Origin of the sequence: Stenotrophomonas sp. UBA7606, from assembly GCF_002477705.1 — a bacterium.
In the GTDB taxonomy this organism is placed as follows: domain Bacteria; phylum Pseudomonadota; class Gammaproteobacteria; order Xanthomonadales; family Xanthomonadaceae; genus Stenotrophomonas.
Window position 1 is genome coordinate 1 of record NZ_DLJW01000113.1, and the last position, 55,876, is coordinate 55,876.

The window sequence follows — 55,876 nt, forward strand, 5'->3', positions numbered from 1 at the left end:
CCATCACCACCCGCGGTTACCAGGAAGAAGACTGCGTGGCGCTGGCAGGCTGGATTGCCGACGTGCTGGATGCACCGGCCGATGAAGCTGTCATCGCCCGCGTGCGTGATGCGGTCAGCGCGCAGTGCCGCAAGTACCCGGTCTATGGCTGATCGACAGCCGGTGCCAGCGGTCCGTGGCGCCCGTCGTGCCCTGAACTGAGCGCATTACCCCGGGTCGGGCGCTTGCCCCGGCCCGGGGTTTGTTGTATCTGCGTTACAGGTTTTCCACGTCGCCTGCGCGGCGCCTGATGTCCAAGGCTTGAAACATGCATTGCCCGTTCTGCCAGCACACCGATACCCGCGTGATCGACTCGCGCGTCTCCGAGGATGGCGCCACCATCCGCCGCCGCCGTGGCTGCGAAGCCTGTGGCGAGCGCTTCAGCACGCTGGAAACCATCGAGCTCAAGCTGCCGGTCATCGTCAAGAGTGACGGCGGCCGCGAAGCCTTTGATGCGCGCAAGCTGCGGGTTGGCTTTGACCGCGCGCTGCAGAAGCGGCCAGTGTCCGAAGAACGCATCGAGGCGGCAGTGCGCGCAGTGGTGCACCAACTGCGCATGTGCGGCGAGCGCGAAGTGCCGTCGATCAAGGTCGGCGGCTTCGTGATGGATGAGCTGCGCAAGCTCGACCACGTCGGCTATGTGCGCTTTGCATCGGTGTACCGCAGCTTCGAGGACGTGGCCGATTTCCGCGACGAGATCGAGAAGCTGGAACGTGATCATTCCAGTGATGAGGGCCAGCTGCCGCTGTTGGAACGGGCGCCGCCCGACGATGCGCGGTCAGGCAGAAGCGGCAAGCGCTGACAGGCGCGGTGGCAGGCAGGTAAGGACAGGGACGGCGATGCGAGCGAAGGAAAAGTGGTTGTCCCGCAGCGGTCTTGCCGTTGCGGCGTTGTGCCTGGCCTTGGCCGTGCAGGCGCAGGAACCCACCAACCATGAAGATGCCGCAGGCCAGGCCCGACGGGCGGCCGAACAGGCGGCGGCTGCGGTTGCCTTGCTGGAATCGGGTGAGGCGCCCGCCTTGCCCTGTGCGGACGATGCCTGTGCGCCACAGGCGCTGGCCGCGGCTTACCGGGTACAGGACGGCACCTATGCCGGCTCGATGCTGCGACTGGGCGAGGAGGGCCGCTATTCGATGCAGCTGACCCAGCCGCCAATGCAGCGCAGCTCAAAAGGAACCTGGTCGTTGCAGGACGGCATGGTAGTGCTGGTGCCGCAGGATGATCCGGCCGATGCCGTGCAACTGGTGCCATACGAAGCCCGCTCGGCAGAGCGCGCGCAATTGCAGCAGCTGCTGGCCGACCTGCAACAGGCCCACCCGGAGCCTGACGGTCGCAGCGACCAGGATGCGCGTGACACGTTGCAGGCGCAGCTGGCAGCCACGCACGAAGCTGGCAGGCCGCTGTATGTGAGTTTGCTTGACCCCCTCACCGGTGTGGCCAGTGAAGGTGTGCAGGTGGTGCTGGAGTTGGCAGGTGGCGAGCTGGCCGCTGAAAGCAGGTTGTCGGGTGGAAATACCTATCGCTTCCCGTCACCACCACCGGGGCAGGCGGTGACGGGGGTGCGTCTGCAGTTCCCAGGTGTGGACGCGCCGCTGCGGCTGCCGTTGCAGGCCCCGCTGCGGCCCAGTTACCAGGTGCTGTTCGACGCCTGCGCGCTGCGCATGTGCGAGTCGGCCACGATGGGCATGGTGCTGCAGCAGGGGGCGGATGGTCCGCTTCTGTACGCCGTGGGCGTGGGCGTGTTCCAGCGTGAAAGCCGCTAGTGCCCTGACGCCGCGGGCCATCAATCATGGCTGCCTTGGCTGGACCGGATGAAGATCATCAATCTGCAGGACCGGCGTGACTTGCTGCCGGCAATCGCACGGGCCCATGTACAGGCGTTCGGCACGCTGTTGCCCGATTGGACCGTGGCCCAGGCCGAGGCCGAGCTCGCCGTGCAGCAGCGCGATGGCATCCCCTGCAGCTGGCTGGCGATGGAAGGGGATGACTGGTTGGGTTCGGTCAGCCTGTTGCACGACGACCATGAGCAGATCCGCGGGTGGTCGCCATGGCTGGCTTCGCTCTATGTCAGCCCAGCGGCGCGCGGCAAGGGCGTGGGAGCAGCGTTGGTGGCGCATTGCATCGCCCAGGCCGCGGTGCTTGGGGTGGCGCAGCTGTACCTGTATTGCGAGGCACCGATGGTGGACTGGTACCGCAGCCTGGGCTGGCGCGTGCATGCCCAGCTGCAGCTGGGCCCGTTGGCAATCACCGTAATGGCGGTGGATACCGGCGGCGGCTAGCGGCCTTTCGCTGTCGGTGCCCTGGTCTGGCACCTACACTGTTGCTCTGCCCGCAACTGGCTGCGGGTTGCTTACGTAACGAGGTTTGCAGATGAGCCAATTCACCGCCACCGACCACCTGCTGATGGCGCGCGCGCTGCGCCTGGCCGAGCGTGCCGCCTGGACCACCCGTCCCAATCCCATGGTGGGTTGTGTCATCGCCCATGGCGAAGAGGTGGTGGGGGAGGGCTGGCATCAACAGGCCGGTGGCCCGCATGCCGAGGTGTTCGCGTTGCGCCAGGCGGGAGAGCGTGCGCGCGGCGCCACCGCCTACGTCACCCTGGAGCCCTGCGCCCATTACGGGCGTACCCCGCCGTGTGCACTGGCCTTGATCGAGGCCGGGGTGGCGCGGGTGGTGGCGGCGATGGCCGATCCTTTCCCGGACGTGGATGGCGGTGGTTTCGCGCTGCTGCGGCAGGCCGGCATCACGGTGGACGTGGGGTTGATGGCGGCGCAGGCGCGCCAGCTCAACCAGGGCTTTCTGTCGCGCATCGAGCGCGGGCGTCCGTTCGTGCGGGTGAAGCTGGCGGGCAGCCTGGACGGGCGTACCGCCATGGCCAATGGCGAATCGAAATGGATCACCGGTGAGGCCGCGCGTGCGGACGTGCAACGTTGGCGTGCCCGGGCCGGCGCGATACTGACCGGGGCGGCTACGGTTCTGGCCGACGATCCGCAATTGACCGCACGCCCGGACACCGGTGCATTCCTGCCACCGCTGCGGGTGGTGCTGGATGCGCGCTTGCGCACCTTGGGCTGTGAACGGGTGCGCTCAGAGGGCGCACCCACCCTGTATGTGCATGGGCCGGCGGCCATCCCGCCGACGCTGGCGGGTGCCGAATTCCAGTCCTGTCGGGTGCTTGCCGATGGACGCCTGGATCTGCCTGCGGTGCTTGCGGAGCTGGCGGCACGCGGCATCAATGAGGTGCATGTCGAAGCCGGGCCGACCCTGTGTGGCGCGCTGGTGAAGGCCGGGCTGGTCGACGAACTGCTGCTGTACGTCGCCCCGTTGCTGATGGGCGACGCTGCACGTCCGCTATTGGCGGGGCTGGGTATCGACAACATGGCGCAGGCGGTGCCGCTGGAGATGGGCGATGCCCGCATGGTTGGCGCTGATCTGCGCCTGCAGCTGCGGCCGGTGCAACCCCGTTGATTCTGGGCCAAATCCGGCAGCGGGAACGCCCCATGTAGTGCCGAGCCATGCTCGGCAGAGGCTTTCCGGCAGATCCAGTGGTAGTGCCGAGCCATGCTCGGCAGAGGCTCTCCGGCAGATCCAGTGGTAGTGCCGAGCCATGCTCGGCAGAGGCTTTCACGGCAGATCCAGCGGTAGTGCCGAGCCATGCTCGGCAAGCGCTCTCCCGGCAATGCCTCTGCCGAGCATGGCTCGGCACTACCGGGCGCCTGTTCCATCGATGGGAAGCACTTGTTCAGCCCGGTCCAGGCCTTCACCGGGGTGGCGCTGTTACAATCAGCGCGCCGGTTCGCCGGCACTCACAAACGTCTTCAGGGCGGGGTGCAACTCCCCACCGGCGGTAGGTGCAGGCCCGCGTAGCGGAGCTGCATGAGCCCGCGAGCGTTCCAGCCAGGGCCGTACATGCGTACGGATGCCTGGCCGGAGGTCAGCAGATCCGGTCAGATGCCGGAGCCGACGGTCATAGTCCGGATGAAAGAAGACGGTGTTTCGGGCCCCTCGTGGGGTCCGTGCGCCTGTTTGCCTTGCGGCGTTTTTCGCTCACATATCGCGGAGAACGTTAGTGTTTACTGGAATCATCGAAGGCGTCGGCCGTCTGGCCGCACGCGAACCCATCGGCGGCGATGTCCGCTTCACCTTCAACGTCGGCAACCTGCCGTTCGAACAGGTGCAGATGGGCGAGAGCATTGCCGTCAACGGTGTCTGCCTGACCGTCATCGACTTCGACGGCAGTAGCTTCAAGGCCGATGCCTCAACCGAAACCCTGGACCTGACCACGCTCGGCGGCCTCGCCGAAGGTGCGGTGATCAACATGGAACGTGCCATGCGCCCGACCGACCGCCTCGGCGGCCACCTGGTCAGCGGCCACGTCGATGGGCTGGGCAAGGTGCTGTCCATCCACGAGGACGCGCGCGCCCTGCGCTGGCGCTTCGCCGCGCCCAAGGCGCTGCTCAAATACATCGCCAAGAAGGGCTCGATCTGCGTGGATGGCGTCAGCCTCACCGTCAACGAAGCCGATGACGAAGGCTTTGAAGTGGCGCTGATCCCGCACACCGTTGCCAATACCGCGTTCTCCGCCACCGGCGTGGGCAGTGCGGTGAATCTGGAAATCGATCTGGTCGCCCGCTACGTGGAGCGCCTGCTGGGCCAAGGAGCCGCACAATGAATTTCGCCCCCGTTCCCGAACTGTTGGCAGAGATCCGCGCCGGTCGCATGGTGGTCATCGTCGATGACGAGGACCGCGAGAACGAAGGCGACCTGATCATGGCCGCCGAGCTGGTCAAGCCGTCGGACATCAATTTCATGGTCACCCACGGCCGTGGACTGGTGTGCCTGCCGCTGACCCGCACCCGTGCCGCCGATCTGGGCCTGGCGCCGATGGTGCAGGCCAATACCGCGCAGTTCCAGACCAACTTCACGGTCAGCATCGAGGCCGCCGAAGGCGTGACCACCGGCATCTCCGCGCATGACCGGGCCCACACCATCCGCACCGCGGTGAAGGCCAATGCCAAGCCGTCGGACCTGCACCAGCCGGGTCATATCTTCCCGCTGATCGCCCAGCCGGGCGGCGTGTTGACCCGCGCCGGGCACACCGAAGCTGGCGTCGACCTGGCCATGCTGGCCGGGCTGGAGCCGGCTGGCGTGCTGGTGGAAATCCTCAACCCGGATGGCAGCATGGCGCGCCGCCCCGAGCTGGAAGTGTTCGCCCGCGAGCACGGCTTGAAGATGGGCTCCATCGCCGACCTGATCGCCTACCGACTGGCCACCGAGCACACCGTTGAGCGTGTGGACGAGCGCGAGATCGACACCGAGTTCGGCGCTTTCAAGCTGGTTACCTACCGTGACCGCATCGCCAATGACCTGCATTTCGCGCTGGTCCGCGGCACCCCGGACAAGGACACGCCGACCCTGGTGCGGGTGCAGGTGGAGAATCCCTTGGCCGACCTGCTGCATTGGCGGCGTGATGACTTTGGCGTGGCCAGTACCGATGCGCTGCGCGCCATTGATGCCGCAGGTGCTGGCGTGATGGTGGTGCTGTCGGCACCGCGCGATACCAACGCGCTGCTGGCCCGCCTGCGCCAGCAGCCGGCGCCGGTCATCCCGGGCAAGGACAAGGACGTGGGCCAGTGGCGCCGCAACGGTGCCGGCGCCCAGATCCTGTCGGACCTGGGCCTGGGCAAGCTGCGTGTGCTCGGGACCCCACGCCGGCAGGTCGGCCTGGCCGGTTACGGCCTGGAAATCGTCGAAACGGTCGCTTTGCAGGGATGATCGGGGGCTTTTGAGGCAGGAGTGAGTGAAGAGGAGTGAGAAAGAACGGGTTGCGGGCTTTGCCAAGCGGGGCTCGGCACCTCGCGGTACCAGGGGCGATTAGGCCGCCCTTCTCACTCCTCACTCATCTTCACTCGCTCCCCGCCACTCGACAGCACCCACACAGCGCGTACACGTTAAACTTACCCACCTTTTGGATCCCCACACCCCCATGAGCCACTACGAAGGCGACCTCCGCCCGGCCGGTTCGGCCCGCTTTGCCATCATTGCCAGCCGCTGGAATGCCCGCATCACCGATGTGCTGGTGGCCGGCGCACGGCAGAGCCTGGCCGGTAACGGCATCGGCGAGGACGCCATCGACGTGGTGCGCGTGCCCGGTGCCTGGGAAATCCCTCTGGTCGCCGCCCGCCTGGCCGCCGCCGGCCACCATGCCGCGATCATCACCCTGGGCTGCGTGATCCGTGGCGATACCCGCCACTACGAGCACGTCGCCGACCGCTGTGCCGAAGGCCTGATGCGGGCGCAGCTGGATTTCGGCGTGCCGGTGCTCAATGGCGTGCTGGCAGTGGAGCGGGTGGAAGACGCCGAGGCCCGCGCCGGCGGCAGCCACGGCAACAAGGGTGAGGAAGCCGCCTTGGCGGCATTGGAAATGGTCAATCTTCTGGAGCAGCTGCCATGAACAACAAGAACAACGGCAAGCCTGCCGGAAAGCCGGTCCGTCGCGACGGCATTGATCCGGTGCTGCGTTCGCGCGCACGCCGCCGCGCCCTGCAGGCCATCTATGCCTGGCAGATCTCCGGCGGCAACGCCGAGTCGCTGCTGGCCCAATTTGCCCACGAACAGGCGCACGAAATCGCCGACCTGGCCTACTTCGAAAGCCTGCTGCGCGGCGTGCTGGACAACCGCCGTGACCTGGACGAGGCGCTGGCCCCGTTCGTCGACCGTGCGGTGGAAGAAGTGGATGCCATCGAGCGCGCGGTGCTGCGCGTGGCCGCCTACGAGCTGCGTTACCGCCTGGACGTGCCCTACCGTGTGGTGATCAACGAGGCCATCGAAACCGCCAAGCGTTTTGGCTCCGAGCATGGCCATACCTACGTCAACGGCGTGCTGGATCGTGCCGCCGTGGAGTGGCGCAAGACCGAGTCCAACCAGTAAGCCCAGGGCGGCCCAGGCCGCTGGATGCTTGCATGCAACGCCGGGGCCGGCATCATCGGCACCGGCGTTGTCGTTTATGGGAGTTGAAGTGAGCCTTGACGAGTTCGGTCTGATCGAACGTATCCGCCGCCGCACCGGTGCCCGTGCCGACATTGCCCTGGGCATTGGTGACGACGCCGCCCTGCTGCAGCCGCAACCCGGCCAGCAACTGGTGGTCACCGCCGATACGCTCAATGCCGGCGTGCATTTTCCGCAGCAGACCCCCGCCGCGGACATCGGTTGGAAAACCCTGGCGGTGAACCTGTCCGACCTGGCTGCGATGGGCGCCCAGCCAAGCTGGTGCACCTTGTCATTGTCGCTGCCCGATGCCTCGCCGGGCTGGGTGGATGCCTTTGCCGAAGGCTTCTTCGCTTTGGCCGATGCACATGGCATCGCCCTGATCGGTGGCGACACCACGCGTGGCCCGTTGTCCTTGTCGGTCACCGCGATGGGGCAGGTGCCGGCAGGCACAGCGTTGCGCCGCGATGGTGCACGCGCCGGTGACGATATCTGGGTGACCGGCGTGCCCGGCGAAGCCGGGTTGGCACTGGCGCTCTGGCAACAGGGGCTGCTGGATGTATCGCGGCCTGCGCACGATGCGTCCCTGGAGCAGCTGCGCCTGCGTCTGGCCCGGCCTACGCCACGGGTGCAGGCCGGCCTGGCATTGCGTGGCATTGCCAGTGCGGCAGTGGATGTGTCCGATGGCCTGCTGGCCGACCTGGGGCATATCTGCGAACGCAGCCAGGTGGCTGCCGAGTTGCTTGAGCGCGCGCTGCCGGTATCGACGGCGGCGGCCGTCGGCGGGCATGAGGTGGCCTTCCGCGCGCTGCGCGCGACTGCCGGTGATGACTACGAACTGTGTTTCACCGCGCCTGCGGCGCTGCGCGAACAGGTACGCGAAAGCATGTCCTGCGTTGCAGTTCGGGCTGCACGTATTGGCTATATTCGAGACGGAAGTGGGGTCCACCTGCGTAATGAGGAGGGCGTGTCGCAGTCCGCTGGCAAGGGAGGTTTCAACCATTTCCCGGGTTGAAACATCGTAGGTCAACTCAGGCAGCGGCGTGGGGAGCCGCCGTTCACACCGTGTCCACGAATTCATATTTATGATCTCGACCGTGATCCATGTCTCGTTTTAATGCAGGCATCGCTTGCAGTACGCGGCAGCAAACAGGGGGCTTGGCTAGTGGAAATGGCAACACTGGAAAAAGTGAGGGCAAAGATGGGGGATGTGGGCCAGCCCTCCGTCAGCGTGGACAATGTCGCGCTGGACAAGGAACTGGACACTGCCATCAACGCCAACAGCGGCATTTCAATGCTGCTGGTGTCCACTGGTGACGGCCGGGCGATAGCCCATCGCTCGCAGAACAGACTTGATCCACGACGCCTGTCGGCAATGAGCAACTCGTTCCTGACGCTTGGGGAAACCTTGTCGCGCGAACTGGGCCTGACCACGGCCGACTACGTGACCATGTCCACCTCCCAGGGCAGCATGGTGCTGGTGCGTGTTGCTGCGGACCGCACCTATACGCTTGCTGCGCTGGGCCATGCCGATACCTCGCTGGCGATCCTGCTGTATGTGGCCCGTGATGCTGCGGCCCGCATCAAGCCCCTGCTGTAAATCCTTGTTGTAACCCTTGCGTGCTCACATGGCCCGGCTTGTCCGGGCAGCGGGCGAGCGCAGGGCAAGTCTGCACCTGGCATCACGTGACCTGTCTGTGGACAGGCGCGTTTCTGGAATCAACCACTGGATACATGGAGTGAAACATGGCTGGTAACGTCAAGCTGGACAAACTGAATGAAATCGCGGGCTTCGTTGGCGCAGCGCTGGTCGACAGCGACAGCGGCATGGCCCTGGGCATGCTGGGCGGCGGCCCGATCAACCTGGAAGTTGCCGCTGCCGGCAACACTGAAGTGGTGCGCGCCAAGCGTCGCGTTGCCGCCTCGCTGGGCATCACCGAGGCGATCGAGGACATCCTGATCACCCTGACCAAGCAGTACCACCTGATCCGCCCGCTGGAAAGCAACCAGGACCTGTTCCTGTACGTGGTGCTGGACCGCACGCGCGCCAACCTTGCGCTCGCCCGCCACGAGCTGAAGTCGTTCGAACAGACCCTCGATTTCAAATAATCGAGGAGCGCGTTGCTGCCCTGCATGGGCAGCAACGCGGCCGCTGAGCCAAGGACCCTGTTCCGGTTGACATGATGAGCGCACCTGCCCGCAAGATCTCCACTGCCGTGATTGGATGCCAGGGGCTGGATGTGCTGCACATGATGCGGCTGAAAGTCGCCAGCTCGTTGCTGATGGCCGAGTACATCCAGGCCGACGTGCAGGAGTGGAAACACCAGAAGGTGGATCTGCTGGTGGCCAGCATCGACGATGGCAAAGGCCAGCAGGTGCTGCGCGAGGCCGGTGCCAAGGGCCTGCCGGTACTGGCGGTGACCCGCAAGGTGTTGGCCGGCCTGCCCATACCGGGCGTGGCCTACGGCGCCAGCGTGCGCGAGATTTTCCAGCAGCTGCGCGAGCTGCTGCAGCAGGTCGAAGGAGGGGGCGAGCGTTTTCTGCCGCGCACCCTGTTCCGCAGCCTGTCCGACGCCAAGGGCAAACCCAGCCTGCTGCACCTGGGCCTGGTGCGGGTGATGGTGGATGCGCCGCAGCGCCGCATTACCCTGCTGCGCGATATTCCCTACGAGAACTTCCTGAAAGCCGCTACCGAGCCGGGCTGGACTTTGTCCCTGCTCAGTGAGGGCGGTGGCGTGGAGGAGTGCCTGGCCGACGCGGTCAGCCAGCATGCCTTCGAGGATTTCTGCTGGCGGGCGGCCAGCCTGAGCGTCGAGCCATTGCTTGTGCAGGACATGCAGGGCCTGGCCCAGTTGCGCGGTTGGCCAGAGGTGGAAACCGGCAAGCTGCCCACCCATTGGCTGTTGCCGATGGCGGCGCTGATGATCCGCCCGTGGCGGCCGGATCAGCTGGCACTTGCCACCGGCACCTCGCTGGACGACATTGCCCGTATCATGGCGGCGGCGGCCTGTACCGGGCTGCTGGACACCAGTGGTAGCGGCAGTGGCGCTCCGCGCGCCAGCGGCGGCAAGGTCTCCGGTTTCTTCTCACGTATCGCCAAGCGATTCGGGCTCAACTTTTCCAAGGGGCTTCAGGTCTGACGGCTATGGCAACCAAGTTGGTTTTTGTCGGTGAAATGGGTGCGGGTAAAACGACTGCGATCCGGTCGATCTCGGACATGGAGCCGATCAGTACTGAAATGCCGATCAGCGACGAAGCGGCGCTGGAGGCATTCGAGGACAAGTCGCACACCACGGTGGCGCTGGATTACAGCTCCATTGAATTGGGCGACGGCGAACTGCTGCATGTCTATGGCGTGCCGGGCCAGGCCTACCTGGACTTCATGTGGCCGATCGTGGCCGAGGGTGCAATCGGCGTAATCGTACTTGTGAGCGCACTCAACCCGCGCGCGCTGCCAAGTACGGTGACGTTGTTGGCGCGCTTCCGCGCGCTCGCGCCGGAGGCGTGCTTCGCCGTGGGCGTGACCTGCCAGGACCGCCAGCCGGATTTCAGCTTCACCGATTTTCGCAATGCACTGGCCAGCGAAGGCCATCGCCTGCCGGTGATGTGGGTGGATGCGCGCGAGGCCAACCAGGTCGATTTCCTGGTCAAGGCCCTGCTGTCCTGCCGTTACGCCGAAGCCGTGGCCTGAGCCGCGACGCCGGCACCCCCGCAACCGGCGAACGGCCCGGCATCACGGGGTGCCAACGGCGCGGCAGCCCAGGCCGCTCAAACGGGGGGCAGTACCTTGCCCGGATTGAGGATGCCGTCCGGGTCCAGCGCCTGCTTGATGGCCCACATCGTCGACAGCGTGTCGGCCGAGAACGCCTGCGTCATGAAATCGCGCTTGGCCACACCGATGCCGTGCTCGCCAGACAGCGTGCCGCCCAGCGCCAGGGTCAGCGCGAATACCTTGGGCAGGGCAGCATGGGCACGCGCGTTCTCGCTGGCGTCATCCGGGTGGTAGAGGATGTTGACGTGCAGGTTGCCGTTTCCGGCATGGCCAAAGGTGACGATCGGCAGGCCGGACTCGGCCGACAGCCGCTGCACGCCTTCCACCAATGCCGGGATCCGCGACACCGGTACCACTACGTCCTCGTTGATCTTGCCGGGCGCGATTGTTCTGAGCGCGGGGGACAGGGCACGGCGGGCCGCCCACAGCTTGTCGCGTGCACTGCCGTCGCTGGCCACGTCCAGTGCCAGCATGCCGTCGCCTTCGGCGGCCTCGGCCAGGGCGTTGAGCAGATAGGGCAGGGTGTCGTCGTCGCCTTCGGCATCGATCAGCAGCATGGCGCCTGCTTCGGGCACCTGCGCGCCGTTGTGGCGCAACAGCTGCAGGCTGCGGACGTCCATGAATTCCAGGGTGGTGGGGGTGACCGGCTGTGCCATCACCCGCGACACCGCCGCCGCCGCCGCTTCCGCATCGCGGTAGAGCACGCGCAGGCCGGCCTGGCTGCGTGGGCGCGGCGAGAGCTTGAGGGTGGCTTCCACGATCAGGGCCAGGGTGCCTTCGCTGCCGACGATCAAGTGGGTCAGGTCGTAGCCGGTGGCGTCCTTGGTATAGGCGCCGCCGCAGCGGATCAGCTCGCCGGTACCGGTCACCGCCACCAGCCCGAGCACGTTGTCGCGGCTGGTGCCGTACTTCACCGCGCGTGGGCCACCGGCGTTGCAGGCCAGGTTGCCGCCGATGCTGCAGATGTCGGCACTGGACGGGTCGGGCGGCCAGAACAGCCCGTGGGGCTGCAGCGCCTGCTGGAGGTCGCCATTGAGCACGCCCGGCTGCACCACCGCGCAGCGGTCGCCAGCGCGGATGTCGAGGATGCGGTTCATGCGTGCGAACGAGAGCACGATGCCGCCAGCGCTGGGTACGGCCGCACCGGTGGTGCCGGTGCCGGCACCACGCCCGACCAGTGGGACCGCATGGTTGCGGCAGAGGCGGACAATGGCCTGTACCTGCTCGGCGGAGCTGGGCAGGGCCACGCCCAGTGGCAGCGCGTGGCGCCAGGAGTTGTCCTGCGCATGCGCCTGCAGGGCTGCGGTGTCGGTGCGCCAGCCATCGCCCAGCAGCTGCGCCAGGGCCTGATCGAATGCGTCGGGGAGAGGGGTCATCACCGGCCTATTGTAGGCCGTGTCACTTGCCGCGTTGGTTGGCCGACATCTGCGAGGGTCGCATGCGCACGTCTTCGGGCAGCAGGGCGACCACCTGTTCCAGGATCCCGGGCAGCGCCTCCTGCGAGTAGCCGCTGTGAACGGCCTGGATACGCCCTTCACCGTCCAGCACGAACATGCGTGGGATGGCCTTCACTCCATAGCGTTCGGCACTCTTGCCCTTGGGGTCGATCACGTATTCAAGGTCCAGCTTGCGGTTGCGGCGGGCAAACTCGACCACCTGCGCGCGTGGTTCGTCCCAGTTGACGGCGATCACCTCCAGCGCGTCCTTGCCTGCCACCTGCTGTATCCGTGCCAGCACCGGCAGTTCGCGCAGACAAGGGCCGCACCAGCTGGCCCAGAAGGTCATGATCACCACCTTGCCGCGCCGTTGTGCCAGATCCACCGGTTCGCCATGCAAGGTGTTGCCCAGTGTTCCGGACGGTGGAAACTCTCCCTGACGGGGCTTTCCTTCATCGGCGTGGGCGGTGGTGAACGGCAACGCCAGGCACAGCAGCAGGACTGCAGGTTTGAGCAAACGCAGGTGCATCGGTTCCCCCGGTGTTGTCACGTGTCGGCGCCAGTGCGCCTACCCCGAGGGGATTGAATCACCTTCCAGCCCATGCAGGCCAGCGCCAGCGGCAGCCACACCCAGCGCAGTTCGGACAGCACGGTCTGCAGGCCGCGCGCGCTGAAGAAGTTGTTGGCAAACGGCGACACCCGGATGGGGCGCCAAGGCGCGAACAGGCGCTGCTCGCTCCAGGGCCACCACAGCGCCACCCCCAACCCGCCGGAGGTCAGTGCATCCAGCAGCGGGTGCGAGAGCGCGCAGATGAAGACGAAGGCCAGTGCCTGCAGGCGGCCAGCCTGCAGTTGGCGCGCAAGGGCCAGCGCCAGTGCCGCAAGCACCCCGGCAAACAGCAGGGAATGGCTGGCGCCGCGATGGCCGAAGGCATCGGCATAGGGGATGTGCAGGGCAAAGGCCAGCACATCGGCATCGGGCAGCATGGCCGCGGCAACCCCGGCGGCGAGCAGTCGGCCGGAGACGCGCCCGCGTTCGCTGGCGTACCACAGTGCCAGCGGCACCGCTGCATGGGTGAAAACACTGGGCATCAGCAATCGTCAGCGCGGAAGGCGTCGCGGATCCAGTTCAGGCGCGGCGGTTCACCGCTGGCCTCGACCACATCAAAACGGCAGGGGTGATTGGCCAGGGCAGGATGGCGGGCCAGATAGAGCTGGGCAGCGGTGATCAGCTTGCGCCGTTTGCCGGCATCCACCGATACGGCACCGCCGCCAAAGCGGCTGTCGCGGCGATAGCGGACTTCGACAAATACCAGGCAGTCGCTGCCCGGGTCATGCATCACCAGGTCCAGCTCGCCACCGCGGAAACGCACATTGGCGGCGCGCCACTGCAGGCCCGCCTGTTCCAGCAGGGCACGGGCGGCAGTTTCCACCGCCGCACCGCGTTGCGCCTGCTCAGCGACCATCACCAATCGCGACCGGGTGACCGCCACTGAAGGTGGACCAGGCCGGGGTGCGCAGCACATTGCCGAAGCCGTCCAGGTGCAGGGTGCCGGTGGCGCCGCTCAGGCCGGCCCCGGTGCTGTTGGCCAGCTTTTCCAGATAGGCGGTGATCTTCCAGGCGTCATAGCCGAAAGCGAACAGGCGTGCCGCGCCACCGCGGGCGGTGGGCAGGCTGCTGGCCAGGCTGCTGGCTGCCGGCAGCCCGGCAACACCACGCGAGGTCCAGGTTTCGCTGGGGAAGGCGATACCGTCCAGGGCCATGTCTTCATCGGCCTTGCCGGTGTTGGCGACCAGCTGCGAGGTACCAACCCGGGTTACCGCGCTCAGCCCGGCCAGCGCCAGCTGCGGCGCCAGCACACGTGCCTGGTTGCCCTTTACCGCCAGCAATACCGCATCCACACCGGCCGCCTGGCGCAGCTGGGCGCCGATATCGGCCGGGGTGTCGCTGACGGTGATGGTGGCGGCAACCTTGCCGCCGCGCTCGCCGAAGCGCTCCTTGAATGCCGTGCTCGCGCGGCGACCGGTTTCGTCATTGCTGGCGATCACCAGCACATTGCCGCGCTCGCGGCCCAACAGGTACTCGGCGGCCATGATGCCGTCATCCTCCGGGGCCAGCGAGAACCCGGCGCTGCCGGCCGGCGGGGTGTCCTTGCCGCGGTTCAGGGCCAGCAATGGCACCTGCAACTGCTGGCGGTGGAACAAGGCATCGACTTCGTCGCGGCCAAGCGGCCCGACCACGAAATCGGCGCCCGCCGCCACGGCCTTGTCATAGGCGGCAATGGCACCGGCGGCATTGCCCTTGGTGTCGATGAAGTCGATCTGCGGGCGACGCCGGGTCTCGCCGTAGTAGCCGGCCAACAGGCCGTCGCGCACCGGCGCGGCGGCGGTGGCCAGGTTGCCGCTGAGCGGCAGCAGCACGGCCATCTTCACCGGCGGGCGGTAGCCATCGGCATCGGCGGCCGGGCGCTTGCCGGTGTCCAGTTGCCAGGCAGCATCGCGGTCGAACGGACGGGGCAGCGGCAGACCACGTGCGATAAGGGCGCGGCCGGCATGGTTGTACAGGGGGTCGCCTGCCGGCAGGGCCGCAGTGCGGGTGCCGAGGGTGGCGTCATCCAGCCCGGCCAGCAGGCGGGTGATGGCGCGTTGGTTGTCGGTGCGCTCGGCACCGCTGAGCAGCACGCCGGCGCGGGCACGGTCAGCGGCGGCATTGAAGGCATCGCCATTGGCTTCCAGGGCCTGGGCGCGGGCCAGGTACCAGCGCGCATGCAGGGCAGTGGGCAGCTGCGTGGGATTTTCGGTCAGCGCCTGCAACGCAGCGACCGGCTGTTTGTCAGTCACGGCCAGCTCGGCCTGCAACAGTTGGAAGCGCTGGCGGCTGGCGCCGCTGAGCTGGCGCTGCTGCACCTGGGTCATCAGCATGCGCGCGCGGGCATCGTCCTTGGCTTCGTGCCAGGCAAAGGCGGCGTCGGCCAGCAACTGCGACTTGCCCGCCCCACGCACCAGCGCAGCTTCGGCTTCAAGTTGCTGGGCCGCTTCGCGCGGCTTGCCCTGTTCAAGCAGGGCGATGGCCGCCTGCTGGGCGGGGGTACTGGTCGGGGCAACGCTGGTGGTGGCGCAGCCGACGAACAGCAGCATCGACAATGACAGGGCGGAAATCCGTGCGACTGGCTTGTTCATTTGAGGTCCGTTCGACAGGGCGCGGCAGTGCCGGGCGGGGGAAACGGTAGGATTCTACCCTTGGCCCACGGAAATACCGATGATGAGTACTGCTGCTGCCACCTTGTATGTCGTTGCCACGCCGATCGGCAACCTGGCCGATCTGAGTCCGCGTGCGCAGGAGGTGCTGCGTTCGGTGGCCGCCATCTGCGCCGAAGACACCCGCCATACCGGCCAGTTGCTGTCGCACTTTGGCATCAGCAAGCCCCTGGTAGCCCTGCATGACCACAATGAAGAGGCGATGGCCGAGCGGGTGGTGTCGCGCCTGCTGGGCGGTGAATCGCTGGCGGTGGTCAGCGATGCCGGCACCCCGTTGGTCAGTGACCCGGGCTTCCGCCTGGTCCGTGCGGCGCGTGCGGCGGGGGTCAGAGTCAGCCCAATCCCAGGTGCCTGCGCGGCAATTGCTGCCTTGAGCGTGGCCGGATTGCCCAGTGATCGCTTCGTATTTGAAGGCTTCCTGCCGGCGAAGGGCGCGGCCCGCCGCGAGCGGCTCAACAAACTGGCGGCCGAGACCGGCACCCTGGTGTTCTACGAGTCTTCGCACCGAATCGCCGAATCGCTGGCCGACATGGTGGCTGCGTTCGGTGCCGAGCGGCCGGCGGTGGTGGCGCGTGAGCTGACCAAGCTGTTCGAGACCGTGCTCGATGGCAGCTTGGAGCAGCTGTTGGCCAAGGTGCTGGGCGACGACAACCAGCGCAAGGGCGAGTTCGTGGTGATGGTGCAGGGCGCTGGCGATGATGAGCAGGCCAGGATCGCCGAGGGCCGTCGCCTGTACGCAAAATTGAACGAGCACTTGCCGCCGTCCACCGCTGCCAAGCTGGCGGCCGAACTGAGCGGCGCGCCGCGCAAGGCCTTGTATGGACAGGGCAGCAACGACTGAGGCGATGTGGGCGGCGGCAGATGCCGCCAGCCTGCGTCGGCAACTGGACCTGCGCGAGCAGCCGTTGGCCGGTGGTACCGGTGGCCAGGTCAAGATCCAGCGCGAGCGCTGGATGATGGTGCGCTGGTTGAATGCCTGGGCGTCGGAGCTGGTCTATCCGCTGCGGGTGCGCAAGCGAGAAAGCCCGGATTTCATGCTGGATGTCGGCCCTGACCGGATTGGCGTGGAATGCATGGAAGTGGTGCCTAAGGCCTTCAAGCAGGTGCAGGCCAAGTTGAATGGCATCAACTCCGGCTGGGTGCGGCCGGTGCCGCAGCACCGCGCTGAGGAGGCACGTGCCGAATGGGATAGCCCATTGCTGCGCCAGTTGTTGGCTGACACCTATGAAGGCAGTCCATGGGCGGGCGATGAGCCCGAGCGGCTGTGGGTGGAAGTGATGCGCTGGGCGGTGGAGAAGAAGCGCCAAGTCCTGCATAAGCCGGGCTATGCCCGGCAATCGCGCAATGTGTTGTTGCTGTACGACAACTGGCCGTTGCCGGCAGTGGCCTTTGTCGAAGATGCAGATCCTGCGGTGCTGCGCAGCTGGGCGTGGGCTGCGCTGGATGAATTGTCAGGGCAGTTGCTGGACAGTGGTGCGCACGCGGACTTCCAGCAGATCGACATCCTGCATGAAGGCTGGCTGCTGTCATTCACTTCTGGAGGAGTGCGACCGTTGCGTTACCGGATGCTTCCAGCTGAATGAATTGAACGGCCGGACCGCTGCTGGACGTGCGACAATATGCGCGGCGGAGTCGGCCAGACAGTCGCGTCATTCCTTCGGGAGTGCCGAGGAAAGTCCGGGCTCCACAGGGCAAGGTGCCAGGTAACGCCTGGGCGGCGCGAGCCGACGGAAAGTGCAACAGAAAGATACCGCCTACGTCTCTTTCGGGAGGCCGGTAAGGGTGAAATGGTGCGGTAAGAGCGCACCGCGAGTCTGGCAACAGACCGGCACGGCAAACCCCACCTGGAGCAAGACCAAATAGGGACCTAATGGCGTGGCCCGCGTCGGGTCCGGGTAGGTTGCTTGAGCGTTGCGGTGACGCAGCGCCTAGAGGAATGACTGTCCACGACAAAACCCGGCTTATCGGCCGGCTCCGCCGCTTTTTCTGCCCGCCGGGCAGAAAAAGCCCCCAAGTTTTGCAAGGCAAAACTTTGGGCCCCAGGCCTTTAGCCTTCCAATTCCCCGCGCCTGTCGGCGCGCCCCCTTTACTAAAGGGGGCTGTTACTCCTGAGAGATGGCTTGGTTCGCGTGGCTGTGGCTATGGCTATGGCTATGGCTATGGCTATGGCTGTGGCTGTGGCTCCTGCCTTGCTGTTCTCTTTCCCTTCTCCCGCTTGCGGGGGAAGGTGCCCGGAGGGCGGATGGGGGGAGCTTTTGATCTTGCTGTGGCCGTGGGGTAACGCCAAAGCCAAAGCCAAAGCAAGATCAAAGGCACCCCTCCCTAACCCTCCCCTTCGCCTGCGGCGAAAAGGAGGGGGCAAGCTTCGGCCAGCGGAGGGGATCAAGCTTCGGCGAAGGGCGGGAACCAGGAGCCACAGCCTTCTTTCTCAATCTCCATGCGCGTCTCCCCCAGATACACACCCTCCGGCCCGAACCGTCGCTCATGGATGAAACCGCCGCCATCCTGGCCGATCGCCACGATGGTGCTGGCGCGGGTGCCGTAGTCGGTCCCACGGATGAAGGCGCTGGAGAGATGTCGTTCCCACTCCAGTGAGATCCCGGTAGCGGGCAGCTCTGCATCCGTAGCCTGTTGCTCATCAGCCAGCGCCGCCCAAAGCGGCTCCAGGCCGTCACTGCCTGCAGCCAGCCAACCCTCAAGCACGCCCATCAGGCGCCGGGTCTTGGGCCAGGGGGCATCCAGTGCGCCGTTGGACATGCCATGCACGCCTGGCGCCAGATCCTGCCGGGCCTGCGGGTGGTTGCCCAGATAGCTGCAGCTTTCAGCGTCGGCGACCAATAGATTGAACGGTGCGAACGCTGGCGCCCGGCTGGCCAGGGTGTCGGCATAGTCCGTGGCCGGCTGTCCACCAGCCAGGTAGCTGGCGATCAGTTCGCCGCGCGAAGGCCCGCCTGCAGTGGCGTTTGGGTCACGCACATTGGTGACCATGCCCGCCTGTCCGTGCAGATTCACGCCCATCCAACTGCCGCCCGAACGCAGGTCGCGACCGGCAATCACGTTGTCGTGAGGGGCAGGCCAGCGCTGCAAGGGGGCGGTGGGGCGGGCGTGGAATTCGTCACGGTTGCCGGCCATGAGCAGGCGCCAGTGCGGGTGGGTCTTCCAAGCGAGGGCGACAAGACACATGCACGAAGTGTGCCGTTTTGCGCGCTTGTCGGCCATCTGCGGCTGAATGGCGGCTGGGTTGCGACCCGGTTTTCACGCCACCTCTACACCCCTGAATTTCCTACGAATCTCAAAATTTGAGACGAAACAGCAACTTGTGGATAAACCTTGAACAACTCTCTAAACATTGGCGCAAACCATTGATGCGAATGGCGATTTTGTGTGCGGAAAGTTGTTGACAAGCCATGGCCCGCTGCTAAGGTGGGCATCAGAGGGAAAACCGGGTTTTTTGTGGTTTTTCGTGGTTCAATAACTTCCCAAGTGGAAACTGACAAACGGGTGCCATAGGCGTGTTCCAGGGCGAGACTGCCATCACGGTTGACGACAAGGGACGCATGGCGGTGCCAACCGCCTATCGCGACCTGGTCGCGCGTGCCAGCGGCAATCGCCTCGTACTCACCTACAACCCGTTTGAAGCAGGCTGCTTGTGGTTGTACTCAGAGCAGGAGTGGGAGCGGGTGCGGGACGACGTAATGGCAAAGCCCAATACCCAGCGTGTAGTACGCACCCTGCAGCAGAAGCTTGTCGGCTCGGCCGCCCATCTGGAACTGGATGGCAATGGCCGTATCAGCCTGCCGTCCAGTCACCGCAGCGCGGTGGGCATCGAGAAGAAAGCAGTGCTGATGGGCATGGGGGACAAGTTCGAATTGTGGAGCGAGCAAGCGCATCGCGCACTGATCCAGCAGACGTTGTCTGACGAGGATCTGGGCGATGGGCTTCTCGATCTGAAGTTGTGAGCCGGGGTGCCCGGGTGCGCGGTGAAGCGCAGGCCGGTCACCCTCCGGTGTCGCAGCCGCCGGCGGCTCACCTGCCGGTGCTGTACACCCAGGTCCTTGACGGCCTGAGGGTGATCGAAAACGGTACTTATCTGGATGGCACGTTCGGTCGTGGCGGTCACGCTGGCGGCGTGCTGCGCCAGCTCGGCCCGGAAGGGCGCCTGCTGGTGATGGACAAGGACCCCGAGGCCATTGCCGTGGCCGAGCGCGATTTCGCGCCGGATGGCCGTGTCTCTATCTATCGCGGCAGTTTTGCCGATCTGCTGGATTGGAGCGAGACCGCTGCCGGTCTGGACGGCGTGCTGTTCGACCTGGGCGTGTCCTCGCCGCAGCTGGACGTGGCCGAGCGTGGTTTCAGCTTCGGCAAGGACGGCCCACTGGACATGCGCATGGACCCGGATTCGGGCGAAAGCGCGGCGCAGTGGTTGAACCGTGCCGAAGATCGCGAAATCGCCGATGTGCTGTTCACCTATGGCGATGAGCGGCAGAGCCGCCGCATCGCCCGCGCCATTGTTGCCCGCCGCGAGAAGCAGCCGTTCACGCGTACTGCCGAGCTGGCCGAACTGATCGCCTCGGTGATGCCGCGTGGCAAGGACAAGATCCATCCGGCCACGCGCAGCTTCCAGGCCATCCGCATTCACATCAACCGCGAACTGGCCGACCTCGAGGCCGGCCTGGACGCGGCGATGGCGCGGCTCAAGCCCGGTGGCCGGTTGGCGGTGATCAGCTTCCACTCGCTGGAAGACCGCATCGTCAAGCAGTTCATGAACCGCCATGCCAAGGCACCGCCGACCAATCGCCGGCTGCCGGAAGTGCAGGCCTTCGTACCGACCCTGGACCTGATCGGCGGCGCCATCAAGGCTGAAGACGACGAACTGGCCATGAACCCGCGCGCGCGCAGCGCGGTGCTGCGTGTCGCGCAGAAGCGTGAGGTGGCCGCATGAGCCGCCTGCTGCTGATCGTGCTGCTGGCCTGCACCATCGCCTCGGCGATCGGTGTGGTGTTCATGCGCCATCGGCACCGTCAGCTGTTCGTCGAGCTGTCCAAGCTCGAGCATGCGCGCGATGAGCTCAATATCGAGTTCGGTCGCCTGCAGCTGGAGCAGGCCACCCTGGCCCAGGCCACGCGCGTGGACCAGGAAGCACGTGGCCGCCTGGGCATGAAGTTTCCGGAAGCTGCTGACATCGTGGTGATCCGCCCATGAGCAAGCACGGCCGCAACCGCACCCGCACCCGCACCCGCACCCAGTTCAACCTGCGCAGCCGCATGACCATGGTTGCGGTGGGCCTGGGCCTGTGCGCGGTGACGCTGGTTGGGCGTGCGGCCTATGTGCAGCTGATCAACAACGATTTCTACCAGCGCGAAGGCGAGGCACGTTACCTGCGTGAAGTGCCCATCGCGACCTCGCGCGGCATGATCACCGACCGCAACGGCGAGCCGGTGGCGGTGTCCACGCCGGTGGCCTCGATCTGGGTCAACCCGCAGGAACTGCTGCGCGCGCCCGAACACATCCCGCAGCTGGCCCAGGCGCTGTCGCTGCCGGTGGACGAGCTCACCGCCAAGCTGACCCAGAAGGCCGACAAGGAATTCATGTACCTGCGCCGCCGGATGAATCCGGACGTGGCCGAGCAGGTGGTGGCACTGAAGATCCCGGGCGTATTCTCGCAGCGCGAGTTCCGTCGCTATTACCCGCAGGGTGAGGCGATGGCGCACGTGCTGGGTTTCACCAACATCGATGACCGCGGCCAGGAAGGCCTGGAGCTGGCCTTCGACGAATGGCTGCGCGGCAAGCCTGGCGCCAAGCGCGTGATCCGCGACCGCAAGGGCGCGATCGTGGAGAGCATCGATCTGGTGCGTCCGGCCGAGCCGGGCAAGGACCTGACACTGAGCATCGATCGCCGCATCCAGTTCCTGGCGATGCGTGAGCTGCGCAACGCAGTCACCGCCAACAAGGCGGCGGGCGGCTCGATCGTGATCATGGACGTGGCCACCGGAGAAGTGATGGCCATGGCCAACCTGCCGACCTACAACCCCAATTCGGTCAGTGGCGCCACCCCGGATACGCGCCGCAACCGCGCCGTCACCGATCTGGTCGAGCCCGGTTCGACGATGAAGCCGCTGACCATTGCCACCGCGTTGCAGAACCATGTGGTGACGCCGGACACGGTCATCGACACCAACCCGGGCTACATGTCGCTGGGCCGTTACACCATCCGCGACGTGCCGCGTAACAACGGCGTGCTCAACGTTACTGGCGTGATCACCCGCAGTTCCAATATCGGTGCGGCCAAGATCGTGGCGCGCATCCCGGACCAGACCTTCTACGATTCAGTACGTGGCTTCGGCTACGGCGTTGCCCCGAACAGCGGCTTCCCCGGTGAATCGTCCGGCGTGGTCGCACGCCCGGGCAGCCCGAGCTGGTACGGCACCACCAAGACCACCATGTCCTACGGCTACGGCCTGTCGGTAACGCCGTTGCAGATCGCCCAGGCGTACTCGGCGCTGGCCAATGGTGGGCAGGTGATCCAGCCGACCTTCGTCAAGGGGCAGCGCAACGAGGCGCGCCAGGTCATCGACCCGGAAGTGGCGCATGAAGTGGTGCGCATGATGGAAACCGTGGTTACCCAGGGCGGCGCCAAGCAGGCGGCCATCCTGGGCTATCACGTGGCCGGCAAGACCGGTACCGCGCGCAAGAACGGCCCCAATGGTTATGAGCGTGGCCACTACAACCTGCTGTTTGCCGGCGTGGTGCCGGCCACGGCGCCGCGCTATGCCGCGGTGGTCGTGGTCAACGACCCGCAGGGCTCGCTGCAGTACGGTGGCCTGGTCTCGGCGCCGGTGTTCCATCACGTGATGGAAGGCACGCTGCGCCTGATGGACGTGCCGCCGGATGACATCCAGTCCTGGTTGGCGGCACAGGCCGCAGGCAAGGTGGGCGGCCGCCCGATCAGCAACCCTGCGGTGCTGCCGGTTCCCCAGGATACGGTGGAGCCCAATGCCGCCGCCGAATTTGATGCTGCACTGCCGACGGTGGCCGCACCCGCGCCCGCCGCAACGGGGGTGCGCCAGTGAGTCGTACGATGAAGTTGTCGCAGTTGCTGCCGGATCTGGCCCTGGCCAACGACCCGCAGATCAAGGGACTGGTACTGGACTCGCGCCATGTGCGCGCCGGTGATGCGTTTGTGGCCATCGCTGGCTTTGGCGCGCATGGTCTTGGGTTTGTTGAGCAGGCCAAGGCTGCCGGCGCGGCCGCAATCCTGTTTGATCCGCCGGCTCCGGCGGAGCTGCCGGCACCGGTCGATGCCATCGCCGTGCCCGGCCTGCGTTCGCGCATGGGCGCGATGGCCGACCAGTTCCACGGCCAGCCCTCGCGGGCGATGACCATGGTTGGCGTCACCGGCACCAACGGCAAGACCTCGACCGTGCAGTTGCTTGGTCAGGCCTGGCATCTGCTGGGCACGCCCAGTGGCTCGATCGGCACGCTGGGTGTTGGCCTGTACGGCAATGTGGTGCCGACCGGCTTCACCACGCCGCTGGTGCTGCAGATGCATGAAGTGCTGGCCCAGCTGCGTGATGGCGGTGCCAAGGCAGTGGCGATGGAAGTCAGCTCGCACGCCCTGGACCAGGGCCGCGTCGACGCCGTGCATTATGACGTGGCGGTGTTCACCAACCTCACCCGCGACCATCTCGACTACCACGGCGACATGCAGGCCTATGGCGCAGCCAAGGCCAAGCTGTTCCACCGTCCGAGCCTGAAGGCTGCGGCAATCAATCTGGACGACGCCTTCGGCCGTGAACTGATCACCACGCTGGCTGCCGATGTGCAGGCTATCGGGCTGAGCTCGACCGGTCAGGCCGGTGCCGCCATCCGCGCCGAGAATCTGGTGCTGGACGGGCAGGGGATCGGCTTTGACCTGGTCATTGGCGAAGAGCGTCACCCGCTGCGCTCGCCGCTGCTGGGCCGTTTCAACGTTGATAACCTCCTGGCCGTGGCCGGTGCGCTGCATGGTCTGGGCGAAACCAGCGCCAACATCGCCGAGGTGCTGGGCCAGCTGCAGCCGATCCGCGGCCGCATGAACCGCCTCGGCGGGCACGGTGAACCGACCGTGGTCATCGATTACGCCCACACACCCGACGCGCTGGAACAGGCGCTGCGCAGCCTGCACGGTCACCTGGATGGCCGCCTGCTGTGCGTGTTCGGTTGCGGTGGCGAGCGCGATACCGGCAAGCGTCCGCAGATGGCGGCAGTGGCAGAGGAATTGGCTGACGTGGTGTTCGTCACCGACGACAATCCGCGTGGCGAGGATGGCGATGTGATCGTCGCCGACATCATGGCCGGCTTCGTGTCGCCTGCGCAGGTGAACGTGGTGCGTGATCGCGCCCGCGCCATCGACGCTGCGGTGGCACGGGCGGGTGCCGGCGACATCGTATTGATCGCCGGCAAGGGCCACGAGCCCTACCAGGAGATTGCAGGTATCAAACATCCTTTCGATGACACCGATGTGGCCTCGCGCGCGCTGCAAGCGCGTGCGGCAAAGCTGGAGGTGGCTCAATGAAGCGCACTCCGCTTTCGCTGATCGCGCATTGGGCCGGTGGTGAGATCCACGGCGACGACGCCAGCATCGATGCGGTCAGCAATGACACGCGCACGCTGGCCGCGGGCAGCCTGTACATCGCCCTGCGCGGTGAACGCTTCGATGGCCACGACTTTGCAGCCAACGCGGTTGAGCAGGGTGCCAGCGCCTTGCTGGTGGATCGCCTGTTGCCCCTGGACGTGCCGCAGGTTGTGGTCCCCAATACCGAACTGGCGCTGGCGAAGATTGCAGCAGCAATGCAGCAGCAGCGCGCTACCCGCGTGTTCGCCATTACCGGCAGCAACGGCAAGACCAGCGTCAAGAACCTGCTGTTGGCGGTGATGCAGCACGCGGCCGCGGTACTGGGCCAGCATGTCCACGCCACGCCGGGCAATCGCAACAACGAGATCGGCCTGCCGCTGGCGGTGATCGATGCGCCGGAAGACGCCGACTACGCCATCTACGAGATGGGTACCGGCAAGCCGGGCGATATCGCCTACCTGACCGCCATCGCCGCGCCGGACGTGTCCATCGTCAACAACGTCGCCCCGGCACATCTGGAACGCATGGGTAGCCTGCTGGAGATCGCCAACACCAAGGCAGCCGTCTACGACGACCTGCGCGATGGCGGTGTTGCGGTGGTCAATGCCGACGATGCGTTCTCGCCGTATTTCGCGGTGCGCGCTGGCGCGCATCAGGTGATCCGCTTCGGCCTGGAAGTCAGCGCCGACGTTACCGCCACCAATATCGTGCTGGACGAGGCAGCAGCGCGCTTCCAGCTGCGCACGCCGCACGGCAATGCCGACGTGATGCTGCAGTTGCCGGGCCGCCATAACGTACTCAACGCATTGGCTGCTGCCTCGATGGCGCTGGCGGCAGGTATTGCACTGCCGTTGGTGGCCGAAGGCCTGGCGCGGGCGCGTCCGGTTGCTGGTCGGCAGGTGGCACACGTGCTGGACAGCGGCGCGGTGCTGGTCGATGACAGTTACAACGCCAACCCGGGTTCACTGGCAGCGGCGATCACCGCGCTGGCCGCTGGCAAGGGCGAGGGTTGGCTGGTGCTGGGTGACATGCGTGAGCTGGGCCCGGAGGCGCAGGCACTGCACGCGCAGGCCGGCCAGCGCGCCCGCGAAGCCGGCCTCAAGCGCCTGTACACGCTGGGCCCGCTGAGTGCAGCGGCTTCGGCAGCGTTCGGCGAAGGCGGCCGTCATTTCGACTCCCATGCCGCGCTGGCCGCCGTGCTGCAAACCGAACTTCATGCTGGCGTGCGTTGCCTGGTCAAGGGCTCGCGCGGCAGCGCCATGGACAAGATCGTAAACGCGCTGTTGCAGCGCGGAGAGGAAAGTACACATGTTGCTTGAGTTGGCCCGTTGGCTGCAGCAGTTGGACGGCCTGTTCCGGTTGTTCAACTACATCACCTTCCGCGGCATCCTCGCTGCGCTGACGGCGCTGTCGTTGTCGTTGTGGTTGGGGCCGATGGCGATCCGCCGCCTGGCCCAGCTCAAGGGTGGCCAGCCGATCCGCAAGGATGGCCCGCAGTCGCATTTCTCCAAGGCCGGTACGCCAACCATGGGCGGTGGCTTGATCCTGACCACGGTGCTGGTTTCGGTGCTGCTGTGGGGTGACCTGCGCAACCGCTACGTCTGGCTGGTGCTGGTGGTGATGCTGTGCTTCGGCGCCATTGGTTGGTACGACGACTGGATCAAGATTGCCAAGCGTGACCCCAACGGCCTGAAGTCGCGCTGGAAGTACCTGCTGCAGTCGATCTTCGGCCTGGCTGCCGGCCTGTTCCTGTACAAGACCGCGACGGTGCCGGCCGAGTTGACCTTCTACATCCCGATGTTCAAGTCGATCGCGCTGCCGCTGGCCGGCATCAGCTTCGTCGCCATCGCCTATTTCTGGATCGTCGGTTTCTCCAACGCGGTCAACCTGACCGATGGCCTGGATGGGCTGGCGATCATGCCTACCGTGCTGGTGGCCTGCGCGCTGGGTGTGTTCGCCTATGCCTCGGGCAACGCGGTGTTCTCCAGCTACCTGCAGATCCCGCAGATCCCGGGCGCAGGTGAGCTGGTCATCATCTGCGCGGCCATCGCTGGCGCGGGGTTGGGCTTCCTGTGGTTCAACACCTACCCGGCCATGGTGTTCATGGGCGATGTCGGCGCGCTGGCGCTGGGTGCGGTGCTGGGCACCATCGCGGTGATCGTGCGCCAGGAACTGGTGCTGGTGATCATGGGTGGCGTGTTCGTGATTGAAACCCTGTCGGTGATGATCCAGGTGGCTTCGTTCAAGCTCACCGGCAAGCGCGTGTTCCGCATGGCACCGATCCATCACCACTTCGAGCTGAAGGGCTGGCCGGAGCCGCGCGTGATCGTGCGCTTCTGGATCATCTCGGTGGTGCTGGTGTTGATCGGTCTGGCTACCCTCAAGGTGCGCTGATGGACGATTACTCGCGTCAGGCAACCCGGCTTGAAGCCATTGGCGGCAGCTACGACAAGTGGCTGCTGGGCGCCGCCGTGGCGCTGGCTTCGCTTGGGATCGTGATGGTGGCTTCCAGCTCCATCGCGCTGACGCAGAGTCCGTTCTATTACCTCACCCGCCACCTGATCTTCATCGCCATCGGCGTGGTGCTGGCGGGCGTGGCCATGCGCGTGGAGCTGAAGGAGATCGAGAAGTACAACCAGCTGCTGCTGCTGGGCTGCTTCGCACTGCTGATCGTGGTGTTCATCCCCGGCCTGGGCAGCAGCGTCAACGGTGCGCAGCGCTGGATCAACCTGGGCTTCTCCAAGTTCCAGACCGTGGAAGCGGTCAAGGTGCTGTACATCGTGTGGCTGTCCAGCTACCTGGTGCGTTTCCGTGACGAGGTCAACGCCACCTGGCAGGCCATGCTCAAGCCGGTTGGCGTGGTTGGCGTGCTGGTTGTGCTGCTGCTGATGCAGCCTGATTTCGGCTCGTCGATGCTGCTGCTGGGCATCACCACCTGCATGCTGGTGCTCGGTGGTGCGCAGATCAAGCGCATCATCCTGCCGGTGCTGTTGCTGCTGCCGGGGCTGGTCGCGCTGGTGATCTTCGAGCCCTACCGCATGCGTCGCGTCACCTCCTTCATGGACCCGTGGCAGGACCAGCTCGGTTCCGGCTACCAGTTGTCCAACGCGCTGATGGCCATCGGCCGCGGCGAATGGAGCGGGGTGGGCCTGGGTGCTTCGATCCAGAAGCTCAACTACCTGCCCGAGTCACATACCGACTTCATCTTCTCGGTGATCGCCGAGGAACTGGGCTTCGTGGGCGTCTGCGGCATCATCGGCCTGTACGCGCTGCTGGTCGGCCGTGCCTTCTGGCTGGGCATGCGCTGCATCGAGATGCGCCGCCATTTTGCCGGTTACATCGCCTTCGGCATCGCGCTTTGGATCAGCCTGCAGACCTTCGTCTCCATCGGCGTCAACCTGGGCATGCTGCCGACCAAGGGCCTGACCCTGCCGTTGATCTCCTCGGGCGGTTCCAGCGTGATGATGACGTGCGTGGCGATGGGCCTGCTGCTGCGCGTGTCCTACGAATACAACCGCGCCGTGCGCCGCCAGGAAGTGCGCGAGGACATCGATGTGGCCGATGCGCCGCTGGCTGACAGCGATAGCGCCGAGCCGGTGGAAGCAACCACCGCCACGGCGATCGCCGCGGCGATGCAGAACAGCGCCGCACGTGGCACCAGCCGCATGCAGCAGCGGGTCGAGCCGACCTTCGGGAGGATTGCCTGATGGCCGGCCCGAACGCCCAGCAGGACCTGCGCCCGGTGATGATCATGGCCGGTGGCACCGGTGGTCACATCTTCCCGGGCCTGGCCGTGGCCAAGGTGCTGCGCGCGCGCGGCATCCCGGTCACCTGGCTCGGTTCCGACGGTGGGATGGAAACCCGCCTGGTGCCGCAACACGACATCCACGTTGACACGCTGGCCATCTCCGGCCTGCGCGGCAAAGGCAAGCTGGCCCTGCTGGGCGCACCGGTACGTGTGCTGCGCGCCATCCGCAGCGCCGGTTATGTACTGCGTGATCGCCAGCCGCGTGCAGTGGTGGCCTTCGGTGGCTTTGCCTCCGGCCCGGGCGGCATGGCCGCGCGCCTGCACGGCCTGCCGCTGCTGGTGCATGAGCAGAACCGCGCCCCGGGCATGACCAACCGCATCCTGTCGCGCTTCGCACGCCGTCTGCTGACCGGCTTCCCGGGCAGCTTTGCCGGTGGCAGGGAAGAAGTGGTGGGCAACCCGGTGCGTGCAGAGATCGCCGCATTGCCGCCGCCGGAACAGCGTCTGGCTGGCCGCAGTGGTCCGATGCGGGTACTGGTGCTGGGCGGCAGCCAAGGCGCGCGCGCACTGAACAACGCCATGCCCAAGGCGCTGGCTGCGCTGGCCGGCAACGTTGCCATCGAGGTCTGGCACCAGTGCGGCGAGAAGCTGCACGCAGAAGCCCTGCAGGCCTACCGCGATGCAGGCGTGGAAGGGCGCGTGGACATGTTCATCAAGGACATGGCCGCGGCTTATGCCTGGGCCGATCTGGTGGTATGCCGGTCCGGTGCCTCCACCCTGGCTGAACTGTGTGCGGTGGGTATCGGCAGCGTGCTGGTGCCGTTTGCCGCCGCGGTCGATGACCACCAGACCCGCAATGCCGAATACCTGGTCGAACGCGGTGCCGCCGAACTGCTCAAGCAGGACGACGCGCTGGCGACCAACCTGGAAGGCGTGCTGCGCACGCTGGCAAACACTCCCGGCCACCGCATGCAGATGGCGCAAGCCGCGCGTGGGTTGGCCAAGGTCGATGCGGCCGAACGCATCGCAGACATCATTCTGGAAGAAGCCGGGATTCGGGATTCGGGATTCGGGGGCGATGACACGCCCCGGGGTAACGGTTCGGGTCCTGGAGAAAAGAAAAAGCAGGAACAGATGCAGAACGACCACGGCTCACAGAAAGCGGAACGCGAGCAGCTATCGGCTGTTGCCAATCCCGAATCCCGATTTACCAATCCCAGCATCACAGGACCCGAACAATGATCCGCCGCCTCCATGACACCACGGATCTGGTCCGCGCCTTCCCGCGCGTGCACTTCGTCGGCATCGGCGGCACCGGCATGAGCGGCATTGCCGAAGTCATGCTGACCCTGGGCTATGAAGTTTCCGGCTCGGACAATGCCGACAATGCTGCCACCCGCCGCTTGAGCCGTCTGGGTGCACGGGTGATGCGTGGCCACTCCGCGGCGAACGTGCTGGGCACCGACTGCATCGTGGTCTCCAGCGCCATCCGTGAGGACAACCCCGAGCTGATGGAAGCCCGCAGCCAGCGCATTCCGATCATGCCGCGCGCGGCGATGCTGGCCGAACTGATGCGTTTCCGTCGCGGTATCGCCGTCGCAGGTACCCACGGCAAGACCACCACCACCTCGCTGACCGCAGCCATCCTGAGCGAAGGCAAGCTGGACCCGACCTTCGTGATCGGTGGGCAGTTGCTGGCGGCCGGTGCCAACGCCAAGCTGGGCGGTGGCCAGTGGCTGGTGGCCGAGGCCGACGAAAGCGATGGCAGCTTCCTGCGCCTGAACCCGCTGGTCGCGGTGATCACCAATATCGATGCCGACCATCTGGAGAACTACGGCAACGACTTCGCCCGCGTGCAGGCCGCCTTTGCCGAGTTCCTGCAGCGCCTGCCGTTCTATGGCCTGGCGGTGCTGTGCATCGATGATCCGGAGGTGGCTGCGCTGGCCGCCAAGACCCCGCGCCACGTGATGAGTTACGGCCTGAGCAGCAATGCCGACGTGCGCGCCGAGGACGTGGTGCAGGACGGCCCGCGCATGCGCTTCACCCTGCGCCTGCCCGAAGGCAGCAGCGTGCCGGTGACGCTGGCCCTGCCGGGCAAGCACAACGTGCTCAATGCGCTGGCCGCTGCCGCTGTGGCCTGGCAGCTGGGCGTGGCGCCGGAAACCATTGCCGCCGCGCTGGAAAAGTTCGAGGGCGTCGGCCGTCGCTTCAACGACCTGGGCGAAGTGACCACCCACAAGGGTGCCAAGGTGCGCGTGATCGACGACTACGGCCATCACCCGCGCGAGCTGGACGCGGTGTTTGCCGCTGCCCGTGGCGGCTGGCCGGACAAGCGCCTGGTGGTGGCCTTCCAGCCGCACCGTTACAGCCGTACCCGCGATCAGTTCGATGCCTTTGCCGCCGTGTTGTCGGAAGTGGACGCACTGGTGCTGAGCGAGGTTTACCCGGCTGGCGAAGCGCCGATCCCCGGTGCCGATTCCAAGTCGCTGGCACGTGCCATCCGTGCGCGCGGCCGCAGCGAGCCGGTGGTGGTTGGCCATGCCAGCGACCTGAGCTCGGTGCTGCCGGACGTACTGCAGGACGGCGACCTGCTGTTGATGATGGGTGCCGGTGACATCGGTGCCGTTGCCCAGCACGTGGCAACCGAAGGCTTCAAGGAGGCCAAGGGCGAATGATGCAGACCGCGCTGCCGATGCGCCGTGACCACGCTGCCGCGATGCGGTTGGCCTTGGTCCCGCGTGCCTGCACCGCGGGGGAGGGCGCGCGATGAACGCGATCCTGCGCATGCTCGCCTGGTTGCTGGCCATCGCCCTGGTGGCGTTGCCGGTGGTGGCGGTGCTCAACGGCTGGGTGCTCACCGAGCGCTGGCCGCTGGCCAAGCTGCGCGTGCACGGCGAGTTCAAGCGTGTGCCGGCCGAGCAGCTGCAGAAGACCCTGCTGCCATATGCACGCTCGGGCTATTTCGCGGTCGAGCTGCAGGATGCGCAATCGGCAGTGGAAAAACTGCCGTGGGTGGAGAGCGCACAGGTGCGCAAGCAGTGGCCGGACGTGCTGGAAGTGACCATTGTCGAGCACAAGCCGTTCGCGCGGTGGGGCAAGGATCGCCTGCTGTCCGAGCAGGGCCGCCTGTTCGCGGTACCGCAGGGCCTGGAGCATGCGCCGCTGCCCGAGCTGGACGGCCCGGATGCGATGACCCAGGAAGTGGTCGAGCTCTACAACGATTCGCGTGCACTGTTCGCGCCGGCCGGCGTGGACGTGCACAAGGTGGTGATGGATGCACGCGGCAGCTGGTCGCTGGCGCTGGACAACGGTACCGAGGTCATCGTCGGCCGCAGTGACGCCCGTTCGCGCCTTGGCCGCTTCGTGCGCGTGCTGCCGCAGCTGACCCGCACCCAGGTGCCGATCGTGCGCGCCGACCTTCGCTATACCAATGGTTTCACGCTGAGCTGGGGAACCCCGCCGCCGGCAACAAAGCAGACGCAGGACAGGACATGAATCGCAAGGGTGATAAATCGCTGATCGTCGGCCTCGATATCGGCACCTCCAAGGTGGTGGCGCTGGTGGGCGAGTATTCGCCGGGCAGCCCGATCGAAGTCATCGGCATCGGTTCGCACGAGTCGCGCGGTCTCAAGCGCGGCGTAGTGGTGGATATCGAATCCACCGTGCAATCGATCCAGCGCGCGATCGAGGAAGCCGAGCTGATGGCCGGCTGCGAGATCCGCTCGGTCTACGCCTCGATCTCCGGCAACCACGTGCAGTGCCGCAATTCGCAGGGCATTACCCCGATCCGCGAAGGCGAAGTGAGCTGGGGCGACCTGGACCGTGTGCTGGAAGCGGCCAAGGCCGTGGCCATCCCCGCCGACCAGAAGATCCTGCATGCGATCCCGCGCGAGTACGTGCTGGACGATTCGCAGGAAGGCATCCGCAACCCGGTCGGCATGACCGGCGTGCGCCTGGAGATCCACGCCCACCTGGTGGTGTGCGCGCAGTCGGCCGCCGCCAACATCAGCAAGTGCGTGCAGCGCTGCGGCCTGCAGGTGGATGACCTGGTGCTGTCCTCGCTGGCTTCCAGCGTGGCGGTGCTGACCGCCGACGAGCGCGAACTGGGCGTGGTGATGGTCGACATTGGTGCCGGTACCACCGACATCGCGGTGTTCATCCAGGGCGCGATCTGCCACACCGCATCGCTGCCGATCGCCGGTGATCACGTCACCAACGACATCGCCCACATGCTGCGCACACCGACCCCGGAAGCAGAGCAGATCAAGGTGCGCTATGCCTGCGCGCTGGCGCAGCTGGCAACCGCCGAGGAAAGCATCCAGGTGCCTTCGGTTGGCGACCGTCCGCCGCGCCGCATGCCGCGCCATTCGCTGGCGCAGGCAGTGCAGGGCCGTTACGAGGAAATCTTCGAGATGGTGCAGGCCGAACTGCGCCGCTCCGGCTTCGAGGAAATGGTGCGTGCCGGCGTAGTGCTGACCGGTGGCGCCTCGAAGATGGAAGGCGTGGTCGAACTGGCCGAGGAAATGCTGCAGATGCCGGTGCGTGTGGGCATTCCGCAGCACGTCACCGGCCTGGGCGAGGTGGTTGGCAACCCGGTGCACGCCACCGGCGTGGGCCTGCTGCTGATGGGCAGCCAGATCGAGCACCCACGGCGTCCATCGCTGCCCACCGGGCGCGCCGGCAGCATGTTCAACAAATTGAAGAATTGGTTCCGCGGCGAGTTCTGAGCGGGGCCGGTAGCAGGGCAGTGAGGCAGTCAGAAGGCAAGCAGTAAGGCAAGACGAAGTGCAGTAACGCAGTCATTGAAGCAAGCAACAACCACCGCCCAGGGGTCGCCCTGGCGGCAAACCTAAAACAATTCGCCGGTGCGGGCGGGTGCAGCAGGAGAAGGATTCTTCCCAACGCTCGACCCAATCACGGCAATAGAGAGGACATGGACATGGCGCATTTCGAACTGATTGAAAAGATGGCACCGAACGCGGTGATCAAGGTCGTTGGCGTGGGTGGCGGCGGCGGCAACGCCGTGGCACACATGGTCAACAGCAGCGTGGATGGCGTGGAATTCATCACCGCCAACACCGACTCGCAGGCCATCAAGAATTGTGGCGCCAAGCTGCAGCTGCAGCTGGGCACCAATGTGACCAAGGGCCTGGGCGCAGGCGCCAACCCGGAAGTCGGCCGCCAGGCCGCACTGGAAGACCGTGAGCGCATCATGGACGCCCTGCAGGGTGCGGATATGGTGTTCATCACCGCCGGCATGGGCGGTGGCACCGGTACCGGCGCAGCGCCGGTGGTGGCACAGCTGGCCAAGGAAATGGGCATCCTGACCGTGGCCGTGGTCACCAAGCCGTTCCCGTTCGAAGGCCGTCGCCGCATGCAGGTGGCGCTGAAGGGCATCGAGGAGCTGAGCCAGCACGTCGATTCGCTGATCACCATCCCGAACGAAAAGCTGATCACCGTGCTCGGCCGCAACGCCACCATGGTGCAGGCCTTCCGTGCTGCCAATGACGTGCTGCAGGGCGCCGTGCAGGGTATCGCCGACCTGATCGTGCGCCCGGGCCTGATCAACGTCGACTTCGCCGACGTGCGTACCGTGATGTCGGAGATGGGCCTGGCCATGATGGGCACCGGCACCGCCCGTGGTGATGACCGCGCCCAGGCCGCCGCCGAAGCCGCCATCCAGAATCCGCTGCTGGACGACGTGAACCTGGCCGGTGCCAACGGCATCCTGGTCAACATCACCGCCGGCCCAGACTTCACCATGAGCGAGTTCGACGAGATCGGCCGCACCATCGAAGGCTTCTCCTCCGAGGACGCCACCGTGGTGGTCGGTACCGTGCTGGATCCGGACATGCAGGACGAAGTGCGCGTGACCGTGGTGGCCACCGGCCTGAACCGTGCGGTCGCCAAGAACGCCCAGCGCCCGGGCGAACGCGCACCGATCAAGCTGGTCCGCAACGCCACCACCGGCCAGGCCGAGTTCGGCGAGTACGAAAGCCCGGCCGATGCCGTGGCCAAGGCTGCCGGCAACAGCATGGGCATGGGCCTGCGTCGTCCCAGCGTCGACACCGCAGCCGCCTCGGCCGGCTCGGCGTCGACCTCGACGGCCGCTGCCGCCGAACTGCCCAGCGACTACCTGGACATCCCGGCGTTCCTACGCCGCCAGGCGGACTGACGGCAACGCCCGCAGGGGTCGCTGGCAAGGCCCCGCGTTGACCGGCAACGGCGGCGCGGGCCAGCTGGGTCGTCCCTGCAGGGCAGGCAACACAACGTCAGGGCTGTCCACCCTGACGGGCAGTACCCATGTCCTTTGTCGCCGGGCCAGGATCGGCCCGGCGGCATTTTCCGCCTGAACAAGGGCAGGGGCCTGATCCGCAGGCCCAAGGCGGCGTGTGAACGCGTGTTATTCTTGTTTGTCTCTGGCCGCGCATGCGCGGCTTCTCCGGTTTGAAGCCCATGATCCAGCAACGCACCCTCAAGAACACGATCCGCGCCACCGGTGTCGGCCTGCACAGTGGTGACAAGGTCTACATGACCCTGCGCCCTGCGCCGGTGAACCATGGCATCGTGTTCCGGCGCGTGGACCTGGACCCGGTGGTGGAAGTACCGGCCAAGGCCGACCTGGTCACCGAGGTGACCCTGTGTACCGGGCTGACCTGCGAAGGCGCCAAGATCCAGACCGTCGAGCACCTGATGTCGGCGCTGGCCGGCCTGGGTGTGGACAATGCCATCGTCGAGCTGTCCTCGGCCGAGTTGCCGATCATGGATGGCTCCTCCGGCCCGTTCGTGTTCCTGCTGCAGTCGGCGGGCATCGTCGAGCAGGATGCCGCCAAGCGCTTCCTGCGCGTGCTCAAGACGGTGGAAGTGCGTGACGGCGACAAGATCGCCCGTTTCGATCCGTATGAGGGTTACAAGCTGGGCTTCACCATCCAGTTCGACCACCCGATGATCCCGGCCAAGCAGTCACGGGCCGAGATCGAGTTCTCCACTGCGGCCTACATCAAGGAAATCTCCCGCGCGCGCACCTTCGGCTTCATGCGCGACCTGGAATACATGCGCGAGCGCAACCTTGGCCTGGGCGGTTCGATGGACAACGCCATCGTGCTGGACGAATTCCGCGTGCTGAACGATGACGGCCTGCGTTACGCCGACGAGTTCGTGCGCCACAAGATCCTCGACGCCATCGGCGATCTGTACCTGGCCGGCGGCCAGGTGCTGGGGGCCTATGAAGGTTTCAAGTCCGGCCATGCGCTCAACAACAAGCTGGTGCGTGCCCTGCTGGCCGACCAGACGGCCTGGGAATGGGCCAGTTATGACTCGCCGGTGGCAGCGGACCCGGTGATCTACGGCGTCCCGGCCCACGCCTGAGCCAAACCCCAAGTTGCTCGTAAGAGAACTGCCTGCCAGATGCGGCGGTCTGAGCCTGCGTGATCAAACTGTGAACCCAATGCGGGTTCAAGTCTGAATTTAACCCAAAATTAACAAAAGACTAACTCCCCGGTCGCATTCCGCCGCTAGGATTCCTGCCGGCTTCCTGCTTTGGGTCTCCTTGCTGACTCGGCGGTGCCGGTGCCCACTGGGGGCACCGGTGGCCTCAGGATCGTGAGGGCTTCACATCCTCGAGGGCAGCCAGGGCGTCGCGCAGTCCCTTGTGCGTGACGTCCGATACTGCGGAGCTGCGCTGGTCATTACGCACTGGGGAGTGCGGGGGCGCGGTCGCAGTCTTGACGGTCACCCGGGTGGCCTTCAGCCCGATGGATCGGGCCGCGTCGATCAGCTGGCTTTCGGCAAGCCTTACCTTGGCATGCCACACCGGCGATTCGACGAGAAAAACGAGGTGTTCGCCGTCCACATTGGCCAGCCGGCAACGGTTTGCCAGCGCCGGCGGCAAATGGGGGCGCAATTGCCGGTCCATCGCATCGAGCCACAGGGCACGGCGCAACGGGTTTCCTGCTTTGTCCGCCATCACCGCTTCCAGCGCCTGCCTTGGCGCGGAGCGGGAACGAACGCTGGATTTCGGCTCAGACATAAGAATTCTTCAATGACATTCAAAAAGATCGTAATCAAAACGCGTGAACAGAAGGCCAAGACGCCGCTCGCACGCGTTCAGATGTATTTCGAGGATCGTCCTCGTGCATTGCTGGGTAGCGTACTGGGGCTGGGCTGTCTGATGGGCGTGGCGTTGAGCCTGGCCATCGGCATGGTCGGCGATTCGGCCTTGCAGGCCAAGGTGGATCATCAGGAACAGGAACTGGCCAAGGTGCGCGCCGACGCGCAGACCCAGGTCAACGCGCTGTCCGCCCGCCTCGGCGAACTGCAGGCACAGGCCACCCGGCTCAATGCCCTGGGCGAGCGCCTGACCCAGATGGGCAAGCTGCAGGATGGCGAGTTCGATTTCCAGGAAACCCCGGGTATGGGTGAAGGCGAGCCGGGCCCGACCCAGGACATCCCGGTCAGCGCGGTCAACGCCGACTTACAGGTGCTGGAGCAGCGCTTTGCTGCTTCAGGCCGCCAGCTGTCGGTGCTCGAATCGCTGCTGTTCGATCATCAGCTTGAACAGAACGCCGTGCCCTCGCGCATGCCGATCCGCAACACCTACGTCACCTCCGGTTTCGGCGGCCGCGCTGACCCGTTCGGCCGCGGTGCCGGCAACCACAAGGGCATGGACTTCCATGCCCGCGTCGGTGATCCGGTGCTGGCCGTGGCCGATGGCGTGGTCAGCTTCTCCGGCGTGAAAGGGGGTTACGGCAACGTCGTCGAGATCGACCATGGCAACGGCTACAAGACCCTGTATGCACACAATTCGCGCCTGACGGTGCGTGAAGGCGGCTTGGTCCGTGCCGGCCAGGAAGTGGCCAAGGCCGGCTCCACCGGCCGCTCCACCGGTGCCCACGTGCACTTCGAGGTCTGGCAGAACGGCGTGGTGATGAATCCGCGCAAGTTCCTCGGCGAGGGTGGTAACACCCCGGTCGGCCGGGTGAGCCGCGGCTGAGCGGGAACGCTTGCGGGGCGGGCTTGACCCCGCAGGCAGGTCAGTCCAGGCTGACTTGTTGACGGGCGCTTGAAACCCAAGCGTCCGCCCCAAGCTACAATAGGCGTTGCCATCGACAGGGCGCATTGCGCCCTGTTTCGTTTGCGACCGGTGAACCCAGGGGGTGAGCCAGGCCGCACGGCATTTCATTCAAACCGGTTCCTTCAATGATCAACAGCCTGCTTACCCGCGTTTTTGGCAGCCGCAATGAGCGCCAGCTGCGCCAGCTCAACCGTATCGTCGCCAAGATCAATGCCTTGGAACCGGAGATGCAGCAGCTCTCCGATGACCAGCTGAAGGCCAAGACCCCCGAATTCCGCGAGCGCATCGCCAAGGGCGAGGCCCTGGACAAGGTGCTGCCGGAAGCCTTTGCGGTCTGCCGCGAAGCCTCCAAGCGCGTGCTGGGCATGCGCCATTACGACGTGCAGCTGATCGGCGGCATGGTCCTGCACCTGGGCAAGATCGCCGAAATGCGCACCGGTGAAGGCAAGACCCTGGTGGCTACGCTGCCGGTCTACCTCAACGCGCTGGAAGGCAAGGGCGTGCACGTGGTCACGGTCAATGACTACCTGGCCCGCCGCGACTCGGCGCAGATGGGCAAGCTGTACAACTGGCTGGGCCTGAGCGTTGGCGTGGTCTACCCGGGCATGCCGCACAGCGACAAGCGCGAGGCCTACGGCAGCGACATCACCTACGGCACCAACAACGAATTCGGTTTCGACTACCTGCGCGATAACATGGCGCTGACCAAGGCTGATCGCTACCAGCGCGGCCTGCACTACGCCATCGTCGACGAAGTCGACTCCATCCTGATCGACGAAGCGCGTACCCCGCTGATCATTTCCGGCCCGGCCGATGATTCCCCGGAGCTGTACATCCGCGTCAACCGCGTGGTGCCGGGCCTGATCAAGCAGGAAACCGAGGAAGGCGAGGGCGACTACTGGGTCGACGAAAAGGGCAAGCAGGTGTTCCTGTCCGAAGCGGGCATGGAGCACGCCGAAGAGCTGCTGCGCGAAGCCGGCATCATCGGCGCGGACAACGACAACGGCCTGTACGCCGCGCAGAACCTGACCGTGGTCCACCACCTCAACGCCGCCCTGCGCGCGCATGCCATCTACCAGCGTGACGTGGACTACATCGTGCGCGATGGCGAAGTGGTCATCGTCGACGAATTCACCGGCCGTACCCTGGCCGGCCGCCGCTGGTCCGACGGCCTGCACCAGGCGGTGGAAGCGAAGGAAGGCGTGCCGGTACAGCGTGAGAACCAGACGCTGGCCAGCATCACTTTCCAGAACCTGTTCCGCATGTACAAGAAGCTGTCCGGCATGACCGGTACGGCCGATACCGAAGCGTTCGAATTCCAGAGCATCTACGGCCTGGAAGTGCTGGTCATCCCGACCAACAAGCCGACCGTGCGCAAGGACTACCCGGACCAGGTGTTCCTCAACCGCAAGGGCAAGTTCAACGCGGTGCTGGCGGACATCGAGGAATGCGCCAAGCGCGGCCAGCCGGTGCTGGTGGGTACCACTTCGATCGAAACCTCGGAAATGCTGTCCGAGCACCTGCGCAAGGCGGGCGTGAAGCACGAAGTGCTCAATGCCAAGCAGCATGACCGCGAAGCGACCATTGTTGCCAATGCCGGCCGCCCGGGTTCGGTCACCATCGCCACCAACATGGCCGGCCGTGGTACCGACATCGTGCTCGGCGGCTCGCTGGAAACCGAGCTGCATGAGCTGGGCGAGGACGCTACCGATGCGCAGAAGGCGGCCGTCAAGGCGGCCTGGCAGGAGCGCCACGACGCCGTCAAGGCGGCCGGCGGCCTGCACATCGTCGGCACCGAGCGCCACGAATCGCGTCGTATCGACAACCAGCTGCGTGGCCGTTCCGGCCGTCAGGGTGACCCGGGTTCGTCCCGCTTCTACCTGTCGCTGGAAGACAACCTGATGCGCATCTTCGCCTCTGACTGGGTGCAGAAGGCGATGCGCATGATGGGCATGAAGGAAGACGACGTCATCGAAGACCGCATGGTCAGCCGTCAGATCGAGAAGGCACAGCGCAAGGTGGAAGCGCACAACTTCGACATCCGCAAGAACCTGCTCGATTTCGACGACGTCAACAACGACCAGCGCAAGGTGATTTACGGCCAGCGCGACGAGCTGCTGGACGCCGAGTCGGTGAAGGAAAACATCGACGGTATCCGCGGCGACGTGATCTATGACCTGGTTGCCCGCTTCGTGCCGCCGAACTCGGTGGACGAGCAGTGGGACCTGCAGGGCCTGCAGGCCACGCTGGAAGGCGAGCTGGGCGTGCAGATGGACGTCGTTGGCCTGGTCAAGGCGCACGAGGAACTGGACGCCGAGGCCATCGCCAACAAGGTGGCCGAGCACATGGACGAGCATTTCGCGCAGAAGGAAGCCGCGGTTGGCGCCGAGACCATGCGCGCACTGGAAAAGCACGTGATGCTGACCGTGCTGGACCAGAGCTGGAAGGAGCATCTGGCCCGCATGGACTACCTGCGCCAGGGCATCTACCTGCGTGGTTATGCGCAGAAGCAGCCCAAGCAGGAGTACAAGAAGGAAGCCTTCGAGCTGTTCTCGGACATGCTGGAGAACGTCAAGCGCGAAGTGATCACCATGCTTTCGCGGGTCCGCGTGCGCAGCGAGGAAGAAGTGGCGGCGATGGAGCAGTTGGAGCGCCAGCAGGCCGAAGCCCGTTTGCAGATGTCGCAGTTCCAGCACCAGGACAACGGCGGCTACAGCGCTGACGAAGAGGCAGCGGACGTGCTCGACGAAGCCAACGCCCCCAAGGTCGGCCGCAACGACCCATGCCCCTGCGGCAGTGGCAAGAAGTACAAGCACTGCCACGGCCAGCTGAGCTGATCAGGAAAACCCCGCCCCGGCGGGGTTTTTCTTTGCTACCCGCAATGCCCGGCAGCATCCGGCAGGTGCATCCCAGCCAATCCAGGTAGTGCCGAGCCACGCTCGGCAGGGGCATCACAAGCAACCCAGGTAGCGCCGAGCCATGCTCGGCAGGGGCATCCCAGCCAATCCAGGTAGTGCCGAGCCATGCTCGGCAGGGGCATCACAAGCAATCCCGGTAGTGCCGAGCCAGGCTCGGCAGGCGCATCACAAGCAACCCAGGTAGTGCCGAGCCACGCTCGGCAGTGGCATCACAAGCAATCCCGGTAGTGCCGAGCCCTGCTCGACAGGGGGGCATCACAAGCAATCCCGGCAGTGCCGAGCCATGCTCGGCAGGGGGCACCATCGGCAAAGCCCCAGGCCGAGCATGGCTCGGCACTACCGCCCTTGTTCCGGAATCCGCGGCGCCAGGTTCAGCCGCCCCCAGCCCCCGCAACCGCTGCCCCGCAGGAAAGATTGCGTTGGTAGTGCGATTTTCGGCATTCTCGGGGCATGACATCTCCTTCACGCTCAATCCACGTAGTCGCCGCGGTCATCACCGACGCACGCGGCCGCATCCTGCTCAACCGCCGTACCGGCAACAGCGACATGGCCGGGCTGTGGGAGTTCCCCGGCGGCAAGCGCGAGCCCGGCGAGAGCTCCGAACAGGCGCTGGTGCGCGAGCTCCATGAAGAGCTGGGCATCGAGGCCGAGGTGGGCGAGTGGGTGATGGAAGTGCCGCAGCTGTATCCGGACAAGCGCCTGCGCCTGGAAGTGCGCATGGTGCGGCAATGGAAAGGCACCGCACGCGGCCGCGAAGGCCAGGCCATCACCTGGGTCAATGCCGACAAGCTCGGCCGTTATTCGATGCCGCCGGCGGATCTGCCGGTGGTGGCCGCCCTGCACCAGCCCGAATGCTATCTGGTGACGCCGGACGCCGGTGGCGGTGCCGAGGCCTGGTTGGCGGGGCTGGAGAGTGCCATCGATGGCGGCCTGCGCCGTGTGCAGCTGCGTACACCGGCCGAGGCGGATCGTGCCGAGCTGGCGCGCACAGCGGTGGCCCGTTTCGGCCGCCAGGCCGAGCTGCTGCTCAACCGCGACATCGAGCTTGCCCGCGAGCTGGGGGTGGGCGTCCATCTGGGCGGGGAGCAGCTGCTCCAGCTCGATGCACGCCCCTTGCCAGGGTCGCAGCTGGTGGCCGCGTCCTGCCACGACCTTGCGCAGCTGCAGGCAGCCCAGCGCTTGGGTTGCGATTTCGCGGTGCTGGGGCCGGTACAGGCCACGGCCAGCCATCCGGGTGCATTGGCGCTGGGCTGGGAAGGGTTTGAACAACTGCGCGAGCGGGTGTCGCTGCCGCTGTATGCGATTGGCGGGCTGGCGCCTGCCGACGTGGTCACCGCCCGCCGGCATGGCGCACTGGGCGTAGCGGCCATCCGCAGCCTGTGGCCGGCCCTGCAGCCGGCCTGAGCCCCGCCCCTACAGGCTTATCCAGAAGCAGTTGTACTGCCGGCGCAGGTGGAAAATGGTGCGCGTGGGCGTGTTGCTGCGTGGCAGCGTCTGTTCGAGGCGCAGTGCCACCGGCCGCCGTGGCGCATAGGGGGCTGGCGGGGCGGGCGCAGACTCGCTCGCCTCGCCAGTGCTTGCCGCGCCTGGTTCCACCGGTGTGCCATCGGTATAGGTGAAGGGCAGGGTGGGTTCGGGCTCGTAGGGTGGCGGCTCAGGGAATACCGGTGCAATGTCCAGCAACGGCCGCTGCACGATCTCGTCCAGCCGGTCCATGACGCGGGTGGCGGCGGCATTGGACAGACCCGTCCACAGGTAGATGCTGGACAACCGGTTGGGGTCACGGGCATCACTGGCGCTCTGGATCAGGCCCACCACTTCGCTCAAGCGGCGTGCGCAGCTGTCGCGGTACAGGCCGGCGCTGCCCGTCGCGCGCGGTGCCGGCAGCAGCCGTGCGCGCGCGCCCATGGTTTCACAGGGTTTGTCGCCGTACACCGTCTGCCCCTGGGCATTGGTGCAGCGGTTGATCTTCTGCGCCTGCGCCGCAGGGGCGAGCAGGGCGCTGCAGCACAGCAGTAGAACCAACACGATTCGCATCACACAAGGGTAGCGGTTGTCCGCGCACGCCGGATGTGACGAATGTAGGTGTTCAGCGGCGGCCCAGGCGCTGCAGCACGGCGTTGGTCGGCTTGGCCAGGTTGAGGGTGTAGAAGTGCAGCGAAGGCGCGCCGCCGTCGATCAGCCGTTCGCACAGCGACGCGACCACGTCGGCACCGAAACTGCGCACGGATTCGGCGTCGTCGCCGAAGGCCTGCATGCGTTTGCTGATCCAGCGCGGGATCTCGGCGCCGCACTGCTCGGAGAACCGCCGTAGTTGGCTGAAGTTGGAGATCGGCATCACCCCCGGGATGATCGGCACGTCCACGCCCAGCGCACGCACCGCATCGACGAAGTGGAAATAGGCGTCAGCGTTGTAGAAGTACTGGGTGATCGCAGCGTCGGCACCGGCATCGATCTTGGTCTTGAAGTGGCGCAGGTCGGCCAGCGCGTCATTGGCCTGCGGATGGGTTTCCGGATAGGCGCCGACTTCGATGCGGAAGGCGTCGCCGTGTTCGGCACGGATGAAGCTGATCAGTTCCGAGGCATAACGCAGGTCGCCGGGAAAGCCCATGCCCGAGGGCAGGTCGCCGCGCAGGGCGACGATGCGCTTGACGCCAATGGCGCGGTACAGCTTGAGCAGCTCGCGGATCTCCTCGCGGGTGCCGCCAACGCAGGACAGGTGGGGGGCCGCCTGCAGGCCGTGGTGCTGGTTGAGGTGGCGCACGGTTTCGGAGGTGTAGCTCAGCGTGGAGCCGCCGGCGCCGAAGGTGCAGGACACGTACTCGGGGGCATGGTCCTTGAGCTTTGCGGCAGTACGGTCCAGCTGGGCGCGCTGGTCGTCGGTCTTGGGCGGGTAGAACTCGAAGCTGAGAGCAGTCATGGGGCAGCCGTGCGGGGCGGATTGCCGGCCATTATATCTCTCCATCAAGATGGATATGCAATGGTTGCAGGCGTGACTGCGCGGCGCCGCTAGTGCGCCCGCGGTGCCGGACGCTGCGGCAGCAGGGCCACGCAGGCCACGATGGCCAGCAGCAGCACCAGCGAGGCAGCGTATCGGCTCAGTGCCAATCCACCGTGATCCAGGGGTTTGTCGAGGAAATCACCGACCACCGCGCCCAACGGGCGGGTCAGGATGAAGGCCATCCAGAACAGCAGTGTCCGCGAGAGCTGGCTGCGCCAGTACAGCAGGGCAACCAGCGCCAGCAGCCCGGCCAACACCGCAACGCCGCCGCCGTAGCCCAGCCCCTGGGTATCAGCGGCCCAGTCGCCCAATGCCGTGCCCAGCGTCTGCGAGAAGGTGATGGTCAGCCAATAGAACATCTCATCGCGTGGCGTCGTGATGCGGCTGACGGAGACGCTGCCGGTGCTGCGGTGCCAGCCCCACAGAGTCAGCAACAGCAGGCCGAGCAACAGTGCCGTGCCGCCGGTGTAGCCGATACCCAGCGAGCGGTCGACGTAGTCGGCCAGGGTGGTGCCGACGGTGGTGCTGGCGGTGATGGCCGACCAGTAGGTCCAGGGTTGGAAGCGCTGCGCGCGGATCTGCGCTCGCACTGCCTGGATGAACAGTGTGGCGAACACTGCGGTGCCGAGCAGGTAGCCGAGGTGCATCGACATGGTGACGGCATCGCCGCCGATTTCCCCCAGGGTGGTGGCCAGGATCTTGGTGACCCAGAAGCCGAGGGTGATGGCGGGGACCTTGCTGACAAGTTCGTCGCGGGGCATGGGCGCAGCCCGGTAGGAGTGACGTTGGCACTGTCGCGGGCAGGTTGTCGCAAGGCTGTCGGAGTGGTGTGCAGGCAGGTGCGGCGGTTCAGCGATCAAGCGTTCTTGCAGGTGGGGTTGGCCATCGCGGTTCCCGTCGAAGCTGGCATCGCCGACAATGCCGCCAGCCATTGCTGGAAGTGATGATGTCCATCTACCTGACGCCGTTTGCCCGCCCCCGCCTGTTTCCGCGCACGCCGCGCCCGAACACCATCCAGGACTGCAGTGCCGAGCAGTTCGAGCAGTATTTGAACGCGAACGCAGCCGATGTGGTGCTCGATGGCTATGCGCCGTTCTGCAAGCTCCATGTCTATCGCAACTGGACCACTACCCGCTGCCTGACCGTGCCGGTGACCGATGAAAACCGCCACCTGCTGCGTTCGGCCTACGAGGCGCGCAACCGTGACGAACTGCCGGTGCTGGTGCGTTGGTTTGAAGGTGTGGATGTGCCGGTGGCGAACTACCTGGTGGTAATCCTTTACAGCCGGGAGCAGCTGCAGAAGGAGGGCTCCCCAATCGATGCGGACTGGGGTGTGGTTGGTTGCCTGTACACCGCCACGCCGGAAGAGATCCCCATGGCGCCGATCACCATGATGCGCAATGCCCTGGGTGTGGAGGAGGGCGGGTCCGGTGTACCAATCGATCGCGCCGCGTACCAGCGTGCGGTGGAGTTCTGGCAGGCAAATGCAAACTGGCGTTGAGCATGGCGGGTCAGCCCCGGTGTTTGCATTCAATGGTCGTTACCTGTTGCTTGCAGTGCTGGTCTTCGCGGTTGAGCTGATCATCGCCATGGGCCTGCCGCACGTGGCCTGGGTACGTGCCTACCTGGGCGATGTGCTGGTGGTGGTGCTGTTGTACGCGGCCGCACGCAGCGTGTTATGCATCAACGATCGCGTGCTGCTGTGGGCGGTATTTCTGTTTGCCTGCCTGGTGGAGTTGGCACAGTATTTCGGCATGGCCGAGCGCCTGGGTTTCGTGCGCGGCGACGTGATGTATACGGTCATCGGCAACACGTTTTCGTGGGGCGATATCGCCTGTTATGCGGTGGGCTGTGGGCTGGTCGCAGTAGTGAAAACCGCGCATCGGATAATCCGCTGAAGCGAAGATGGCGACGTGAAACGCGTGTATGCCCGTGTTCAGTCGCGGATTTGTCGTCTCTTTAAGTCTTCTTAACGCCTGTTTCGTTAAGCTTGTTGGGCTTGGTATCCCGTTGCGTCTGACGCAAGGCCTTGGCCTGCGGGTACCTGGACAGCTTGGCATCGCGCCTTTTCCGGGTCCATCCCGGTTCTTTCTGTCCCCGACCGTTCCCGCGGCTGCGCCGTGGGTCATTCATTCGTGCGCATATCGGCCTGCGCCGGGTTTTCCCGCATGTCCGTGCACGTATCCCATCCAACTCGGGAGGATTGGTCCTGCATGTCCGCAGATGATTCCAACAATCGCAACGCGCCGCTCCAGATCGACGACATCACTGTCATCGACAAGGCCAAGGTCAAGAAGGCGGTAACGGCCGCCGCCCTTGGTAATGCCATGGAGTGGTTTGACTTTGGTGTCTATGGCTTTGTTGCCTACGCACTGGGCAAGGTGTTTTTTCCGGACGCCTCGCCCAGCGTGCAGACGATTGCCGCCTTGGCGACGTTCTCGGTGCCCTTCCTGGTGCGGCCGTTGGGGGGCGTGTTCTTTGGTGTGATGGGGGACCGCTTTGGACGACAGAAGGTGTTGTCGGCCACCATCATCCTGATGGCCATCAGCACCTTCTGCATTGGCCTGATTCCGTCCTATGAAAGCATCGGCATCCTCGCGCCCATTCTGCTGCTGCTGTGCAAACTGGCTCAGGGTTTCTCCGTGGGCGGCGAGTACACCGGTGCGGCGGTATTCGTGACCGAGTTCTCGCCTGACCGTCGCCGCGGCTTCCTGAGCAGTTGGCTGGACTTCGGATCCATCATCGGCTTCGTCTCCGGTGCCGGTGTGGTGGTACTGCTCAGCAGTATTGTCGGCGAGGCGCAGTTCCTCGAATGGGGCTGGCGTATCCCGTTTTTCCTGGCTGCGCCGTTGGGCCTGATCGGCCTGTACCTGCGTCATGCCGCCGAGGAAACGCCTGCCTTCACCGAGCAGTTGGAGCGCATGGAAAAGGAGGACCAGGACGCAGTGGGCAGCGCGCCACGTATTTCCTTCAAGGAGATCGTCAGCACGTACTGGCGGTCGCTGCTGGTCTGCGTCGGCATCGTGCTGGTGACCAATGTCACCTACTACATGCTGCTGACCTATATGCCCACCTACCTGGCGCACAACCTGCATTACTCCGAGGACCACGGCGTGCTGATCATCATCGTGGTGATGGTGGGCATGCTGTTCGTGCAGCCCTTCGTGGGGATGGCCAGTGATCGCATTGGTCGCCGTCCCTTCATCGCGGCCGGCAGCCTGGGCTTGCTGGTGGCGGCAATCCCGGCGTTCCACCTGATCACCAGTGGCAACATCGGCTGGATCTTCGTTGGCCTGTTGCTGCTGGCGGTGTTGCTGAACTGCCTGATCGGGGTGATGGCCTCGACCTTGCCGGCCATGTTTCCCACCCGTGTGCGCTACAGCGCGTTGGCTACGGCATTCAACATCTCGGTGATCATCGCGGGTGTCACCCCGACAGCCGCCGCCTGGTTGGTGGAAGCAACCGGCAACCTGATGATGCCGGCGTACTACCTGATGGTGGTCGCGTGCATCGGGCTGGTGACGGCCTGGTTCATGCGTGAAACCGCCAACAAGCCACTGCGCGGCGACACCCCCAACGCGTCCAACCGGCGCGAGGCCCGCGAACTGCTGCAGCAGGCCTACGACCACATCGAAGCCAGCGTGGAAGAGCTGGATGGTGAGATCAGTGACCTGCAGGCGAAGCTGTCCGAACTGGAGCGCCGCAAGCAGGGGTTGGTGGACCGGCACCCGGATCTGGCCTGAGGTCCGGCAGCCGCGTCCGCCTCGTCCTGACGCATCCCGGGCGCGCACAGAGGTAGGATCTGCAGGGCAGGGTATGCCCTGCAGATTCTGTCGGCCCGGCGATGGCGTCGGCGAAGCTGGCTTTGGATCCCGAACAGGACGGTGCATGGAGCGCAATGCGTTGACTTCGAAGACGGGACGCTGCAACCGCAGCGGTCGGCGCGCCGCGGCAACTATTGCCCTGCTGGTGCTGGCGGCGATGGGCAAGGCCGTGGCCGGGCCTGGGCCAATGGGCGTCCCTGCCGGCGGCGCCTGCATTGGGCGCTTTCTTGTCAACGCGTTGCCGGCGCCTGCTGCGCAGCCCCTCTACATCCATGCAGCCAAGCGCGTCACCACACGGCATGGAATAGGTCACGCCGACTTCCAGCAGCTGCTTGCCGCACGCGAGAGCGAGCTGCGGCAGGCGCGGCATCGTGATGGCGGCAGCATGTGGGTAGGCAGCACCCGCCTGGATGACACTTCCGTCGTGCAGACCTCATGGCTCAGTGACAGCAGCCGTGCCGGCCAACTGCAGGAGCTGCACATCCATGATCCGGCGCAGCGGGTGTTGTTCCTTGTCAGTGCGCAGACCGATGCGGCAAGGCTGCCGGCGGCGATCGACAATCTTCGCGCGCTGCGCCCACGCATCCACTACCGGGATGCGGCGACCTTGCCGACGGGGCCTGGGTTCTGCATCGATTCGGGTTTCATCCGGGGGGCACGCCTCAATACCGAGGAACTGACCGTGGCACTTCAGGTGCCTGGCCATGCAGGGGCGGGGGCGAGCCTGATGTCGCGCGTGGTGGGCAGGCCTGACCGCGGACTGTTGCAGCGTGCAGGTGTGCTGCCAGCGGGCACGGTGCGGTTGCGTGCCGGCAAGCGCAGCGTCGATGGGCTGGCAGGCGACGAATTAATGGTTCGTAGCGATACCGATGACGGTCCGGAGTACCGGTTCCTGTGGGAGTTCCAAGGGCAGCCGGAATCCTTGCAGCGGCCCTTCCTGTCGTTGCAGTTGGGCACGCAGACGGCAACTGCGTTCAGCAGTGATGAGGAGGCGTTGCAGGTATGGGATCAGCTGCTCGGCAGCCTGCGAGCAAGGCCTGACGCGGATTAGGCCTGCACCCGGTGCGGTGCGGCTGGATCGGCGCAGCCGCAATGCAGGCGGGTGGCATTGAGCTGAGGGAAGCGGCCGATGATGGCGACGGCATCCTTCCAGTGTTGTTCCAGTGACGTATCAGCGATGGCAAGGAAGCTGGCGGCGGCGTTGCTGAAGCGGAACTCGATGCCACGCTCTGGCTCGAACCTGCGGGTGATGGTGGTAGGTGTGCGGCCGTTGCGCAGGTGCCAGACCAGCTCTTCGATCACGGTGTTCCAGGCTTCCATTTCGAGATCATCAATCCACTGCATGCGGGTGATTCCTGATCAGATGCTGCGTGTGGTTACACGGAACTTCCTTGGATCTGCATTGCGGTGTTGCGTGCTGCGCTAGAGTTCCTGGCCGAACATCAGGCGGTGGCCGTCGATGGTGCGTACACCGAATTCACGCATGCCCCAGGGTTTGTCGGCAAGCGGCTGGGTGAATTCGGCGCCCGCGGCGCGGTATTCCTGGAACAGGGCCGTGGCATCGGAAACCGTCACATAGCCATACCAGGAATGATCACCCAATTCCTGCGGCGGGATCGCATCGGTGCATTCGCCCAGCATCACCCGGAAGCTGCCGCGTGACATGAAGCTCCAGCCCGGCGCGGCGAAATCCATGGCCAAGCCCAGCACGGATGCGTAGTAGTCGGTGGAGCGCGCCAGGTCCAGTACGGCAAGTGTGTAACGGGTATGGGTCGGTTCCGACATGGCGTTCTCCGGGGGCTACAGGTGGCGCAACGGGTGCAGGCACGCCGTTGCCCTGGCTACGCCGGCAGGTTCATCTGCAGGCATTCTGCACGTCCCGGTCCAGGCCTGCACGCATGGACGGGGTGGCCTGCGCCCCGGCCGCTGCCAGCGCCGCGGTGCGCATGGCCTTGGCGCCATCGCACTGCTCGTTGCCCGCTGTGGTGGTGTAACGCACCTGCACGCGGCGCTGGCCAGGTATCACGGTGACGCCCGTGGGATCGGGTGCAGGGCCGTTTGCGCCCATCGACGCAGGCGCATGCTGGCGGCGTGCGGAGGTCTCGCCGGCCTCGCAGGGTGTGGATTGGTAACGGGTAACGCCCTGCGTACTGCTGCACTTGTAAACGGGCTGCGCGCTGGCCGGGAACGTGGCCAGGGCCAGAAGGATCAGACAGGTCTTTGTCATGCAGGGCTCCTTGCCGGGGGATCACAAGCCTGACCCGGGCGGGCCCTGCTGAATTGGCGATGGTAGGGGGAGACGGGGCCGCTCACCAGTACCAGGGCAGCAAGCTGGCCGAACATGCACCGTTGCCTGACCCGGGAGCACCCCCTGCGGTTTCACCGGTCGGGTATCAGCCCGTGTAGCCGCTTGTCGATCACCGGGCGATGCTGCGTCCGGATGTGGCCGGTGCGGGGCGTCTGGCTGTTGCAGCATGCAGGTTCTTCATTGCGGATGGAGTACGCATGGAACTGCTGGCAGGGAAATCCATCATCATCACCGGTGCCAGTTCCGGTATCGGCCGTGCCGCGGCCACGTTGTTTGCCGCCAACGGTGCGGCCGTGGTGCTTGCCGCACGGCGGGGCACTGCACTGGAACAGCTGGCTGCGCAGATTGCCGGTACCGGCGGCAGGGCGGTCTGGCTGGCCGGGGACGTTTGTCAGGAGAGTTTCGCCAAGGCACTGGTGACGTTGGCGATGGACAGCTACGGCGGGCTGGACGCGGCGTTCAACAACGCCGGCACGATGGGGCCACTGGGGCCTACAACGGCGCTGGAGCAGGCTGATTGGCAGCGCACGCTGGATACCAATCTCACTGCGATGTTCCTTGCCGCCAAATACCAGGTGCCGGCGCTGTTGCGCAGCGGTGCTGGCAGCCTGATTTTCACCTCGACCTTTGTCGGCCATACGGCAGGCTTTGCCGGCGCGGCAGCCTATGCGGCCAGCAAGTCCGGCATCATCGGCCTGACCCAGGCGTTGGCCTCGGAGTTCGGACCGCAGGGCCTGCGGGTGAATGCCTTGTTGCCTGGCGGCACCGATACCCCGATGGCGCATGAGATGAATGGCTCGCCGGAAGCGATGGCGCAGGTGGCGCGCATGCATGCGTTGAAGCGGATTGCAGAACCGCGCGAACTGGCGGCGGCGGCGCTGTTCCTGGCGTCGGACCAGTCCTCGTTCATGACTGGCGCGGCGATGCTGGTGGACGGTGGCGTGTCCATTCACCGCGGTTGATACGTTGAGCGCATGCCAGACGGGCGCCTTGCGGCGCCCGTCTGCTCCGGTTGGCCGCCTGCCGCCGAAGTTGGTGGTGATCCTCGACAGAAGGCGGCGTTTGCATTGTTCGCGTTTCCGCTCAATGCACCGGAATGTGCAGCTCCATCTGCGAGGCCGGATCAAACGGATCGTCAAAGCGCGCGTCGTAGCGCTCCAGATCAACGCCGTCCCTGGCCTGCAGTCCATGCTCGGCTAGCAGATGATCGTGGATGGCATGGAAGCTGGCACTGATCTGCGCGGCGGTGCCGGTATGGGTGAACACGGCATAGCGTTGCGCAGGAACCTGGAAGCGAACCATGCCTTCCGGAATCTGTGCGTCTGCAGCCACCTGGAGGCCGGTGATGTAGCGGACGGTGCCATCGGGTTGTGGCGCGCAGACGCCATAGCTGACGACAGGTTCGAGTTTGCCGGTGATCTCGTCCTCGCGCGGGATGAAGCGCTGCCAGAGTTCGGCGTAGCCATCTTCGCCTTCGCGGAAGAGTGCCTCCATCCCGATGACGGTGAAGGCGGGACGTTCGATGAGTGTGGGTTGCATGTAGGTGTTTCTTGTCAGAGGAGGCGTCGACGGGAAAGGGGGCCGCTGATGCGTAGGGCGTTCGATGGCGGCTGTCAGCTTCCGCTCTGCGCACGGTGATAGGCGACCAGGGCGTTGGCGTGGCCATGGCCGATTTTGTGTTGCTCCTTGAGGAAGGCCACCTGTTCCATGTGCTTCTTGTCCTCGAGCGTACCGAGCAGCTGCAGCCAGTGCGCTACTGGCTTGCCGTAGGTCTTCTCGATGGACGGGAAATACGACGCCGGGCCCTGGACTTTTTCGCTGCTGCTCATCGGCGTTTCCTGCAAAGGGAGGAGCTTGGGAATGATGCGGTAAAGCGCGGGCGTTGGCGATTCAGTGCGGGCGTGTCGCCAGGATTTCGGTAATGCGTGCCTTGGCTGCGTGAATGAATGCCGCCAGCTCGGCCGCAGGCCAGTGGGGAGTGCTGTCACCCTGGCCCAGATACAGCTGCCGGGCCTGGCTGACAATGGCGTGATGGTGTGCCGGCAACTGCGTCAGCAGCCAGTCGGCGGCGACATCCTTCGGCGCGATGTTTCCGGTCTGCGCGCTGTACCAGATGCGTGCCAGGGTAAGCACGATGTGGGCTTCCTCACCATCCCAGTCCTCCGCGCTATTCCACAACAACAGCGTGTCGGCCAGCGCCTGCTGGAAATCGCGCTTGGCTACCGGCGGCAGCAGCGCGGTGATGGCAGGGCCCTGCAGGGCGATGCTGTGCAGGCGTGCCTTCGTAAGGAGAATGGCGAGGTCCGGGTCCAGCGTGGGTGGTTCCAGGATGTCGGCCAGGATGTCCTGGCGCAGCCATTCGCCGAACTGCAGTTCACGGCGTGCGGGATGGCGCCAGGGCATCACTTCAGCTTGCGCGATCACCGTCGCTTCCAAGGCGCGCAGTGTTGGATGTTGGCCGGGTGGTGCCGAGATCGCCAGCAGTTCACGTTGCAGATGTCGCAAGGTGACGGTGTCGGGATGCTGGGCCACGATCACCAGCAGATCGATGTCGCTGCGTGGCTTCAAACCACCGTCGAGCGCGGAGCCATACAGGTAAATGGCGAGCAGGTTGGCTGCCAGTTGTTGCTGGATCACCTCGCAGGCGAGGGCGAGCTGTGGGGTGATGGCTTCGGGGACAGGTGCAGTCATGGCGTCGGGCAGACAATCGTGTCGCACCGATTGTGCCGTAAACAGAGCGGGCGCCTTGCGGCGCCCGTTCTTTGCAAAGCTTGCACTCTAACCCTTCCAGCGTGCGCGAGAAGACTGTAGTGCCGAGCCATGCTCGGCAGGGGCTTCACCAGCCAAAGCTGCCCTCACCCCACCCCTCTCCCGTGAACGGGAGAGGGGCTCAAGCTGTAGTGCCGAGCCATGCTCGGCAGGGGCTTCACCAGCCAAAGCTGCCCTCACCCCAACCCCTCTCCCGTGAACGGGAGAGGGGCTCAAACTGTAGTGCCGAGCCATGCTCGGCAGAGGCTTTACCAGCCAAAAGCTGCCCTCACCCCAACCCCTCTCCCGCAGGCGGGAGAGGGGCTTGAGCAAGGCAGGGCTTTGCCGATCAGTAGCGGTAATGGTCCGGCTTGAACGGGCCTTCGACCGGTACGCCGATGTAGTCGGCCTGTTCCTGGGTCAGGGGGGTCAACTTGACGCCGATCTTCTCCAGGTGCAGACGGGCCACTTCTTCGTCCAGCTTCTTCGGCAGCAGGTACACCTTGTTCTCGTAGCTGTCCTTGTTCGCCCACAGGTCAATCTGTGCGAGCGTCTGGTTGGCAAACGAGTTGGACATCACGAAGCTCGGGTGGCCGGTGGCGCAGCCCAGGTTGACCAGGCGGCCTTCGGCCAGCAGGAAGATCGCGTTGCCGTTCGGGAACACGTACTTGTCCACCTGCGGTTTGATGTTGATGTGCTGCACGCCCTTGTAAGCCACCAGCGCATCGACCTGGATCTCATTGTCGAAGTGACCGATGTTGCAGACAATGGCCTGGTCCTTCATCGCGCTCAGGTGCTCGATGCGGATGATGTCCTTGTTGCCGGTGGTGGTGACGTACAGGTCAGCACGGCCCAGGGTGGATTCGATGGTGTTGACCTCGAAGCCTTCCATCGCGGCCTGCAGGGCGCAGATCGGGTCGATTTCGGTGACCACCACGCGCGCGCCGTAGGCACGCAGCGAAGCAGCACAGCCCTTGCCCACGTCGCCGTAGCCGCAGACCACGGCCACCTTGCCGGCCAACATCACGTCCATTGCGCGCTTCAGGCCATCGGCCAGCGACTCCCGGCAGCCGTACAGGTTGTCGAACTTGCTCTTGGTGACCGAGTCGTTGACGTTGATCGCCGGGATCAGCAGGGTGCCGGCCTGGGCCAGCTGGTACAGGCGGTGCACGCCGGTGGTGGTCTCTTCGGAGACGCCCTTCCAATCCTTGACCACGCGGCCCCAGTAACCCGGGCGCTCGGTGGCAACGCGCTTGAGCAGGTTCTTGATGACCTGTTCTTCGTGCGAGGAGGCCGGCTCATTGACCCAGTTGCTGCCGTTCTCGAGCTCGTAGCCCTTGTGGATCAGCAGGGTGACGTCGCCGCCGTCATCGACCACCAGCTCCGGACCGGTCAGGGTGCCGTCGGCCAGGGTGAAGGTCAGCGCGTCCAGGGTGCAGTCCCAGTACTCTTCCAGCGACTCGCCCTTCCAGGCGAACACCGGCGTGCCGGTGGCGGCAATCGCGGCGGCAGCGTGGTCCTGGGTGGAGAAGATGTTGCACGAGGCCCAGCGCACGTTGGCGCCGATGTCCTTCAGCGTTTCGATCAGCACCGCGGTCTGGATGGTCATGTGCAGCGAGCCGGTGACGCGCACGCCCTTCAGCGGCAGCTCGGCCTGGTACTTGCGACGGATCGACATCAGGCCCGGCATTTCGTGCTCGGCGATGTCCAGTTCCTTGCGGCCCCAATCGGCCAGCGAGATGTCGCGGATCTTGTAATCACCTTCCTGCGAGAAGGTCGAGGCAACAGCGTTCATTCAAAGCTCCGGTGTGGTGCGAGCAGGCTCGCGTTCGCCGGGCGCCGTTGTTGCATGAAAGACCGTCCGAGCCTGGCCGTGGGGTGTCCATGCAAGGCATGGCCAGCTTCATCCAGCGGTCGCAGCGCCCCTCGGAACGGGCTGGCCATTATATCCCGGGCGCGCCCGGCTTCCGCAGGCCCAACCAACGGCAGGGGCCAGTGCTGATGGGGATTGTTAAGTTGGCCCATTGTCCCTGTGTTTGAGGATTGCCATGAATCTGTCCCCCTCCCGCCGTCGCCGCCACGCCTCGGCCGCATTGGTGCTGTGTGCCGGCCTGTTGCTGGCCGTGCCACCGGTGCTGGCGCTGAGCCCGGTGGTGCCGCCGCAGGCCAAGCAGCAGGGTGAAGGCTACCGGCTGCCATCGGCCGCGCTGCAGGCGGTGGTGGACGCCCCGCGTGCGCCCAGCCTGTACCTGTCGCCCAAGCGTGACCTGACTGCGCTGCTGCAGACCCCGGCGCTGCCGTCCATCGCCCAGGTGGCGGCCCCGGAGCTGAAGCTGGCCGGCCTGCGCATCAATCCCAGAACCGTATCCGACAGCCGCTTCTCGTTCGGCAGCAAGCTGTGGCTGGCGTCCACCGCCGATGGCAAGGAGCGCCAGATCAGCGGCCTGCCGCAGCCGTTGTCGGTGGCCTCGCTGGCATGGTCGCCGGACCAGAAGTACCTGGCTTTCAACCAGCTGGACCCGGCCAGCGGCGCCAATGAGTTGTGGCTGGTGGATGTGCAGACCGCCAGTGCGCGGCGTGTGGCCGAGCGCCTGAACAGCATTGTCGGCAACGGTTACGCCTGGCTGCCGGGCGGCGACGCACTGCTGGTGCTGCAGCGCCCGGCCGGACAGGGGGAACCGCCGCAGGGCAATGGCGTGCCCACTGGGCCGGCCGTGCAGCAGACCGAGGCCGGGCAGGGCGTGCGCTCGGTGCGCACCTATCAGGACCTGTTGAAGAACGAAGACGACGCGCGCCTGTTCGCCTACTACCTGCAGGCCCAGCCGGTGCGGGTGTCGATCACCGGTGACAGCAAGCCGGTGGGCGCTGCTGGCATCTACCTGGGCCTGTCGGCCTCGCCGGATGGCAACTACCTGTTGAGCCAGCGTGTGCAGCGGCCGTTCTCTTATGCGGTGCCGGTCAGCCGCTTCCCGCGCGATATCGAAGTGCTGGATGCGCAGGGCAAGCTGGTGCACACCGTGGCGCGTCTGCCGCTGGTGGATGGCCTGCCCACCGGCAACGATGCCGTGCCCACCGGCGTGCGTTCGATCAGCTGGCGCGCCGATGCGCCGGCCACGCTGGTCTGGGCCGAGGCGCAGGACGGCGGTGATCCGTCACGCGAGGCCAAGGTGCGCGATGCGGTGATGATGCAGTCCGCGCCGTTCGAGAAGCCGCCGGCAACCCTGGCGCAGCTGGGCTCGCGCTATGCCGGCGCCACCTGGTCCAGCGGTGAGTTGGCCCTGCTCGACGAATACTGGTGGAAGAGCCGCCAAGTGAAGCAGTGGAAGATCGCGCCGGACCATCTGGACCAGCCGGCCACCCTGTTGAGCGAACGCTCCGAGGATGACCGCTACGGGGACCCCGGTGAACCGCTGCTGCAGAGTGATGATGCAGGCCGTGCGCGGTTGCAGCTCAGTGATGATGGCAAGGCCTTCTTCCGCATCGGTGCGGGCGCATCGGCCGAAGGTGACCGTCCGTTCCTGGATCGCGTGGATCTGGCCAGCGGCAAGAGCGAGCGCCTGTTCCACTCGCAGGCGCCGTATTACGAAATGCCGCTGGGCATCATCGAAGGCGAGGGCGGTCGCATCCTGACCTACCGAGAATCCAATGATGTGCCGGCCAATCTGTTTGCCCGTGGCCTGGCCGCCGATGCGCAGCCGGTCGAACTGACCCACTTCGCCCATCCGCTGCCGCAGCTGCGTGGGGTGAAGAAGGAGCAGATCCGCTACAAGCGCAACGATGGCGTCGAGCTGACCGCCGACCTGCTGCTGCCGCCCGGCTATGATCCGAAGAAGGACGGTCCGCGCCCGGTGCTGATGTGGGCTTACCCGGCCGAGTTCAAATCCGCGGCCGATGCCAGCCAGGTCAGCGGCTCGCCGCATCGCTTCAATGCGATCAGCTACTGGGGTCCGCAGGCGTTCCTGGCCAAGGGCTATGTGGTGTTGAACAACCCGACCATGCCGATTGTCGGCGAGGGTGACACCGAGCCGAACGACACCTATGTGCAGCAGCTGGTGGCCAGTGCGCAGGCGGCGGTGGATGAGGTGGTGAAGCGTGGCGTGGGTGACCGCGAGCGCATCGCCGTGGGTGGCCATTCCTACGGCGCGTTCAT

At 65.6% G+C, this 55,876-nt stretch carries 55 protein-coding genes, 1 other RNA gene, 1 pseudogene and 2 riboswitches (1 of these 59 cut by a window edge); of the genes and pseudogenes, 40 read left to right on the forward strand and 17 right to left on the reverse strand.

The features are described from left to right. The 14 genes and pseudogenes from glyA to B2527_RS14600 form a co-directional block, all read left to right on the forward strand. Positions 1–152 (forward strand): annotated as a pseudogene (glyA, locus tag B2527_RS14535) (serine hydroxymethyltransferase); the annotation flags it as partial. Between the two features lie 155 nt (positions 153–307). Beyond that, positions 308–841: a transcriptional regulator NrdR gene (nrdR, locus tag B2527_RS14540; RefSeq protein ID WP_293715049.1), complete on the forward strand. Its 534-nt coding sequence runs from the start codon at positions 308–310 to the stop codon at positions 839–841. 58 nt (positions 842–899) lie between these two features. After that, positions 900–1,802, forward strand: a complete 903-nt coding sequence (locus B2527_RS14545) for a hypothetical protein (RefSeq protein ID WP_293715052.1) — start codon at positions 900–902, stop codon at positions 1,800–1,802. Positions 1,803–1,850: 48 nt separating this feature from the next. Continuing rightward, a complete protein-coding gene (locus tag B2527_RS14550) occupies positions 1,851–2,318 on the forward strand; it encodes a GNAT family N-acetyltransferase (RefSeq protein ID WP_293715055.1) in 468 nt (155 codons plus the stop codon). Between the two features lie 91 nt (positions 2,319–2,409). Then, a complete protein-coding gene (ribD, locus tag B2527_RS14555; protein ID WP_293715057.1) occupies positions 2,410–3,507 on the forward strand; it encodes a bifunctional diaminohydroxyphosphoribosylaminopyrimidine deaminase/5-amino-6-(5-phosphoribosylamino)uracil reductase RibD in 1,098 nt (365 codons plus the stop codon). Between the two features lie 342 nt (positions 3,508–3,849). Continuing rightward, a riboswitch (FMN riboswitch) is annotated at positions 3,850–4,033 on the forward strand. Positions 4,034–4,108: 75 nt separating this feature from the next. Beyond that, positions 4,109–4,711, forward strand: a complete 603-nt coding sequence (locus B2527_RS14560; RefSeq protein WP_293715059.1) for a riboflavin synthase — start codon at positions 4,109–4,111, stop codon at positions 4,709–4,711. After that, on the forward strand, positions 4,708–5,814 hold the full coding sequence (gene ribB / locus B2527_RS14565; protein WP_293715061.1) for a 3,4-dihydroxy-2-butanone-4-phosphate synthase: 1,107 nt from the start codon (positions 4,708–4,710) through the stop codon (positions 5,812–5,814). Before B2527_RS14560 ends, ribB begins: the two co-directional genes overlap by 4 nt. 211 nt (positions 5,815–6,025) lie before the next feature. After that, on the forward strand, positions 6,026–6,493 hold the full coding sequence (ribH, locus tag B2527_RS14570; RefSeq protein ID WP_293715064.1) for a 6,7-dimethyl-8-ribityllumazine synthase: 468 nt from the start codon (positions 6,026–6,028) through the stop codon (positions 6,491–6,493). Then, positions 6,490–6,969: a transcription antitermination factor NusB gene (gene nusB, locus B2527_RS14575; protein WP_293715066.1), complete on the forward strand. Its 480-nt coding sequence runs from the start codon at positions 6,490–6,492 to the stop codon at positions 6,967–6,969. The genes ribH and nusB overlap by 4 nt, the downstream gene beginning before the upstream one ends. A gap of 76 nt (positions 6,970–7,045) precedes the next feature. Beyond that, positions 7,046–8,041, forward strand: a complete 996-nt coding sequence (gene thiL, locus B2527_RS14580; protein ID WP_414717100.1) for a thiamine-phosphate kinase — start codon at positions 7,046–7,048, stop codon at positions 8,039–8,041. Between the two features lie 195 nt (positions 8,042–8,236). After that, the gene (locus tag B2527_RS14585) at positions 8,237–8,626 is read left to right on the forward strand and encodes a roadblock/LC7 domain-containing protein (protein WP_293715069.1); all 390 of its coding nucleotides are present in this window, start codon (positions 8,237–8,239) and stop codon (positions 8,624–8,626) included. 146 nt (positions 8,627–8,772) lie between these two features. After that, positions 8,773–9,135: a roadblock/LC7 domain-containing protein gene (locus B2527_RS14590; protein WP_293715071.1), complete on the forward strand. Its 363-nt coding sequence runs from the start codon at positions 8,773–8,775 to the stop codon at positions 9,133–9,135. Positions 9,136–9,209: 74 nt separating this feature from the next. Further along, positions 9,210–10,166 (forward strand): hypothetical protein, encoded by a 957-nt coding sequence (locus tag B2527_RS14595; protein WP_293715074.1) that lies wholly within the window; start codon positions 9,210–9,212, stop codon positions 10,164–10,166. After that, positions 10,163–10,717 carry a GTPase gene (locus B2527_RS14600; protein ID WP_312370674.1) on the forward strand — a complete coding sequence of 185 codons (555 nt, stop codon included), beginning with the start codon at positions 10,163–10,165 and terminating at the stop codon, positions 10,715–10,717. Before B2527_RS14595 ends, B2527_RS14600 begins: the two co-directional genes overlap by 4 nt. Before the next feature lie 77 nt (positions 10,718–10,794). Here the strand turns inward: B2527_RS14600 and B2527_RS14605 are convergent, their stop codons facing one another. The 5 genes from B2527_RS14605 to B2527_RS14625 are packed head-to-tail and all read right to left on the reverse strand — an operon-like array spanning position 10,795 to position 15,414. After that, positions 10,795–12,174 carry an FAD-binding oxidoreductase gene (locus tag B2527_RS14605; protein WP_293715080.1) on the reverse strand — a complete coding sequence of 460 codons (1,380 nt, stop codon included), beginning with the start codon at positions 12,172–12,174 and terminating at the stop codon, positions 10,795–10,797. Between the two features lie 22 nt (positions 12,175–12,196). Then, a complete protein-coding gene (locus B2527_RS14610) occupies positions 12,197–12,763 on the reverse strand; it encodes a TlpA disulfide reductase family protein (RefSeq protein ID WP_293715082.1) in 567 nt (188 codons plus the stop codon). 17 nt (positions 12,764–12,780) lie between these two features. Further along, entirely contained in the window at positions 12,781–13,326 is a 546-nt protein-coding gene (locus B2527_RS14615) for a metal-dependent hydrolase (protein WP_293715085.1), read from the reverse strand. Continuing rightward, positions 13,326–13,700 (reverse strand): YraN family protein, encoded by a 375-nt coding sequence (locus B2527_RS14620; protein WP_293715088.1) that lies wholly within the window; start codon positions 13,698–13,700, stop codon positions 13,326–13,328. The genes B2527_RS14615 and B2527_RS14620 overlap by 1 nt, the downstream gene beginning before the upstream one ends. Continuing rightward, positions 13,690–15,414: a penicillin-binding protein activator gene (locus B2527_RS14625; protein WP_293715091.1), complete on the reverse strand. Its 1,725-nt coding sequence runs from the start codon at positions 15,412–15,414 to the stop codon at positions 13,690–13,692. The genes B2527_RS14620 and B2527_RS14625 overlap by 11 nt, the downstream gene beginning before the upstream one ends. A gap of 82 nt (positions 15,415–15,496) precedes the next feature. On the opposite strand from B2527_RS14625, the gene rsmI reads away from it, so the two are divergent. The 3 genes from rsmI to rnpB all read left to right on the forward strand — a co-directional run bounded on the left by rsmI (position 15,497) and on the right by rnpB (position 17,472). Further along, entirely contained in the window at positions 15,497–16,333 is an 837-nt protein-coding gene (gene rsmI / locus B2527_RS14630) for a 16S rRNA (cytidine(1402)-2'-O)-methyltransferase (protein ID WP_293715094.1), read from the forward strand. Between the two features lie 4 nt (positions 16,334–16,337). Next, the gene (locus B2527_RS14635) at positions 16,338–17,075 is read left to right on the forward strand and encodes a hypothetical protein (protein WP_293715096.1); all 738 of its coding nucleotides are present in this window, start codon (positions 16,338–16,340) and stop codon (positions 17,073–17,075) included. A gap of 45 nt (positions 17,076–17,120) precedes the next feature. Further along, an RNA gene (gene rnpB, locus B2527_RS14640) (RNase P RNA component class A) lies at positions 17,121–17,472 on the forward strand. A gap of 402 nt (positions 17,473–17,874) precedes the next feature. On the opposite strand, the gene B2527_RS14645 is transcribed toward rnpB, so the two are convergent. Beyond that, entirely contained in the window at positions 17,875–18,675 is an 801-nt protein-coding gene (locus B2527_RS14645) for an NRDE family protein (RefSeq protein ID WP_293715099.1), read from the reverse strand. A 329-nt stretch (positions 18,676–19,004) separates the two neighbouring features. Between B2527_RS14645 and mraZ the strand changes: the two genes are divergently transcribed. The 14 genes from mraZ to lpxC all read left to right on the forward strand — a co-directional run bounded on the left by mraZ (position 19,005) and on the right by lpxC (position 35,222). Further along, entirely contained in the window at positions 19,005–19,451 is a 447-nt protein-coding gene (mraZ, locus tag B2527_RS14650) for a division/cell wall cluster transcriptional repressor MraZ (RefSeq protein ID WP_282266355.1), read from the forward strand. A 14-nt stretch (positions 19,452–19,465) separates the two neighbouring features. Continuing rightward, on the forward strand, positions 19,466–20,434 hold the full coding sequence (rsmH, locus tag B2527_RS14655) for a 16S rRNA (cytosine(1402)-N(4))-methyltransferase RsmH (protein ID WP_293715352.1): 969 nt from the start codon (positions 19,466–19,468) through the stop codon (positions 20,432–20,434). Continuing rightward, positions 20,431–20,694 (forward strand): cell division protein FtsL, encoded by a 264-nt coding sequence (gene ftsL / locus B2527_RS14660; RefSeq protein WP_057633384.1) that lies wholly within the window; start codon positions 20,431–20,433, stop codon positions 20,692–20,694. The genes rsmH and ftsL overlap by 4 nt, the downstream gene beginning before the upstream one ends. Continuing rightward, positions 20,691–22,562: a peptidoglycan D,D-transpeptidase FtsI family protein gene (locus B2527_RS14665; RefSeq protein ID WP_293715112.1), complete on the forward strand. Its 1,872-nt coding sequence runs from the start codon at positions 20,691–20,693 to the stop codon at positions 22,560–22,562. Before ftsL ends, B2527_RS14665 begins: the two co-directional genes overlap by 4 nt. 8 nt (positions 22,563–22,570) lie before the next feature. After that, positions 22,571–24,046, forward strand: coding sequence for a UDP-N-acetylmuramoyl-L-alanyl-D-glutamate--2,6-diaminopimelate ligase (locus B2527_RS14670; protein ID WP_293715115.1), 1,476 nt, complete (start codon positions 22,571–22,573; stop codon positions 24,044–24,046). Further along, positions 24,043–25,425, forward strand: coding sequence for a UDP-N-acetylmuramoyl-tripeptide--D-alanyl-D-alanine ligase (locus B2527_RS14675; protein ID WP_293715118.1), 1,383 nt, complete (start codon positions 24,043–24,045; stop codon positions 25,423–25,425). Before B2527_RS14670 ends, B2527_RS14675 begins: the two co-directional genes overlap by 4 nt. Beyond that, positions 25,415–26,500, forward strand: a complete 1,086-nt coding sequence (gene mraY, locus B2527_RS14680; RefSeq protein ID WP_293715121.1) for a phospho-N-acetylmuramoyl-pentapeptide-transferase — start codon at positions 25,415–25,417, stop codon at positions 26,498–26,500. Before B2527_RS14675 ends, mraY begins: the two co-directional genes overlap by 11 nt. Continuing rightward, entirely contained in the window at positions 26,500–27,813 is a 1,314-nt protein-coding gene (gene ftsW, locus B2527_RS14685; RefSeq protein ID WP_293715124.1) for a putative lipid II flippase FtsW, read from the forward strand. Before mraY ends, ftsW begins: the two co-directional genes overlap by 1 nt. A gap of 38 nt (positions 27,814–27,851) precedes the next feature. Next, on the forward strand, positions 27,852–29,096 hold the full coding sequence (murG, locus tag B2527_RS14690) for an undecaprenyldiphospho-muramoylpentapeptide beta-N-acetylglucosaminyltransferase (protein WP_414717106.1): 1,245 nt from the start codon (positions 27,852–27,854) through the stop codon (positions 29,094–29,096). Next, positions 29,093–30,529, forward strand: a complete 1,437-nt coding sequence (gene murC / locus B2527_RS14695) for a UDP-N-acetylmuramate--L-alanine ligase (RefSeq protein WP_293715130.1) — start codon at positions 29,093–29,095, stop codon at positions 30,527–30,529. The genes murG and murC overlap by 4 nt, the downstream gene beginning before the upstream one ends. A gap of 91 nt (positions 30,530–30,620) precedes the next feature. Further along, positions 30,621–31,349 (forward strand): cell division protein FtsQ/DivIB, encoded by a 729-nt coding sequence (locus B2527_RS14700; protein ID WP_293715133.1) that lies wholly within the window; start codon positions 30,621–30,623, stop codon positions 31,347–31,349. Next, positions 31,346–32,581 carry a cell division protein FtsA gene (ftsA, locus tag B2527_RS14705; RefSeq protein WP_293715136.1) on the forward strand — a complete coding sequence of 412 codons (1,236 nt, stop codon included), beginning with the start codon at positions 31,346–31,348 and terminating at the stop codon, positions 32,579–32,581. The genes B2527_RS14700 and ftsA overlap by 4 nt, the downstream gene beginning before the upstream one ends. A 212-nt stretch (positions 32,582–32,793) precedes the next feature. Next, complete coding sequence (ftsZ, locus tag B2527_RS14710) at positions 32,794–34,029, forward strand: cell division protein FtsZ (RefSeq protein WP_293715139.1); 1,236 nt, start codon at positions 32,794–32,796, stop codon at positions 34,027–34,029. Positions 34,030–34,310: 281 nt separating this feature from the next. Further along, on the forward strand, positions 34,311–35,222 hold the full coding sequence (gene lpxC / locus B2527_RS14715) for a UDP-3-O-acyl-N-acetylglucosamine deacetylase (RefSeq protein ID WP_293715142.1): 912 nt from the start codon (positions 34,311–34,313) through the stop codon (positions 35,220–35,222). A 226-nt stretch (positions 35,223–35,448) separates the two neighbouring features. Here the strand turns inward: lpxC and B2527_RS14720 are convergent, their stop codons facing one another. Further along, positions 35,449–35,883 (reverse strand): DciA family protein, encoded by a 435-nt coding sequence (locus B2527_RS14720; protein ID WP_293715145.1) that lies wholly within the window; start codon positions 35,881–35,883, stop codon positions 35,449–35,451. 12 nt (positions 35,884–35,895) lie between these two features. Between B2527_RS14720 and B2527_RS14725 the strand changes: the two genes are divergently transcribed. The 3 genes from B2527_RS14725 (at position 35,896) to B2527_RS14735 (ending at position 41,249) form a co-directional block, all read left to right on the forward strand. Beyond that, a complete protein-coding gene (locus tag B2527_RS14725) occupies positions 35,896–36,846 on the forward strand; it encodes a M23 family metallopeptidase (protein ID WP_293715147.1) in 951 nt (316 codons plus the stop codon). Positions 36,847–37,052: 206 nt separating this feature from the next. Continuing rightward, complete coding sequence (gene secA / locus B2527_RS14730; RefSeq protein ID WP_293715150.1) at positions 37,053–39,764, forward strand: preprotein translocase subunit SecA; 2,712 nt, start codon at positions 37,053–37,055, stop codon at positions 39,762–39,764. A 531-nt stretch (positions 39,765–40,295) separates the two neighbouring features. Then, positions 40,296–41,249, forward strand: coding sequence for a Nudix family hydrolase (locus tag B2527_RS14735; RefSeq protein WP_293715153.1), 954 nt, complete (start codon positions 40,296–40,298; stop codon positions 41,247–41,249). A gap of 9 nt (positions 41,250–41,258) precedes the next feature. Here the strand turns inward: B2527_RS14735 and B2527_RS14740 are convergent, their stop codons facing one another. The 3 genes from B2527_RS14740 to B2527_RS14750 all read right to left on the reverse strand — a co-directional run bounded on the left by B2527_RS14740 (position 41,259) and on the right by B2527_RS14750 (position 43,607). Beyond that, entirely contained in the window at positions 41,259–41,882 is a 624-nt protein-coding gene (locus B2527_RS14740) for a DUF4124 domain-containing protein (protein ID WP_293715156.1), read from the reverse strand. A gap of 52 nt (positions 41,883–41,934) precedes the next feature. Further along, positions 41,935–42,765: a methylenetetrahydrofolate reductase [NAD(P)H] gene (gene metF, locus B2527_RS14745; RefSeq protein ID WP_293715159.1), complete on the reverse strand. Its 831-nt coding sequence runs from the start codon at positions 42,763–42,765 to the stop codon at positions 41,935–41,937. Between the two features lie 89 nt (positions 42,766–42,854). Beyond that, positions 42,855–43,607, reverse strand: coding sequence for a hypothetical protein (locus B2527_RS14750; protein ID WP_293715161.1), 753 nt, complete (start codon positions 43,605–43,607; stop codon positions 42,855–42,857). A 185-nt stretch (positions 43,608–43,792) separates the two neighbouring features. Between B2527_RS14750 and B2527_RS14755 the strand changes: the two genes are divergently transcribed. The 4 genes from B2527_RS14755 (at position 43,793) to B2527_RS14770 (ending at position 47,721) form a co-directional block, all read left to right on the forward strand. After that, positions 43,793–44,347 carry a DUF3228 family protein gene (locus B2527_RS14755; RefSeq protein ID WP_293715164.1) on the forward strand — a complete coding sequence of 185 codons (555 nt, stop codon included), beginning with the start codon at positions 43,793–43,795 and terminating at the stop codon, positions 44,345–44,347. Further along, complete coding sequence (locus B2527_RS14760) at positions 44,331–44,744, forward strand: DUF2809 domain-containing protein (protein ID WP_293715166.1); 414 nt, start codon at positions 44,331–44,333, stop codon at positions 44,742–44,744. Before B2527_RS14755 ends, B2527_RS14760 begins: the two co-directional genes overlap by 17 nt. 315 nt (positions 44,745–45,059) lie before the next feature. After that, on the forward strand, positions 45,060–46,589 hold the full coding sequence (proP, locus tag B2527_RS14765) for a glycine betaine/L-proline transporter ProP (RefSeq protein WP_293715169.1): 1,530 nt from the start codon (positions 45,060–45,062) through the stop codon (positions 46,587–46,589). Between the two features lie 160 nt (positions 46,590–46,749). Next, positions 46,750–47,721: a T6SS immunity protein Tli4 family protein gene (locus B2527_RS14770; RefSeq protein ID WP_293715172.1), complete on the forward strand. Its 972-nt coding sequence runs from the start codon at positions 46,750–46,752 to the stop codon at positions 47,719–47,721. Here the strand turns inward: B2527_RS14770 and B2527_RS14775 are convergent. The 3 genes from B2527_RS14775 to B2527_RS14785 form a co-directional block, all read right to left on the reverse strand. Beyond that, positions 47,718–48,014, reverse strand: a complete 297-nt coding sequence (locus B2527_RS14775) for a hypothetical protein (protein ID WP_293715175.1) — start codon at positions 48,012–48,014, stop codon at positions 47,718–47,720. The two genes, B2527_RS14770 and B2527_RS14775, sit on opposite strands and share 4 nt — an antisense overlap. A 78-nt stretch (positions 48,015–48,092) precedes the next feature. Continuing rightward, positions 48,093–48,455 (reverse strand): VOC family protein, encoded by a 363-nt coding sequence (locus B2527_RS14780; RefSeq protein WP_293715178.1) that lies wholly within the window; start codon positions 48,453–48,455, stop codon positions 48,093–48,095. Between the two features lie 70 nt (positions 48,456–48,525). Next, positions 48,526–48,897: a DUF4124 domain-containing protein gene (locus B2527_RS14785; protein WP_293715179.1), complete on the reverse strand. Its 372-nt coding sequence runs from the start codon at positions 48,895–48,897 to the stop codon at positions 48,526–48,528. A gap of 278 nt (positions 48,898–49,175) precedes the next feature. Here B2527_RS14785 and B2527_RS14790 point away from each other — a divergent pair, with 278 nt between their 5' ends. Further along, entirely contained in the window at positions 49,176–49,940 is a 765-nt protein-coding gene (locus tag B2527_RS14790) for an SDR family oxidoreductase (protein ID WP_293715182.1), read from the forward strand. A gap of 121 nt (positions 49,941–50,061) precedes the next feature. On the opposite strand, the gene B2527_RS14795 is transcribed toward B2527_RS14790, so the two are convergent. The 4 genes from B2527_RS14795 to ahcY all read right to left on the reverse strand — a co-directional run bounded on the left by B2527_RS14795 (position 50,062) and on the right by ahcY (position 53,521). Then, a complete protein-coding gene (locus B2527_RS14795) occupies positions 50,062–50,517 on the reverse strand; it encodes a GyrI-like domain-containing protein (RefSeq protein WP_293715183.1) in 456 nt (151 codons plus the stop codon). A gap of 74 nt (positions 50,518–50,591) precedes the next feature. Continuing rightward, positions 50,592–50,807, reverse strand: coding sequence for a DUF4287 domain-containing protein (locus B2527_RS14800; protein WP_293715186.1), 216 nt, complete (start codon positions 50,805–50,807; stop codon positions 50,592–50,594). Positions 50,808–50,868: 61 nt separating this feature from the next. Further along, complete coding sequence (locus B2527_RS14805; protein WP_414717102.1) at positions 50,869–51,669, reverse strand: aminoglycoside adenylyltransferase family protein; 801 nt, start codon at positions 51,667–51,669, stop codon at positions 50,869–50,871. Between the two features lie 406 nt (positions 51,670–52,075). Beyond that, positions 52,076–53,521, reverse strand: coding sequence for an adenosylhomocysteinase (ahcY, locus tag B2527_RS14810; RefSeq protein WP_293715189.1), 1,446 nt, complete (start codon positions 53,519–53,521; stop codon positions 52,076–52,078). A 32-nt stretch (positions 53,522–53,553) separates the two neighbouring features. After that, positions 53,554–53,660: riboswitch (S-adenosyl-L-homocysteine riboswitch) on the reverse strand. A gap of 114 nt (positions 53,661–53,774) precedes the next feature. Between ahcY and B2527_RS14815 the strand changes: the two genes are divergently transcribed. Further along, a protein-coding gene (locus B2527_RS14815; protein WP_293715192.1) for a prolyl oligopeptidase family serine peptidase crosses the window boundary here: on the forward strand, positions 53,775–55,876 show its 5' portion. Its footprint extends 403 nt past the window's final position; 2,102 of the gene's 2,505 nt are visible here — the first part of the coding sequence; it begins with the start codon at positions 53,775–53,777; the stop codon falls past the right edge of the window.

Coding starts and splice junctions, on each gene's coding strand:
- nrdR (WP_293715049.1), top strand. CDS start 308: ATGCATTGCCCGTTCTGCCAGCACACCGATACCCGCGTGATCGACTCG.
- B2527_RS14550 (WP_293715055.1), top strand. CDS start 1,851: ATGAAGATCATCAATCTGCAGGACCGGCGTGACTTGCTGCCGGCAATC.
- ribD (WP_293715057.1), top strand. CDS start 2,410: ATGAGCCAATTCACCGCCACCGACCACCTGCTGATGGCGCGCGCGCTG.
- ribB (WP_293715061.1), top strand. CDS start 4,708: ATGAATTTCGCCCCCGTTCCCGAACTGTTGGCAGAGATCCGCGCCGGT.
- ribH (WP_293715064.1), top strand. CDS start 6,026: ATGAGCCACTACGAAGGCGACCTCCGCCCGGCCGGTTCGGCCCGCTTT.
- nusB (WP_293715066.1), top strand. CDS start 6,490: ATGAACAACAAGAACAACGGCAAGCCTGCCGGAAAGCCGGTCCGTCGC.
- thiL (WP_414717100.1), top strand. CDS start 7,046: ATGGGAGTTGAAGTGAGCCTTGACGAGTTCGGTCTGATCGAACGTATC.
- B2527_RS14590 (WP_293715071.1), top strand. CDS start 8,773: ATGGCTGGTAACGTCAAGCTGGACAAACTGAATGAAATCGCGGGCTTC.
- B2527_RS14595 (WP_293715074.1), top strand. CDS start 9,210: ATGAGCGCACCTGCCCGCAAGATCTCCACTGCCGTGATTGGATGCCAG.
- B2527_RS14605 (WP_293715080.1), bottom strand. CDS start 12,174: ATGACCCCTCTCCCCGACGCATTCGATCAGGCCCTGGCGCAGCTGCTG.
- B2527_RS14610 (WP_293715082.1), bottom strand. CDS start 12,763: ATGCACCTGCGTTTGCTCAAACCTGCAGTCCTGCTGCTGTGCCTGGCG.
- B2527_RS14615 (WP_293715085.1), bottom strand. CDS start 13,326: ATGCCCAGTGTTTTCACCCATGCAGCGGTGCCGCTGGCACTGTGGTAC.
- B2527_RS14620 (WP_293715088.1), bottom strand. CDS start 13,700: ATGGTCGCTGAGCAGGCGCAACGCGGTGCGGCGGTGGAAACTGCCGCC.
- B2527_RS14625 (WP_293715091.1), bottom strand. CDS start 15,414: ATGAACAAGCCAGTCGCACGGATTTCCGCCCTGTCATTGTCGATGCTG.
- rsmI (WP_293715094.1), top strand. CDS start 15,497: ATGAGTACTGCTGCTGCCACCTTGTATGTCGTTGCCACGCCGATCGGC.
- B2527_RS14635 (WP_293715096.1), top strand. CDS start 16,338: ATGTGGGCGGCGGCAGATGCCGCCAGCCTGCGTCGGCAACTGGACCTG.
- B2527_RS14645 (WP_293715099.1), bottom strand. CDS start 18,675: ATGTGTCTTGTCGCCCTCGCTTGGAAGACCCACCCGCACTGGCGCCTG.
- ftsL (WP_057633384.1), top strand. CDS start 20,431: ATGAGCCGCCTGCTGCTGATCGTGCTGCTGGCCTGCACCATCGCCTCG.
- B2527_RS14665 (WP_293715112.1), top strand. CDS start 20,691: ATGAGCAAGCACGGCCGCAACCGCACCCGCACCCGCACCCGCACCCAG.
- B2527_RS14670 (WP_293715115.1), top strand. CDS start 22,571: ATGAAGTTGTCGCAGTTGCTGCCGGATCTGGCCCTGGCCAACGACCCG.
- B2527_RS14675 (WP_293715118.1), top strand. CDS start 24,043: ATGAAGCGCACTCCGCTTTCGCTGATCGCGCATTGGGCCGGTGGTGAG.
- mraY (WP_293715121.1), top strand. CDS start 25,415: ATGTTGCTTGAGTTGGCCCGTTGGCTGCAGCAGTTGGACGGCCTGTTC.
- ftsW (WP_293715124.1), top strand. CDS start 26,500: ATGGACGATTACTCGCGTCAGGCAACCCGGCTTGAAGCCATTGGCGGC.
- murG (WP_414717106.1), top strand. CDS start 27,852: ATGATCATGGCCGGTGGCACCGGTGGTCACATCTTCCCGGGCCTGGCC.
- murC (WP_293715130.1), top strand. CDS start 29,093: ATGATCCGCCGCCTCCATGACACCACGGATCTGGTCCGCGCCTTCCCG.
- B2527_RS14700 (WP_293715133.1), top strand. CDS start 30,621: ATGAACGCGATCCTGCGCATGCTCGCCTGGTTGCTGGCCATCGCCCTG.
- ftsA (WP_293715136.1), top strand. CDS start 31,346: ATGAATCGCAAGGGTGATAAATCGCTGATCGTCGGCCTCGATATCGGC.
- ftsZ (WP_293715139.1), top strand. CDS start 32,794: ATGGCGCATTTCGAACTGATTGAAAAGATGGCACCGAACGCGGTGATC.
- lpxC (WP_293715142.1), top strand. CDS start 34,311: ATGATCCAGCAACGCACCCTCAAGAACACGATCCGCGCCACCGGTGTC.
- B2527_RS14720 (WP_293715145.1), bottom strand. CDS start 35,883: ATGTCTGAGCCGAAATCCAGCGTTCGTTCCCGCTCCGCGCCAAGGCAG.
- B2527_RS14725 (WP_293715147.1), top strand. CDS start 35,896: ATGACATTCAAAAAGATCGTAATCAAAACGCGTGAACAGAAGGCCAAG.
- secA (WP_293715150.1), top strand. CDS start 37,053: ATGATCAACAGCCTGCTTACCCGCGTTTTTGGCAGCCGCAATGAGCGC.
- B2527_RS14735 (WP_293715153.1), top strand. CDS start 40,296: ATGACATCTCCTTCACGCTCAATCCACGTAGTCGCCGCGGTCATCACC.
- B2527_RS14740 (WP_293715156.1), bottom strand. CDS start 41,882: ATGCGAATCGTGTTGGTTCTACTGCTGTGCTGCAGCGCCCTGCTCGCC.
- metF (WP_293715159.1), bottom strand. CDS start 42,765: ATGACTGCTCTCAGCTTCGAGTTCTACCCGCCCAAGACCGACGACCAG.
- B2527_RS14750 (WP_293715161.1), bottom strand. CDS start 43,607: ATGCCCCGCGACGAACTTGTCAGCAAGGTCCCCGCCATCACCCTCGGC.
- B2527_RS14755 (WP_293715164.1), top strand. CDS start 43,793: ATGTCCATCTACCTGACGCCGTTTGCCCGCCCCCGCCTGTTTCCGCGC.
- B2527_RS14760 (WP_293715166.1), top strand. CDS start 44,331: ATGCAAACTGGCGTTGAGCATGGCGGGTCAGCCCCGGTGTTTGCATTC.
- proP (WP_293715169.1), top strand. CDS start 45,060: ATGTCCGCAGATGATTCCAACAATCGCAACGCGCCGCTCCAGATCGAC.
- B2527_RS14775 (WP_293715175.1), bottom strand. CDS start 48,014: ATGCAGTGGATTGATGATCTCGAAATGGAAGCCTGGAACACCGTGATC.
- B2527_RS14780 (WP_293715178.1), bottom strand. CDS start 48,455: ATGTCGGAACCGACCCATACCCGTTACACACTTGCCGTACTGGACCTG.
- B2527_RS14785 (WP_293715179.1), bottom strand. CDS start 48,897: ATGACAAAGACCTGTCTGATCCTTCTGGCCCTGGCCACGTTCCCGGCC.
- B2527_RS14790 (WP_293715182.1), top strand. CDS start 49,176: ATGGAACTGCTGGCAGGGAAATCCATCATCATCACCGGTGCCAGTTCC.
- B2527_RS14795 (WP_293715183.1), bottom strand. CDS start 50,517: ATGCAACCCACACTCATCGAACGTCCCGCCTTCACCGTCATCGGGATG.
- B2527_RS14800 (WP_293715186.1), bottom strand. CDS start 50,807: ATGAGCAGCAGCGAAAAAGTCCAGGGCCCGGCGTCGTATTTCCCGTCC.
- B2527_RS14805 (WP_414717102.1), bottom strand. CDS start 51,669: ATGACTGCACCTGTCCCCGAAGCCATCACCCCACAGCTCGCCCTCGCC.
- ahcY (WP_293715189.1), bottom strand. CDS start 53,521: ATGAACGCTGTTGCCTCGACCTTCTCGCAGGAAGGTGATTACAAGATC.